52 protein-coding genes and 1 pseudogene (2 of these 53 running past the window's edge) are annotated in these 57,671 nt (G+C 40.4%); 19 read left to right on the forward strand and 34 right to left on the reverse strand.

What is annotated here, in order from left to right; translation table 11 throughout:
* On the reverse strand, positions 1–24 hold the start of the coding sequence (locus CA265_11850; protein ARS40309.1) for a hypothetical protein. The gene continues 540 nt to the left of window position 1, outside the view; 24 of the gene's 564 nt are visible here — the first part of the coding sequence; the start codon lies at positions 22–24; its stop codon lies off the left edge, out of view.
* A gap of 470 nt (positions 25–494) precedes the next feature.
* On the opposite strand from CA265_11850, the gene CA265_11855 reads away from it, so the two are divergent.
* The gene (locus tag CA265_11855; protein ID ARS40310.1) at positions 495–1,181 is read left to right on the forward strand and encodes a hypothetical protein; all 687 of its coding nucleotides are present in this window, start codon (positions 495–497) and stop codon (positions 1,179–1,181) included.
* Between the two features lie 92 nt (positions 1,182–1,273).
* Here the strand turns inward: CA265_11855 and CA265_11860 are convergent, their stop codons facing one another.
* Both CA265_11860 and CA265_11865 read right to left on the reverse strand, forming a co-directional pair.
* Positions 1,274–1,465: a hypothetical protein gene (locus CA265_11860; GenBank protein ID ARS40311.1), complete on the reverse strand. Its 192-nt coding sequence runs from the start codon at positions 1,463–1,465 to the stop codon at positions 1,274–1,276.
* 470 nt (positions 1,466–1,935) lie between these two features.
* Entirely contained in the window at positions 1,936–2,130 is a 195-nt protein-coding gene (locus tag CA265_11865) for a hypothetical protein (GenBank protein ID ARS40312.1), read from the reverse strand.
* Positions 2,131–2,435: 305 nt separating this feature from the next.
* On the opposite strand from CA265_11865, the gene CA265_11870 reads away from it, so the two are divergent.
* From CA265_11870 to CA265_11880, 3 genes are all read left to right on the forward strand, one after another.
* Positions 2,436–3,725, forward strand: coding sequence for a hypothetical protein (locus CA265_11870; protein ARS40313.1), 1,290 nt, complete (start codon positions 2,436–2,438; stop codon positions 3,723–3,725).
* A 95-nt stretch (positions 3,726–3,820) separates the two neighbouring features.
* Entirely contained in the window at positions 3,821–4,225 is a 405-nt protein-coding gene (locus tag CA265_11875) for a hypothetical protein (protein ID ARS40314.1), read from the forward strand.
* A gap of 32 nt (positions 4,226–4,257) precedes the next feature.
* The gene (locus CA265_11880) at positions 4,258–5,103 is read left to right on the forward strand and encodes a hypothetical protein (protein ID ARS40315.1); all 846 of its coding nucleotides are present in this window, start codon (positions 4,258–4,260) and stop codon (positions 5,101–5,103) included.
* A 587-nt stretch (positions 5,104–5,690) separates the two neighbouring features.
* On the opposite strand, the gene CA265_11885 is transcribed toward CA265_11880, so the two are convergent.
* The 4 genes from CA265_11885 to CA265_11900 form a co-directional block, all read right to left on the reverse strand.
* A complete protein-coding gene (locus CA265_11885; GenBank protein ARS40316.1) occupies positions 5,691–7,514 on the reverse strand; it encodes a RagB/SusD family nutrient uptake outer membrane protein in 1,824 nt (607 codons plus the stop codon).
* Positions 7,515–7,536: 22 nt separating this feature from the next.
* Positions 7,537–10,971 carry a SusC/RagA family TonB-linked outer membrane protein gene (locus CA265_11890; protein ID ARS40317.1) on the reverse strand — a complete coding sequence of 1,145 codons (3,435 nt, stop codon included), beginning with the start codon at positions 10,969–10,971 and terminating at the stop codon, positions 7,537–7,539.
* A gap of 163 nt (positions 10,972–11,134) precedes the next feature.
* Complete coding sequence (locus CA265_11895) at positions 11,135–12,337, reverse strand: hypothetical protein (GenBank protein ID ARS40318.1); 1,203 nt, start codon at positions 12,335–12,337, stop codon at positions 11,135–11,137.
* 54 nt (positions 12,338–12,391) lie between these two features.
* On the reverse strand, positions 12,392–12,997 hold the full coding sequence (locus CA265_11900; GenBank protein ID ARS40319.1) for a hypothetical protein: 606 nt from the start codon (positions 12,995–12,997) through the stop codon (positions 12,392–12,394).
* Positions 12,998–13,183: 186 nt separating this feature from the next.
* Here CA265_11900 and CA265_11905 point away from each other — a divergent pair, with 186 nt between their 5' ends.
* On the forward strand, positions 13,184–13,489 hold the full coding sequence (locus CA265_11905; GenBank protein ID ARS40320.1) for a hypothetical protein: 306 nt from the start codon (positions 13,184–13,186) through the stop codon (positions 13,487–13,489).
* Positions 13,490–13,693: 204 nt separating this feature from the next.
* Here the strand turns inward: CA265_11905 and CA265_11910 are convergent, their stop codons facing one another.
* On the reverse strand, positions 13,694–13,918 hold the full coding sequence (locus CA265_11910) for a hypothetical protein (protein ID ARS40321.1): 225 nt from the start codon (positions 13,916–13,918) through the stop codon (positions 13,694–13,696).
* A gap of 357 nt (positions 13,919–14,275) precedes the next feature.
* Entirely contained in the window at positions 14,276–14,746 is a 471-nt protein-coding gene (locus CA265_11915) for a hypothetical protein (protein ARS40322.1), read from the reverse strand.
* An 846-nt stretch (positions 14,747–15,592) separates the two neighbouring features.
* Here CA265_11915 and CA265_11920 point away from each other — a divergent pair.
* Positions 15,593–16,888: a hypothetical protein gene (locus CA265_11920; GenBank protein ARS40323.1), complete on the forward strand. Its 1,296-nt coding sequence runs from the start codon at positions 15,593–15,595 to the stop codon at positions 16,886–16,888.
* A gap of 197 nt (positions 16,889–17,085) precedes the next feature.
* Here CA265_11920 and CA265_11925 read toward each other — a convergent pair whose 3' ends face one another.
* The 5 genes from CA265_11925 to CA265_11945 all read right to left on the reverse strand — a co-directional run bounded on the left by CA265_11925 (position 17,086) and on the right by CA265_11945 (position 19,172).
* On the reverse strand, positions 17,086–17,265 hold the full coding sequence (locus tag CA265_11925; protein ARS40324.1) for a histone H1: 180 nt from the start codon (positions 17,263–17,265) through the stop codon (positions 17,086–17,088).
* 108 nt (positions 17,266–17,373) lie between these two features.
* Entirely contained in the window at positions 17,374–17,703 is a 330-nt protein-coding gene (locus tag CA265_11930; GenBank protein ID ARS40325.1) for a hypothetical protein, read from the reverse strand.
* Between the two features lie 262 nt (positions 17,704–17,965).
* Entirely contained in the window at positions 17,966–18,310 is a 345-nt protein-coding gene (locus CA265_11935; protein ARS40326.1) for a hypothetical protein, read from the reverse strand.
* Positions 18,311–18,447: 137 nt separating this feature from the next.
* A complete protein-coding gene (locus CA265_11940) occupies positions 18,448–18,966 on the reverse strand; it encodes a hypothetical protein (protein ID ARS40327.1) in 519 nt (172 codons plus the stop codon).
* Positions 18,967–18,974: 8 nt separating this feature from the next.
* The gene (locus CA265_11945) at positions 18,975–19,172 is read right to left on the reverse strand and encodes a hypothetical protein (protein ID ARS40328.1); all 198 of its coding nucleotides are present in this window, start codon (positions 19,170–19,172) and stop codon (positions 18,975–18,977) included.
* 521 nt (positions 19,173–19,693) lie between these two features.
* Between CA265_11945 and CA265_11950 the strand changes: the two genes are divergently transcribed.
* The gene (locus tag CA265_11950; protein ID ARS40329.1) at positions 19,694–20,731 is read left to right on the forward strand and encodes a hypothetical protein; all 1,038 of its coding nucleotides are present in this window, start codon (positions 19,694–19,696) and stop codon (positions 20,729–20,731) included.
* Between the two features lie 113 nt (positions 20,732–20,844).
* On the opposite strand, the gene CA265_11955 is transcribed toward CA265_11950, so the two are convergent.
* The gene (locus CA265_11955; GenBank protein ID ARS42969.1) at positions 20,845–21,459 is read right to left on the reverse strand and encodes an alpha-ketoglutarate-dependent dioxygenase AlkB; all 615 of its coding nucleotides are present in this window, start codon (positions 21,457–21,459) and stop codon (positions 20,845–20,847) included.
* A gap of 88 nt (positions 21,460–21,547) precedes the next feature.
* On the opposite strand from CA265_11955, the gene CA265_11960 reads away from it, so the two are divergent.
* From CA265_11960 to CA265_11970, 3 genes are read left to right on the forward strand one after another with little or no spacing between them, the layout of a single operon-like run.
* Positions 21,548–22,285, forward strand: a complete 738-nt coding sequence (locus CA265_11960) for an Error-prone repair protein ImuA (protein ID ARS40330.1) — start codon at positions 21,548–21,550, stop codon at positions 22,283–22,285.
* Positions 22,286–22,287: 2 nt separating this feature from the next.
* Positions 22,288–23,784, forward strand: a complete 1,497-nt coding sequence (locus CA265_11965) for a nucleotidyltransferase (protein ID ARS40331.1) — start codon at positions 22,288–22,290, stop codon at positions 23,782–23,784.
* A 14-nt stretch (positions 23,785–23,798) separates the two neighbouring features.
* On the forward strand, positions 23,799–27,029 hold the full coding sequence (locus tag CA265_11970) for an error-prone DNA polymerase (protein ARS40332.1): 3,231 nt from the start codon (positions 23,799–23,801) through the stop codon (positions 27,027–27,029).
* A gap of 80 nt (positions 27,030–27,109) precedes the next feature.
* Here the strand turns inward: CA265_11970 and CA265_11975 are convergent, their stop codons facing one another.
* The 4 genes and pseudogenes from CA265_11975 to CA265_11990 all read right to left on the reverse strand — a co-directional run bounded on the left by CA265_11975 (position 27,110) and on the right by CA265_11990 (position 29,990).
* Positions 27,110–27,733, reverse strand: coding sequence for an SAM-dependent methyltransferase (locus tag CA265_11975; GenBank protein ARS40333.1), 624 nt, complete (start codon positions 27,731–27,733; stop codon positions 27,110–27,112).
* A 767-nt stretch (positions 27,734–28,500) separates the two neighbouring features.
* Positions 28,501–28,692 (reverse strand): annotated as a pseudogene (locus CA265_11980) (hypothetical protein).
* Between the two features lie 138 nt (positions 28,693–28,830).
* Entirely contained in the window at positions 28,831–29,601 is a 771-nt protein-coding gene (locus CA265_11985) for a formamidopyrimidine-DNA glycosylase (GenBank protein ID ARS40334.1), read from the reverse strand.
* Positions 29,602–29,606: 5 nt separating this feature from the next.
* Positions 29,607–29,990 (reverse strand): hypothetical protein, encoded by a 384-nt coding sequence (locus CA265_11990; protein ID ARS40335.1) that lies wholly within the window; start codon positions 29,988–29,990, stop codon positions 29,607–29,609.
* Between the two features lie 598 nt (positions 29,991–30,588).
* On the opposite strand from CA265_11990, the gene CA265_11995 reads away from it, so the two are divergent.
* Together CA265_11995 and CA265_12000 are read left to right on the forward strand one after the other, a co-directional pair.
* Entirely contained in the window at positions 30,589–30,960 is a 372-nt protein-coding gene (locus tag CA265_11995) for a hypothetical protein (protein ARS40336.1), read from the forward strand.
* A gap of 160 nt (positions 30,961–31,120) precedes the next feature.
* Positions 31,121–31,624: an RNA polymerase subunit sigma gene (locus CA265_12000; GenBank protein ID ARS40337.1), complete on the forward strand. Its 504-nt coding sequence runs from the start codon at positions 31,121–31,123 to the stop codon at positions 31,622–31,624.
* Positions 31,625–31,833: 209 nt separating this feature from the next.
* Here CA265_12000 and CA265_12005 read toward each other — a convergent pair whose 3' ends face one another.
* Together CA265_12005 and CA265_12010 are read right to left on the reverse strand one after the other, a co-directional pair.
* Positions 31,834–32,409, reverse strand: a complete 576-nt coding sequence (locus tag CA265_12005) for a hypothetical protein (protein ID ARS40338.1) — start codon at positions 32,407–32,409, stop codon at positions 31,834–31,836.
* A 116-nt stretch (positions 32,410–32,525) separates the two neighbouring features.
* Positions 32,526–33,683: a glutathione-dependent formaldehyde dehydrogenase gene (locus CA265_12010; protein ID ARS40339.1), complete on the reverse strand. Its 1,158-nt coding sequence runs from the start codon at positions 33,681–33,683 to the stop codon at positions 32,526–32,528.
* Positions 33,684–33,911: 228 nt separating this feature from the next.
* On the opposite strand from CA265_12010, the gene CA265_12015 reads away from it, so the two are divergent.
* Positions 33,912–34,208 carry a hypothetical protein gene (locus tag CA265_12015; protein ID ARS40340.1) on the forward strand — a complete coding sequence of 99 codons (297 nt, stop codon included), beginning with the start codon at positions 33,912–33,914 and terminating at the stop codon, positions 34,206–34,208.
* Positions 34,209–34,392: 184 nt separating this feature from the next.
* Here CA265_12015 and CA265_12020 read toward each other — a convergent pair whose 3' ends face one another.
* From CA265_12020 to CA265_12030, 3 genes are read right to left on the reverse strand one after another with little or no spacing between them, the layout of a single operon-like run.
* Positions 34,393–35,073: a hypothetical protein gene (locus CA265_12020; protein ARS40341.1), complete on the reverse strand. Its 681-nt coding sequence runs from the start codon at positions 35,071–35,073 to the stop codon at positions 34,393–34,395.
* Between the two features lie 15 nt (positions 35,074–35,088).
* Positions 35,089–36,333 carry a hypothetical protein gene (locus CA265_12025; GenBank protein ARS40342.1) on the reverse strand — a complete coding sequence of 415 codons (1,245 nt, stop codon included), beginning with the start codon at positions 36,331–36,333 and terminating at the stop codon, positions 35,089–35,091.
* Positions 36,317–36,745 carry a hypothetical protein gene (locus tag CA265_12030; GenBank protein ARS40343.1) on the reverse strand — a complete coding sequence of 143 codons (429 nt, stop codon included), beginning with the start codon at positions 36,743–36,745 and terminating at the stop codon, positions 36,317–36,319. The genes CA265_12025 and CA265_12030 overlap by 17 nt, the downstream gene beginning before the upstream one ends.
* A gap of 228 nt (positions 36,746–36,973) precedes the next feature.
* On the opposite strand from CA265_12030, the gene CA265_12035 reads away from it, so the two are divergent.
* Positions 36,974–37,552: a hypothetical protein gene (locus tag CA265_12035; protein ARS40344.1), complete on the forward strand. Its 579-nt coding sequence runs from the start codon at positions 36,974–36,976 to the stop codon at positions 37,550–37,552.
* Positions 37,553–37,609: 57 nt separating this feature from the next.
* Here CA265_12035 and CA265_12040 read toward each other — a convergent pair whose 3' ends face one another.
* Positions 37,610–38,062: a hypothetical protein gene (locus tag CA265_12040; protein ARS40345.1), complete on the reverse strand. Its 453-nt coding sequence runs from the start codon at positions 38,060–38,062 to the stop codon at positions 37,610–37,612.
* Between the two features lie 330 nt (positions 38,063–38,392).
* Between CA265_12040 and CA265_12045 the strand changes: the two genes are divergently transcribed.
* Both CA265_12045 and CA265_12050 read left to right on the forward strand, forming a co-directional pair.
* A complete protein-coding gene (locus tag CA265_12045; GenBank protein ID ARS40346.1) occupies positions 38,393–39,553 on the forward strand; it encodes a hypothetical protein in 1,161 nt (386 codons plus the stop codon).
* Between the two features lie 166 nt (positions 39,554–39,719).
* On the forward strand, positions 39,720–40,136 hold the full coding sequence (locus CA265_12050; protein ID ARS40347.1) for a hypothetical protein: 417 nt from the start codon (positions 39,720–39,722) through the stop codon (positions 40,134–40,136).
* On the opposite strand, the gene CA265_12055 is transcribed toward CA265_12050, so the two are convergent.
* The 9 genes from CA265_12055 to CA265_12095 form a co-directional block, all read right to left on the reverse strand.
* Positions 40,129–40,890 (reverse strand): hypothetical protein, encoded by a 762-nt coding sequence (locus CA265_12055; protein ID ARS40348.1) that lies wholly within the window; start codon positions 40,888–40,890, stop codon positions 40,129–40,131. The genes CA265_12050 and CA265_12055 overlap by 8 nt on opposite strands.
* A 151-nt stretch (positions 40,891–41,041) precedes the next feature.
* Entirely contained in the window at positions 41,042–42,163 is a 1,122-nt protein-coding gene (locus tag CA265_12060) for a hypothetical protein (protein ID ARS40349.1), read from the reverse strand.
* Positions 42,164–42,196: 33 nt separating this feature from the next.
* A complete protein-coding gene (locus tag CA265_12065; protein ID ARS40350.1) occupies positions 42,197–45,061 on the reverse strand; it encodes a beta-galactosidase in 2,865 nt (954 codons plus the stop codon).
* 108 nt (positions 45,062–45,169) lie between these two features.
* Positions 45,170–46,816, reverse strand: coding sequence for a hypothetical protein (locus CA265_12070; GenBank protein ARS40351.1), 1,647 nt, complete (start codon positions 46,814–46,816; stop codon positions 45,170–45,172).
* A gap of 19 nt (positions 46,817–46,835) precedes the next feature.
* Positions 46,836–49,970: a SusC/RagA family TonB-linked outer membrane protein gene (locus tag CA265_12075; GenBank protein ARS40352.1), complete on the reverse strand. Its 3,135-nt coding sequence runs from the start codon at positions 49,968–49,970 to the stop codon at positions 46,836–46,838.
* Between the two features lie 414 nt (positions 49,971–50,384).
* Entirely contained in the window at positions 50,385–50,576 is a 192-nt protein-coding gene (locus tag CA265_12080; protein ARS40353.1) for a hypothetical protein, read from the reverse strand.
* A 364-nt stretch (positions 50,577–50,940) separates the two neighbouring features.
* Positions 50,941–51,570 carry a hypothetical protein gene (locus CA265_12085; GenBank protein ID ARS40354.1) on the reverse strand — a complete coding sequence of 210 codons (630 nt, stop codon included), beginning with the start codon at positions 51,568–51,570 and terminating at the stop codon, positions 50,941–50,943.
* 82 nt (positions 51,571–51,652) lie between these two features.
* Complete coding sequence (locus tag CA265_12090; GenBank protein ID ARS40355.1) at positions 51,653–52,477, reverse strand: hypothetical protein; 825 nt, start codon at positions 52,475–52,477, stop codon at positions 51,653–51,655.
* Between the two features lie 79 nt (positions 52,478–52,556).
* Positions 52,557–53,678, reverse strand: coding sequence for a hypothetical protein (locus CA265_12095; GenBank protein ID ARS40356.1), 1,122 nt, complete (start codon positions 53,676–53,678; stop codon positions 52,557–52,559).
* A 384-nt stretch (positions 53,679–54,062) separates the two neighbouring features.
* On the opposite strand from CA265_12095, the gene CA265_12100 reads away from it, so the two are divergent.
* The 3 genes from CA265_12100 to CA265_12110 all read left to right on the forward strand — a co-directional run.
* A complete protein-coding gene (locus CA265_12100; protein ID ARS40357.1) occupies positions 54,063–54,638 on the forward strand; it encodes an RNA polymerase subunit sigma-70 in 576 nt (191 codons plus the stop codon).
* A gap of 108 nt (positions 54,639–54,746) precedes the next feature.
* Positions 54,747–55,847 (forward strand): hypothetical protein, encoded by a 1,101-nt coding sequence (locus CA265_12105; protein ARS40358.1) that lies wholly within the window; start codon positions 54,747–54,749, stop codon positions 55,845–55,847.
* Between the two features lie 212 nt (positions 55,848–56,059).
* Positions 56,060–57,671, forward strand: the beginning of a protein-coding gene (locus tag CA265_12110; GenBank protein ID ARS40359.1) for a hypothetical protein. 1,622 nt of this gene lie beyond the right edge of the window; the window shows 1,612 of its 3,234 coding nt (coding positions 1–1,612); it begins with the start codon at positions 56,060–56,062; its stop codon lies off the right edge, out of view.

Genomic DNA, 57,671 nt, shown 5'->3' on the forward strand with positions numbered 1-57,671 from the left:
AGCATCAGTGTGGCTGGAATTCATGTAAATTTTATTAATAGAGATTAAGGAAAGGGATTAAAATCAGGCAAACATTGATATAGCCCAATGGATACAAATATAACCATTCATTTGAATCAAAAAATTCTAATGTATCTTATCAACTGAACACTTTTAAAATTAACGATTCTTGCAAATGATTTAAACCTTGGCCATCCAAGATTCGAGTAATAGATGGGTTGAAACGTCGTTAGTGCTCTATATTTTAACTTCTGAAAAATATCAGTATATTGGAAGTATATATTTGCAGTCAAAAAGCGGTGAGTGATTCGGAGAGTCGCATTTTTGAAACGATGTTTAAAACATATTCTAGCAGTATTTTAGGATTGGGAATTCTCTCACTCTCCGCCGAAAATGGCTTACAAGCCCTTCAAAAGCCCGCAAATTGTACGATAGGGGGGCTTTTCTCGCTAATGCTGCATTCTCTAGACATTAATAATATAGAAACCACATCAATGCAGATTAGAATATATTTTACATTTATTTTCTTATTTGGCTGCTCATTTGCATCTGCCCAAATACTGGATACGGCCAATATAGCAGCCTCAATAATTCCTACATCTGCTAAATTAAAGTATTCAGATAATCGAAAGGTTGATAGTTTATGTACAATGGGCAGCCAATTATCCAGAATGCTTCAATATACAAAAGGCTTAGCCTTTTTTGAAGCGGCAGACTCTTTAGAGAATAACAATGCGCTTATTAAGTCTGAAATAGCCTGGGCATATATGCATATTCCAGATTATGATAAGGCCATAGAAAATTTCAATTTAGCTATTACCATCAATCCCGCCGATTCTTCTTCTAAAAGAAATATAATTATCTGTCACTTATATCAAAAAAAGTACGATGTAGCAATTACAAAAGGCAAACAATATTTAAGTGAATATCCTAATGATCCCGAGGGTTATTATAATTTGATGACTGTATACTATTATTCCCAGGAGCCAAAAAGTGCAATAAGGTTTGGAAAAAAATCTATTCCGCTATATCTAGCTCAAAAAAGCAGATCAGTTTACGATGCCTATTACGTATTGGGTAAGATATACTACGACCAGGGTGATTATCTGAATTCAGGCAAGATGTTTAAATTGGTAACAGAGCGCGGAATAGCCATAGAAGAAAAATACAGGTTACACTAAACTAGATGGACATACATGAAGAAATGGCGAATGACCATTTGGAGTTTATGCTGCCTTAATAATTCTAACGGTTAGTTCATAGTATAAGATTTTCAGGACTTCTTCTTTTTTGTATAATCGGTTCCGAAAGTAAGGTCATCACGCCAACCTCTAATTGTATCGAGATGCTCAGGTAGCAAGCACGCATCAAAAAAAAGGTCAATGACTTTGCACGGCTCAGTAGTCTCATCATTGTCGAGATAAACGATCCGTTTGTGTATACGGTTCTGGGGTAGGTTTCCCATCAAACTAAAATTGAAAGGTTTATAGTTTAATTTTCTGTAGCCAGGATTTCAGGAGTTAATAACTCTGTTTGCCCTGAAGGAACAATAGAGGCGGACTATTATTCAAGCATTTCTATTTTTTTTCATACATGTGATAATACATGCGTGTGATAAAGAACACTATAATGATGAGATAACCGATACTAAAAAGACGGTATACGGTTAAAAACTAACAAATCTTCATGGAGTGACAACTTATTCTTTTTAGTGTGATGGTTTCATAATTTAACTAAATATGAATTCGAATGATCTTAGTTCTCAATAGTTAGAATGAATATACGCTGAGGATTAATGTAAGAACTTTGATATATGATGACATATTTGGAGAGCTCGTTCTCAAACTGTGGATATCCCAGCCAAGCGTCCGCAAGAACGAGGTTTCCGGTCGTCCAATGGACGACCGCCACACGTTTGATATATCTGTTAAACAATCAATCTGATAACAGCCCTCGCAAAGAAGCCTTATTGAAATCTTTGATCTTCAAAACCAGACCTAACCCATCGATCCGCTCATTTTTACAATACCCTTCTCCTGGAAACATCTGCGACCTGGGCAGCCGCTGTTTACTCAGAGATGAAGTAAACGTGCTGATATCATCGCTGAAGTTGATATCGGCCCTTATCATCTGCACAGATCAGGTATATGCTACAGCTGTCAATATGTGGTAGTTATACGTTAATATCCAGCCAGTTATAAGTTTAGTATTTATTAACTTCGTTTAGTTAAAATACAACGACTGAAGCTATTTTGTGCTTTCATTAAGGTGAAAAAAGTGGAAATGGAATTAAACAGCAGACAACTTTAGTTAATAGAATCTTGTGTGAGCTGTTAAAATGAAAAGTGGACTGGGATGCTTGCATATATCATTGAGCAAAAAAATTCTATCGCAATTATAAATTAATCTATAACTAAACCTTAATTGAAAAAGCAATGAAAAAAAACTATTTAAACTTTTTTATGGCAGCACTCTTGTCTGTTTCAGCCCTAAGCTGTAAAAAGCAAAATGCCGTGACTAACGAAGTGGTTGATGCAGACAGATCTGCAAAAATGCATACCTTTAATTTCGACGGCAATAACATTCAGATCAAAGAAGAAAACGGTGTGTATTATCTCGCCGATGATATCACACTTAGTAAAGAACAGTTTAATTTTATAAAAGTTAACAGCAACAAAAACGTGTCTACCTCAGAGCGGGCACTGGTAATAAATGCTTTAGCTAAGCGCTGGCCAGGTGGTATAGTTTATTATGACTTATCGGGCCTTGGTGCCGATACAGCTGCTGCTTTAAAGGCAATGGAATATATTAGCAGGGTTTCTCCTGTAACATTTGTGCAAAGAACTACTCAGGCCAATTACATTAATTTTGTGAAGTCTACTGTCAATACTTCGCCAATAGGAATGATTGGAGGGGCACAGACCGTGAATTTGGTGAATTATAATACTATCGGCATCATTATCCACGAAATATTCCATTCATTGGGCGCAAATCATGAAATGTGCCGCCCAGACCGAGATGATTATATCATTGTGAATTATGACAACATTGATCCAAGTGGTGCATACAATTATAATAAGGTTTCGGCAACAAGTTATACAACTATTGGTACGCCATTAGATATCGAATCAATATTGATGTACGCTGCAGATCCCATCGGAAGTCCCCAAAAGATAACGAAATTAGATGGATCTCGTTATGAGACCTGCTTTCCTTCACCAAACATGAGCCCTGCAGATATTGCAGGCATCAACCACATGTATACCGGTTTTACATATGTTGGCTTACCTGCAAATACTAATTATGAAATTTCTACAGCATTGGATATTACCAAGGTGCTGAACGTATCCGGGAATTACACGGCAGATGGTACGCAGGTCATTTTATGGACAGACGTAAACACCAGTAACGGAAGGTGGAATGTGACCAAAAATGCCAGTGGTTATTATATATTATCTCCGTTAAACGCACCAGGAAAGGTACTTACCGTAGTGGCTGGTGGTATCGCGAATGGTACTAAGCTGGAAATTAGAACAAACACAAGTACAACCTCACAGCAGTTTAATATCATCCCGGTTGAGGGTGGTTATTATATCATTTCTCCACGCAATGTCCCATCCAAAAATATTGATATACCGGGTAGTGCAACCGCAAACGGTACCCTGCCTGGTCTTTGGGGTTATGGTGGTGCCAACAATCAAAAATTCAAATTTAGTACATTTTAAAAAAAATTAAATATGATAAAGCCCGATTCGTAATAAGAATCGGGCTTTTATAATCAATGTGGAGTCCTAAAAAAGGTTGACCAAATCTTAACAAAATGGTCAATAATAATTTAAAAAAATTGCAACGTTCACCCCGGAGTTACAGTGAAAGTTTCAAGCGATTAGTGGTAGAGGAGTACGAGAACGGTCATTTGAATAAAGACCAGTTGCAACGTAAATACGATATCCGCGGAAATCAGTGTATTCAGAATTGGTTACGAAAATATAGTAAATTAGCCTATCCAAGATATAAAAGCATTGGCAGGCCTATGAAGGACAACGATCAACAGCGACTCAAAGAGCTTGAGTTCGAGTTAAAGCAAGAGAACAAGGCATTGGAAAAGAAGTTAAGGGAAGCAGAACATCAGCTTTCCATGTACAAGAAATTTGTTGAGATCGCGGAGCGGGAACTGAACATCGAGATCCGAAAAAAGTCTGGCGCCAAGCAGTTCAAGAAATAGCACTTTTATCCAGTAAGAACACTATTACTAAGTTGTGCAAGCTGTTTGGCTACACGAAACAGGCTTTCTATAAGGCAAGATCCAATAGCTCAAAAAAGACTGTTGCAGAGCAGGAGATCAAAGAGATGGTCCTGAACATTCGACATAAGCTACCGCGGACCGGGGTCCGTAAGCTGCATGTGATGTTACGGGAAAGCATGTCCCGCAAGAACATGTGGGTTGGACGCGACAAACTTTTTGGGATATTAAGATCACAGCATCTGCTGGTCCAACGGAAACGCAAGTATACCAGAACAACTGATTCGAAGCACTGGATGAGGAAATACCCCAACCTAACTAAGGACCTGGAACTAACCATGCCTGAACAGCTATGGGTTTCAGATATAACATACCTACAAACGGTTGCAGGAAATGAATATCTGCATCTGGTTACCGACGCAGGCTCGAAGCTAATAATGGGGTATGAAGTCTGTGGCGATATGAAGGCTGTGTCTACGAAAAAGGCATTGGAGATGGCCATAAGCAAGAGGGAGTATGAGCATCAGCTCATCCACCATTCTGACAGGGGACTACAGTATTGCAGCTATGATTATATCAGGCTTTTATCGCATAACAACATCACAATCAGTATGACTGAAAATGGTGATCCATATGAAAATGCAGTCGCAGAAAGAGTCAATGGGATTTTAAAGGACGAATTTGGATTGGATGCAGTCTTTAAGGGGAAAGCCCAATTATATAAACAAGTGCACCAGGCGATTGAATTATATAACCAGATGAGATTACACTCTTCAGTAAATATGTTAACGCCGAGGCAAGCGCACTCAAAACCTAAGATATTTGTAAAACGGTGGAAGAAAAAAGAACCATCAAAATAGATTTTAATGGTTCTTTTATTTTTATAATTTAGTAAAATAAATAGTCAACTTTTTCAAGGACTAGACACAATTTTTGCTAAACAAAAGTTAACAATAAAACGTTGCTATATCAATATGTAGCCAATGCTTCTTTTATAGGGCCACGGCCCCATTAGAAATGCATCATTTGATAGAAAACGCAATACGTAAACCGAATTTGGCTAACATATCCGCAGCACTCAGTTTGACCATGGAAAAGTAAATGAATTCTGCGATTTAGATAAGCCAGATTGGGCTGCACCTAAAAAGTTGACTGGCATAGACATAAACAATCTTAGTCCGTTTGCAATTGGGCAGTAATTTCTACAATTATTGCGGGATCGGTAGTCTCACAGTGCTTTTCTGCTTGCTGATCATTTGTCTCATTTACAATGCCTTTTTTACAGCCTGCAATGATTATGAATAATAGCCACATCGTTAAAAAATTTTTCATTGTTGTTTTCATAAGACTGTAGGTTTTTGATTGTTAATATGTTATTTTACTTTAAGTTTTCCTTAGAAAGGTCCTCCAGCACTGAATGATGGCTAAATAATGGCATAAATGGCGGTTACCAGCCTGGGTTTTGAACAAGCAGTTTACTCTTCTCAAGCTCATTATAAGGAATAGGATAAAGATATTGTTTGGTTTCGAAGACACGTCTTTGAACAATTATGCGCTGAAAGAAAGTTGTAGCGTCGCCATCCATGTTCATTCCATAAAAGTCTCCACCCTGTTTATTTTTTCCATCATTACCTTCAGCAATCATCCATCTTCTCACATCAAAATAGCGTTGTCCTTCTGTGCAAAGTTCAATTCTGCTTTCTCTTTGTATGGCTTCTCTTTGTAAAGCCTGGTTACCAGCTATTGCTGCATTTAACAATTCGAGTTTTGGCAATCCTGCACGCTCTCTTACCAAATTTACATATTTCAATACATCTGGGTTATTAGCTTCTACTTCGTTTAAAGCTTCGGCATATAGCAAATAAAATTCTGCTAACCTAAAAACAATCGATGGCCTGAAAACAGATGCTACACCCGGACTGGTTTTATGCACTTTTCTATTGAATCGTTTGTAGAGTAAGTAACCACTTACAGTAGATTGTCCGCTTCTATCATTCGGCGAGCCCTTATAGAAATTAATTTCCCTATTGGTAATGTGCCATTTCCTGCCTGCAAAAAATACAGTATTATAAAACCGGGGCTCTCTATTGATCCACATATTGGAAACATTTACTCCATTATACATACTTTTACCTGCTTCGGTGTATAAGGGTGAAGCAGGCAAAAATTGAGCATTGTTAATTGGCAGCCCATCCTTCATATAAAAATCATCAACTAATTCTTGCAATACGGCCGTACTTCCGAGTCCGTTAGGCTCACTTCTTGGAGTTGATCGCCGATCTAAGGCATCGCCATCCATACCTCCCCATCCATTTTTAGAAGTAGCCCATATAATCTCCTTATTATAAACCTGAAACAAATCATAAATCGATTTTTCGGGATCTAAGACACCATTTGTAAATGCCTTATACAATTCGTAGTTGCCCTGCTCTGCAAAGCTGATCATTTCTTTAGTAGCGGCAAGCGCTTTATTCCATTTGGTTTGATCTTTTGCAGGGAACAATTTTTTCCCGTCTTTGTTAGCCAGGCTCACCGCTGGAGCATATCCTCCATTTAATAGCGGACTAGCTGCATACATCCATAGTTTTGCTTTTACAGCCAAAGCAACACCCTTAGTAGGATTGGCCAGGAAGAGTTCATCGGTAATTGCAGTTTGTGGCAGTAAGGGCATTATGGCAGTAAGTTCTTTATCGATAAAGGCGACCACTTCATCAACAGATTGCCGTGGCAGATCTAAATCGCCTGTTGGCTCTACCACTGTTGTTGCAATAGGTATAGGTCCATATTGTTCAAACAACAGATAATGATAGTATGCCCGCATAAACAGTACATTGGTTTTAAGTTGTTTGAACTCTGCATCATCCAACATATCAGCATCTGTACCGGTAGCGGGTATTGGCTTGGCCTTTTCTAAGAAGATATTGGCCTGTCTGATCAATTGGTAAAGCGATTCCCAGCGGTGAAATCCCATATTGAGCGAGTTTTTTGGCGAAATATTGTAATTAACAACATTTCCGAAACCATTGGCAATTTCATCAGACATACCAGCCCAGGGGTTTCCAAGACCATCGCCATTGATAATATTTGAGTAATCTGCTACTCCAGACATTACATTGGCATACCAGCGGCGTGTATAGGCTGGATTATCGAACACCTGATCAGTTGAAGTAAGGCCTCCCGCCAATTCGTTAGATACATCTAAATAGTTTTTCTTGCAAGACATTAAGCCCGCAAACATGAAAAACATAAGGATTGATAAACTAAATTTCATTGTTATTTATTTTAAGTTCTGTTTAAAATGTTAATTCTAACCCAAAGGTGTAAGTACTGGTAAGCGGATAGGGATTATCATTAACATTAGCACCGGTTTGTTCCGGATCGTAATATTTGATATCGTCCCAAACGGTTAAATTATAGCCCATTCCATATATTCTGGCCGATTGAATCTGAAATTTATTTAACCATCTTTTAGGCAAATTGTAACCTATCTCAACATTCTTTAATCTTAAAAAACCACCATTTCTGAGCCAGTAAGTACTGGCAACGGTATTGTTCGCATTGTTTACATTAGAACTATGTAGTCTGGGCATCAAAACATCTTTCCCCTGATTAGCTTCGGTCCACCTGTTTAATGCAAAAGTTCTATAGCTAGACTGATCTACCCCCCACGAAAAAGGATGCCAGCCTTCTGGGATTACCGAACCAAAAACTACAGATGCATTTGCGGTTCCCTGAAAGAAAGAACTTATATAGAAACCTTTATATTCTACGTTAAAGCCAAATCCATAAACAATTTCAGGATTATTGGGGTTGCCTAAGCCGCCTCTTTGGCGATCCAATGCATCAATTTTACCATCATTGTTTAAATCTTTATATTTAATATCGCCAGGACCTAATCTTCCACCCAAAGATGGTATAGGTAAGCCCGGCTTTAGTGCATAAGATTTTGTTCCATTTGTATTATCTGTTACAATAAAATCCTGATCAGAATAAAATCCATCGGCTACGTACAATGTTTGTTCACCCACGCGCGTACCAGTTATAGCCATCCATGGATGAGGCGTTTTTAATTCGTCGTACTCGGTAATTTTATTTCTTGCAAAGGTAAAAGTACCCCTTGTACTGAGTTTAAAATCGCCAAACTCTTGCCTGGCATCTAAACTCGCATCAAAACCACTGTTTCTTACTTTCCCAAAGTTCTCCCAGGGGGCTGCCCTAAAACCAGCAACTGCAGGTATTGTTCTTCTTTGCAATAAAATGCCCGTTCTTTCTGACTTGAAGTAATCGGCTACGATTTCGATTTTATTATTTAGAAAGCCGATATTTACACCGTAGTTTTGCTTATCTTCTATTTCCCACCCTAAGTAAGGCGCTTCAAAACGAGATTCAGTGATACCTGCTGCATAGGTATTTGCACCACCTGCAGTGGTTATCCCCTGACTAAAACTTGTCCCACCAAAGTTATAAACCGGCCGGTACAAAAACCTGGCGGCGCCGGTGTTATCGTTGCCAGTACGTCCGATTGATGCACGTAATTTTAAGTTAGAAACGATACTTTTTAATGCTTCGGGATAAAAAGCTTCATTAGATAGCTGATATCCTAAGCCTAAAGCAGGGAAAAAGCCAAAACGGTAATTTTTGGCGAATGCTTCACTACCGGTGTAACCAAAATTACCCTCAACAAAATAACGGTTTGCAAATGCATAAGTTAGCCTGCCAACTAAGCCTTGTTTCCTAAAAGCCAGCGCCTCGTTATATAGTTGGGTTTCCTTTTGCATGTAAAGTGCCATAGCACCTATCGTATGTTTTCCAAAAGCCCTGTTGTAATTTAAAGATGTTTCGATATACACTTTTTTAGTAGCATTATTCCCTTCAGCCGGATCACCTAGATCGGGATTGCCTGAAAAAGTTTTGGAGAAAATAAGCTTTCCGTTGGCATCTCTTCCGGTTGCATTGTACCTGCTAGGGTTATAACTTCTGGAAGAGGTGAAAGTACCATCGTAATCGTAGCTAACATTACCTCTAAATAGCAAACCGCTAGTAATAAAATCTAATTTCTGATTTAAACGTACATTTGATTGTATGCCACTTCTCCACTCTTTCGCGTAACCTGAGTTCATGAGTTGGTTATAGGGATTACGCATCTGCGAATCACGCTCTTGCCTGAATGTAGAAATGGTACCATCGCTATAAACAGCTGGAAAGGTATATGGAGGGGTAATAATCATTTGCCTGAAAATCTGGTTCGTACTTATCCCAGGATAATTTGTAAGCAGATACTGACCGCTAATATCAACACTGACCGTAGTAGATTTAGAAACATCCAAATCGATATTACTGCGCAAATTATATCTTTTCAAACCAATATTGGTATCATATTTTTTTCCTGGATCGTCTTTAAAAATACCGCTCTCACCAAAATAAGCTCCGGACACGAAATAACGAGCCTTTTCGGTTCCTCCCCTAACATTTAGCGTGTACCTGTGGTTATCGGTTCTTTTTCTGAGCATGGCATCCATCCAATCGGTATTGGGATAGAGATCGGGATCTACATTATTCCTGTATTTAGAAATGAGATCTTCGCTAAACAAGGGTGCAATTCCATCGTTAGAAAGGGCTTCGTTAAATAGCGACAAATAATCTGCAGACCCAACAAATTCTGGTATACGAGTAGGTTTTGCAATGCTATGTTCGGTTCTAAAAGAAATTACTGCTTTTTGTGTCTTACCCCTTTTAGAAGTAATGAGTATTACACCATTAGCCCCTTCTGCACCATAAACAGCTGTTGCTGCTGCATCTTTTAGTACCGAAAAAGTTTCAATTTCATCAGGTTCGATATCATTAATACTTCTTGGTACCCCATCTACTAAAACAAGTGCTGCACTTCCGCCGGCAAATGTACTAACCCCCCTTATCCAAAATTCAGAATTATCATATCCGGGCTCCCCTGAACGTTGAATCGCAATTAAACCAGAAACCTGACCTGCAATATTATTCGTTAAACTTCTCGTCGGAAACTTCAATTGCTCGCCCTTAACCGTACTAATAGAACTGACTACACTTTCTTTTTTCTGAGCTCCATAAGCCACTACAACTACTTCGTTTAGCTTATTTTCTGCACTCTTCATCACAATGTTAATATCATCGAGACCTTTGACTGCAACACGCTGTGTTTTGTATCCTATATAGGCAAATTCCAAACTATCTCTAAGCTCGGTTTCAATAGTATATTTACCTTTATTTGAAGTTTGCTCAATTATTTCTTTTCCCACTACGCGTACAGTAACACCTGGTATAGGTAGGCCAAGTTCATCTTTTACTGTGCCAGATATTTTAAAAGAAGCAATATTTTTGTTGGCAGCTGCCACTATTTTATCCTTTACGATAATCGTTTTATATTCAATAACGTAAGTTAAAGGCTGATTAAAAAAGCACTTATTTAAAACGTCTTTTATATCTGCATTTTTCGCATCTATTGTAACCAGATTGGCCTTGTCTACACTAGTGGAAACAATTATATAATTAAAGTTCGTTTGATTTTTAATTAGTCGTAACACCTTTTCCAATGAAGCGTTTTTTTCTAAAATAGTAACTTTCTGTTGCGCTTTGCTTTCTGCATTTACTTGTAATAATATACTTAGCAACAGTAAGATGGTTAGTTTCATGGTCAAAATAATTTTGTGTATCGTACCAGGATGCCGATACGAATTAAAATCGTAAATTTTCATAACTTTGAATTGTTTGGTTAAAAAATTAAGCACAAGACGGCCTGCACTTAATGTTCGGTTGAGTGTAACTGTAGTTTAATGTGATAATTGAACCCAAATTATTGGCCCAAAGGTGAAGCAACACCCTTGGGCTTTTTAGCGGGCCGTATTAAGCAGGTATAAGCTATTGCATAACAACGATCCTCCTTCCTTGCAACTTAAATTTGAATTTATCTGTTTGTTCTAAAATTTTCAGTACCTCAATGAGCGGCGTGTTACGAGATACTGAACCCAATATTTTTATATGATTTAAACTTCCGTTGTAAACAAATTCTACATCGTACCACCTGGCAATTTTTTTAAGTACACCTTCGAGATTATCATTCTCAAAAATAAAATAGCCATTTTTCCATGCGATAACATCTTCTACATCTACACTTCTTACTTTAAAGCTATTATTGCCAGATAGCAATTGTTGGCCTGGCTTTAATATTTCACTTCCTGCTACTGTTTTCACATTTATAGATCCTTCCAACAAGGTGGTTTTTGCAAAATGCTCATCCTGGTAATTATTAATATTAAAATGTGTACCCAAAACTTCTATCTCTTCTTTTAAGTTTGATGCTGTTGGAGATATTACTTTAAAAGGTTTATTCTTATCCTTTGCCACTTCAAAATAAGCTTCACCGCTTAGTTCAACTATACGTTGCTTGTGCTTTGCAAAACTTGGAGGAAATTTTAAGGATGATGAAGCATTGAGCCAAACTTTTGAGCCATCTTCCAGGATGATTTGGTATTGTCCACCTCTTGGCGTTTCGAGGGTATTGATGGCCAAATCGATATTGTTGCTTGCAGCAGAACTATCTTTTACAACTTTATAAATCAACTCACCATCTTTAGTTTTTATGATACTTACTCCTACAACGCTGGCCAGTTCTCCTGATTTAGTATTGGTAAGCGATATTTTCTTACCATTAGATAGTGTTAAAATAGCGTTGTTCCCTCCCGGCTTAATAATGTTGACTATTGGCAGTATAGTTTTTTTCTGAAAATGAGTTATATAAAAAAAACCTCCAAATAGGCTAAGAGATAGCAAAATAACCGCAGCATATCTGTAAAACATTTTGATAAAAGTAAATCCGGATACTTTAGCCTCCAATTTAAATTCCTGGCTGTTACAAATTGACAGGAACCGCTTTTTTAGTCTTGCTTTTGTTTCCTCAGCGGCTTCTCCATTTGTATTTTCTTCTAATACCGAAGAAATTAATTTTAAATAGCTTTCCTCATTTTCACTTTTGCTAATTTCCTCTAAAAAACTATCCAGATCCTTTGGCGCGCAATTGTTATGAATGATATTGAAGAATCTTGTCGAGCTATTTTTATCCATTGTCCCAAAAGTTGCTTTTTACTAATACGGTAATGCAACATAAATCGGGGGGGGTCAGTTTTCTTTTATTAGAAAAAACAATAAAACGGTCATTGTTATATCGAGGTTATTTAACAGGTATTCTTTAACAAAATGATTTGCCTTAACAAGATACTCTTTAACAGTATGTGATGATATATTCAATATTTCTGCTGCCTCTTTATAGGTGTGGCCTTCAATTTTACACAATTTATAGACACGCCTTTGTTGTGGCGATAATTTACTCAACGCCAGATCTAAAGCTTGTTCGCTTTGTTTTAAGTACAAAGCCTCCTCTATATGAGAATAATGCTGTGTAGCTACAGCCTTGAAATTATGATATAGTTTTTGATCGGACTGCAGTTTTCTGAAAAAATCGTAAACTAAATTTTGCCCAACCCGATAAAGAAAAGACTTGAAACTTGTATTTGTTAGAATGTGTTCCCGTTTCTGCCAAACTTTAATAAACAGTTCTTGCAAAATCTCCTCTGCCACGTGCTCATCCTTTACCATTTTTAGTATATTGGTATATAACTGAAAACTATAAATACTGTAAAGTTCAGAAAATGCATCCTGATCTCCTTGCTTAAGCTTCTCCAGCAAATCAGTCGTTTCTGTTTTTTTTGTCTGCTGCAAAATCATCAATTATTAACATGAAACGTTTATATATTAGGATAACTGCTTTGACTTACTCGCAGAAGTAAGAGATCAAAACACTATTTCACAAAAATTTAATAGGTTCTAGTATCAACAATTATATAGATAAATTTTAATAATCGCTCGGTTAAGAGTGAAAATATTAAGGATTATTTCCAAACTTAAAATTTTATGTTGTTTTTTTTAAGTTTTACGGCTAAGTTTATGCGTGCTTTCGGTAAAGAGCTTCCCAGTTTTATTATAAAGAGTTATGCCATTGGCATTGCTCGGAATGGCACAAGTAAAGGCTTTAAATATTTTACACCTGATCAGTTCAAAACACCGTCCTTAGCCATGACCATATCTGGCTGGTTAAAACTTACGCCTATCGAAGCCCCTTTAATAAAGCTCCTTTCTACTTTACCAGCTAGTTCTGCAGCCTCTGTAATTTTGATACCAAATTTGCTGTCGGCAACAAGGTTAACGGCCCTCTATTAGATTAACCCAACGCCCTATAACGGTCTGCGTACTGTTGGTATGGTGGCCCAACATTACAGAAATGGGATACTGTTAATGCTGTACATGACACTGATTGTTGCAATGTTGCTGTCCGATGTACAAAAATGCTAATATAATCGGTTACAAGACTGCAAAAAGGCGTTTCGCTAATAGAGGTTAGAGACCTAACAATTGCCGTGATAGTTATGCAATGTGGTGGAGATCCGGGTCTATTTTATGATTTGCAATTTTAAACTTTACACCTACAAACAGGTAACTCTTGATTGATGTTGGCTTTATCCTGGAGCGGTTATTCCAGAACCAGATAAAAACTTCCTGTAAAATATCGTTAGCAGCACCACGATCGCTCAAAATAGCGTTAGCATATTTAAACAACTCATTAACATAGCGACCATAAGTTCGGCAAATGCACTATGCTCGCTCGACTGTATCAAGCTGAACAGTTCAGAATCCGATTTTTCATGATATTTTAACATTATGGCAATGGCTAATATAGAATTTAATGGAATAATACGGGTGTGGGTATCGTTTACAGACTAACCGGCACAGCAAATCATCCTAATTTAGAACTATTCAAAAAAAGTTAAAATTTACAGCAATCGTCGTCTATAAATACTAACCAATTATCAAAAAAATGTTGTAATGAGATAATATTCTGCCAATATAAAATTTGGTACATTCTAATTCTTAGCCTATTCCCTATCAACATTAGACTGGCTACTGAGAATTAATCTAAATTATTATTACTTACCCCGGACCGCTGTTTTATAGATTTTTTCTGATGTATGAAAATCCATAGCACCCCATGATTAAAAGGGCTATAAGTCCATAAGTATCCAGATCACAAAAAGCTTGTGGATTGACTGGGTCAAAATTATATTCGGTGCCTGGTTTATAATAATATCCATTGGCATCAGGCGTTGTGTTACAACCGTTATTACATTCATTAACAGCAGTGAGCTGTATAAAACAACCCGCACCTGTAGCTTGTAAACATCTGATGTCACTGAAAAGATATTGGTTTCCAGTTCGACTGTACAGTGCGTCGCCTTGATAAGTGCCAATATTTGAATAAAATATATTATAGCCATCTGCAGCAAAAGATTTGCATCCGGTTTCGGTGCCCGCAATAGAAAGGTTAAAAAAAGGGTAGATTAAAAGCGCGATAACAAGGCTTCTCCGGCCTATCCTAGGTAACTGGCACTTTAGCCAAAAAATATAGTTTGAAATTTGCATAAACCAGAATCAGGGTAGCGAAACAAATAATCAGAGGCTCGTAGAGCTGTCTGATCGGATCATAAAACTCCCTATTGATATGAGAACAAAATTGCTTCGTCTCCGAACTCCCTAATATCAAAAAAGGAATAAAACAGTTTTTGATATTAGTGAAAGTCTAAGCATCCAATGCTTCTGATCTAGGAAGGACAAAGGCCGCATCCGCAGCCTTGTCTATATGTTCACCATCCCGAGTAAACATATGCTATTATGGAATACTAACTAACGTTCGGATTTCAAGAGTCAAATTTAAATCATAACCATCCTATCTAAGATTTTAGGCTTACCCAAAACTTACCCAAATACATGGACAAGGGTATTTTGCTTACAGGTAATTGTTATCGATAAAAGTTTATTTAGGGACAGCTATCATCGGAGCATCATCACGTAACATAACACAAACGATAGATCAAGGTACATTGATGCATTGCAGTGTTGAAGGCTTGAGGAATACCAGAGCAAAAGGTAATTTTTTATGGATACAATCCATTTTATAGTTTGTCCCGTATATATTTTTCGCGCTAATGCTCGTTTTACCCCCATTATTGAACCATTTGCCCCCTGTCCGTATACCGTGTTGAGATTTATCTTTACACCCATAATCACCAGCACTGATGAGCAATCAAAAATTTTGACAGCTGCTAAGCAACGGCGCTTCTTTACCGTCATCCGAATTAAAATGATAACCTTGATAAAAACAATGTTCTTTTTGCTAAACCTATCCACGTATCCTGCTACAGTATGGCTCTTGCCACTACAGGGAATACCAACAGCCAAAAAGTTTATCCTGCCTAATTTCTATTTATAATGGATCCGAAAAAAGTATATAAAGCAATACTATCCAAGCACCTGAAGATCTGTTCGGAGCTAATATCAGCTAAACTGGGAAAGCCTGTTATGTCTAGTTGGGTAAATGCAGATTATATTAAACTCAGTGCATTGTTACTTGAAGAGACCCGAGTCAACATTAGTAAAAATACTCTAAAAAGAATGTTTGGCAAAGTTAAAACCGAAGATTCCTACACTCCCCAAAAGGCCAGCTTAGATGCATTGGCGAGTTTTGTCGGCTATTCAGATTGGGAGGACTTTTTTCTAGACCATAAATCAATAGCTGAAGATTTTGAATCTGTAACAGATCAACCAGTTCAGATATCAAAGGACAAAAAAAGTTGGCCACTCAAATTGAAAAAGTATTTATTGGGTATTGCTGTGGTCTTGTCCATGTATTTTGTTGGCAGTTTATTTTTTGCCAGGGGTATGGAATCCCGATTAAAGCGTGTAAGCCTAACCTGCGTTAATCCGGATGGAGAAGAAGTTCACTCTGCGGTTTTCAAGTTAAAAATCCCGGAGCGCTTAATGGATACCGCATCGTTTACCATCAATTTTGGCGACCAGACAATGGATATATTGAGTACCGATAAAAAACAAATCGTGCACTATTACGGAATTGCGGGAATTTATCACGCAGTGCTTAGCTATAAAGGTAAACCAATAGATACGACAACAGTATATGTAAAAACAAACCACTGGATTGCGAGGTTCACCCAGGCAACCACATCAAAGAATTCTAAAATAAAAGATATTAAAAGTGAGCAGAATCTACTGCACATTGAGGAATCAAAAATTAAAGATATAGGAATTGACACCATTCAACCGTTTTACTTGACTTTTCAGAATATAAAAAGAACAGGTATTAGCGGGGACAACTTTGAACTAAAGGCGAGGGTATTTACATCTAGAATATTTCCTGGTGTGAACTGCTCTGAAATCCTTTTCACTGTATATGGTGATTCGGCAAGACATGATCTGTTAATACTCAAACCTGGGTGCACGGCATGGGCCTATGCCTGTTTTTCTGAAACCAGGAGCGATGGAAGCAAATATGACTTGAGCAGTCTGGGTAGAGATTTGAGATCAGGAGGGGATATACGATTATTGGTCCGGCACAAAAGCGTAAAATTTTTCTTAAACGGTAAACAATTATTTACCACCGACTATAAAAAGACAATTGGAAATGTTTGTGGATTGAATTTTACATTCGGGGGCATTGGAGAATTAAGGGACATCTCATTACGAGATCTGAACACTGGTGAAACTTTTTAATTATGGGTTTTTATCGACAGAAAAATATATCGAATTGCCTGGCCCTTTTAGGGGACGGCCAAACTTTAATAGCGTTCATTCTATAGCAAAGGGAAAAATGAGAAAACTTAAAAAATCAGATTAGCCCATAAAGTAAATTCCCTAAAAAAAAGCACCGGTCTACAACCAGTGCCTCTTGTCCCAAAACAGTATATTGTTTATTTTGCGCTGTTTTTCTTTTCGGTAACCTCAGCCCTGATTTCCTGAGCCAGGTTTTTTAAATCCTGCATCGCCTTACGTACACGAGTACCAGCAGCAGCATTTCCACCATCATAAAATTTCGTCACATCAGCTTCAACTGAAGCGATCACTTCCTTTACCTGTTTGAATTTGTCCATTTTTGATTTTTTTATTGGAATCAAAAGATCCCAGTTAATACTTGTTCTATTTCCCTTATGTTAAGTCGGAGTCTAAAACTGATCATTTCTTTCAGCATATAAAGAAACCTACCTCAATTCTGATGCATCAAAATCATTTGCTACCCCAATGGCATTAGCTTTCCAAAGGATAAAGCCAAGCCTACCGCAGCATTCCGCTACAAAATATTCGATATCTGCAGGCACATCATTGACAATGCGAAAACGTATCTTATACTTAGGGTTATAGCTTATGTAAACCACAAGGTCATCTTCTGAAAAACCCCTGCCTTGCAGTGCCTGGAAATGCACATCCTGTAATTCTTTTGCAGTTCGTTTCAAACGCTCATTCATTACTTTTGCCAGGGCCTTTTCGGGCTTAAAATCTGTCTCTAAGATTGCCAGTACAGTTACGGTCATGGCGCAAAAATATACAGATCAACCATATCCGCAAACCCATAAAGTTAAAAGACTGAAAATGAGGGAAATTATCTTTATGGTCAGATTAAAAGAGTTTAGCTCTTTTAAGTCCAGTCAAATCATAGCAAAAATACCTATGATATATCAATTTTAGTTTCCGATAATTACAAATGACCAAACACCTACATAGCCTCATACAATTCCGCAAAATCATTCTTCCAAAAGACTAGTTATTGAAAGCGAAACAGGAGCGCTCAAAAACTCAGCCCTCATTAATATGCCGGTGAAGGTACTCCTCTACATTCAACAAATCATGATCCACCTGTTCTTTGGCAGTCATAGACTGGTAATGGTTCGAATCCTCATCGAACTGACTGAAAAGCGATAGCCTCAACAGGTCTTCATCTGTATCAGATCCGTTATTCTGGTTTTGGCCAACAACGGTAAATATACCTTCTACCCCATCGTGCACAAAACTGTACTTCACCTTGACCATATCCTCATCTTCAACCGGAATTTCAGCAATTTCTGTATATTCCCTTTCCAATACTGTTTCCAAACCTTGTTTAATCAGCACAATTGCCTTTTGTTTTTTTTCTTCGTTCATAAGTCTATATCTTTCTACGATAACCTAACAGCTATAGCTCAGGTAAGTTTTAAATAGATGGTAAATCCGCATTACTTTAACACTGTGTTTTTTTGCTACTTTGCAAGCCACATGAGCCCATGGCATTTCGCAATCCCCTATACCAAATCTACTTCAGGCCGAACAGAACTGCTCCAATCATTTTCATTGCATTTCTCACAGGGTGTAAACCTTGCGCCCTGCTTCATTAATAGCGTAAAGCCACAATACCGGCAACTATAATAGCCTGTTTTCTCTATCCTATCACCGCAGGTTACCGGGTGCCCATCGGGCCGGTAATCCATCGGCTGAATCCCAAGCCCTGGGACAATCTCAGTTTTTGGAAAACACCATACAGAAACCAGTCCTGAAGTCTCAAAAAAAGCCCGTTTTACCTGCCCAAGCTGCTCGACATCCTTACTTCTCAAAAACCGGAAAAGATCTTCATGGCTCAGGTTGTTCCGGTCAAGCGAACTGGTCACAATCAGTCCGTCCTCTACCAGGCAATCCGCACGGCCTTCCATAAATATTTCAAGACGCTTGTTCCTATTGATTGTCCACTCCGCCACAGTTTGCAGGACTGCTACGGTAGTAATCACCAGAATACCATGAAGGATAGGCACGTCCTTACCCATCATTGGATCTCCTACCGCAGAACCAAAACAGATGATGATGGCCAGCTCAAGGGTTGATAACTGCCCATGCTCCGCTTACCAAGAAAACGCAGCAGCAATATCGTATAGGCATACATTACCGCTGTACGGAAAATGATCTCCAGAAGGAAACCATAAGGTAGATCACCAAAAAAGATCCTGTGAAAATCGAAAGTTTTAAAGTCCTGCATCAATAAATGAATTAATATGAGCTACAAAAGCATATGAGCTGGCAACTACATGAAAAAGAACAAGCCACAATTCCATATGGTTTTGAAAGCGATTAAACTTTCCATACTACCGGGGCACTTAACGATGCCAAGCTATTGGCTGAATCCTTAAAAATCACCTACAACCTTCTCTCTTTTTATTAATTCCCCACCCAGGGACCAGAAAAAATAATACCAGAAAAAATCATTGATTAAATCAGCATTGATCGATAAATTTGTTTTAAAGCGACATGAAGGCCGCATGGAATAATTCAGATACAAATAACACCCCATTGAACTTTTAACTGATTTGCCATGATTATCGGGAGAAGACTTATATATATTTTTAGGAAAGACCAATAATTGAGTAAGAGACCTGATAAAATAATGATCAAAACAAATTAAAAGGACCGGTCAGGTGACACAGAAAAATTACTAAAGGTAAGACCTAGCGTACTATAAATACCTGACCGTTCAATATGGGGCCATAAGCGAACCAGCCTATGAATGCATTGAATAAAACAAAAAAGTATGTCTATTTCATCGGGATTGACATATCAAAAGAAACCCTGGATATTGCCGTCATGGCTCATGGAACTATTTTGTTGCACGATACCATATCTAATGATATACAATCGATCAAAGATCATTTGACGCACCTGAAAACATTATTGAAGTTTACGACCCGAAACGTTGTCGTGGGAATGGAAAATACCGGTATATACACTAACCATCTGATAAAAAAACTGCAGGCACTTAAAATCGACACCGTCGTAGACTCACCTCTTCATATTAAAAATTCCATGGGTACAGTAAGAGGTAAAACGGATAAAAAAGATGCTGAAAGAATTGCCCTCTACCTCTACAAATCCAGGGATGTATTAAGATTAAGGATACCCAGGCGGCCAATCCTCGAGCAACTGGCCGGCTTATCCACTTTGAGAAAGCGGCTACAATCCCTCCACATCGCAATGAGGGTTCCCTTAAAAGAGCATGCAGATTTTGTAAAAAAAGGATTAATTGAAGAGCGTAACAGACTTTGTTACAGGACTATCGATGCGATTAGTCTGGATATCAAAGATGTTGAAGATTCAATTGAAGCGACATGGAAATCAGATGAAGAAACAAACCGCCTGATGACCTTAATGCAATCAGTCCCCTGTGTCGGACCAGTGGTCGCCCTGGAAATCCTGATCTGCACCAATGAATTTAAAAATGTAAGAACCATTAAAGAGTTTGCATCCTATGCCGGAATAGCACCATTCCCCTATAAATCAGGAACCACGGTCAGTAAGAAAACCCGTGTATCAAAGATTGCCAATAAAAAAATGAAAGCGCTTTTACATACCTCCGCAGTTCTTGCCGGAAGGTTTGTCCCGGATATTAAAGCATATTATCACCGTAAAACGGATATAGAAGGAAAACACAAAATGTCGGTGTTGAATGCCATCCGCTTCAAAATGGCATCAAGGGTATATGCCTGCGTAAAAAACAATCGGTTATACGAGAAAAACCATGAATACAGGCCTTCTGGGGATTAACATTATGAGCTTGCATGTTAAACCAGATTTTCCTCTCCACTATTAATAGAACCGATGTTTTAGAAGCTTGATTGATTAATCCATCGTTAAAATCATGCAGGCATAAATGAATTTTAAGTCCCGACAATTTTTCTAAAAGTCAGATTGACCCTTGGTCTCATTACCTTAGTTGATTTTGCGATCCTATGGTCCCACTTAGTCTGGAGATCCCCCTTCATCAGCAGCAGCGAACCATGCTCCAATCGCACGGTATATTTTTCGCTGTGGTCAGTTTTTCTCCGGATATCAAAAGCCCTCACCTGCCCAAAAGAAACCGATGCAATAACAGGATGCGACCCCATTACCGTCTCGTTATCACTATGCCAGGCCACAGAATCCTGCCCATCCCGGTAATAATTCAGGAGCACACTGTTAAAATTAATCCCTGAAGCGCTTTCCACCAACAATTTTAGTTTCAGAAGTTCAGCTGTCCATGGCAGTGGAACTGATTTCCCCAGGGCATTATAATCTGTACCATCGGGATCACCATACCAGGCAGAAAGCCTTGGGATAATCACTTCCTTATCATACATCTTCACTTTTTTCTGTATCCATGGCGTGTCTGAAATAAAGCCTGAAAGCAAAAGGTTTGCCTCAGTTATATCAATAAATCCGGGAATATACTCCAGTACCTCCTTTGGCAGCCCTGGGGTCTGCCCCGATTCCCTGAAAAAACTCAACTGTTCCATATCCAATACAAATGTGCAAAATAATTTCAAAATACTAATATTTTTAGCATTATATTTGTCCATGTAAACACAAAAAAGGAGGTTGATCATGGAACAGGCAGCAAAAAAACAGCTCATTAAGGACTTAAGGGAACAAATCCTTTCCATGCAGGGCTTTAAATCCGCATCCGGTAACCAGCAAAACATTAGCGGTTTCGAGCTTTTTGCACCGGCTTTCCCCGGCCACATCTTTCCCTTGCAAGGCATCCATGAATTCGTCTGCGAAAGCCTTGAGCAGACAGCTGCCAGTAATGGCTTTATTAGTGGCATACTTTCCCCGCTGATGCAAGACGGCAGCCCCTGTATCTGGATCAGTGCCTCCAGGAAATTCTTTCCACCCGCAGTAAAAAGATTTTCGCTAAACGCTGCCTCCATTATCTTCATTGACCTCCAGAACGAAAAGGAACTGTTGTGGGTGACCGAAGAAGCCTTAAAATGTGAAGGACTGGCAGCCGTGGTTTCCGAAATCCCGGACTTAAATTTTGCGACATCAAGAAGATTCCAGCTGGTGATTGAAAAAAGCAAGGTAACCGCCCTATTCTTAAGGGAAAACCCCAGAACACTTTCCAATACCACCTGTCTTGCCCGCTGGAAAATCAGCCCATTGCCCAGCATATTACCCCAGGGTATGCCCGGTGTCGGCCAGCCCAGCTGGAGGGCAGAATTGCTCAAAGTGCGTAACGGGCAGGGCGGCACTTTTGAGATCTGCTGGTCAGGCAGCACATTTAAAAATCTACAAAACGAAAACACCCGGGTTTTACCACTCCATGGACTACAGGCAGTATAAAGATGGCAAAGCGGTTTTTAAGTATATGGTTTCCGTTTTTGCTAACGGATTGGATGGCTATCCGCCGCCCCGAATGGAAAACGCGGCCAATGGTCTGCGCAGGTGCCAGCCATGGCCGTATGATGGTTGTCGCCGCAAACCAGCATGCAAATACCCAGGGCATTTATAAAGGAATTCCCCTAGCCGATGCGCGGGCCATTGTGCATGAACTCGAAGTCTTTGATGAAAAGCCAGCAAGGCAGCAGAAACTGCTCGAAGGCCTGGCCAGATGGGCCATCCGCTATACCCCGCTATCCTCTACCGATACAGAGGGTATCCTGCTTGATATCACCGGATGCTGCCATTTATGGGGCGGAGAAGAAGCCTACCTAAAACACATCACCGGCAGACTCCAGTCAGCAGGTTACAATGTAAAAGCTGCGATCGCAGATACCATTGGTGCGGCCTGGGCACTGTCCCGTTATGGAAATGGCGCTGAAATCGTAGATCAATACCAGCAGCATTTTGCTTTACTACCCCTTCCTCCGGCAGCACTCAGGATCGCTGGTGAAACCACCGAAAAGCTACATAAACTGGGACTTGGTAAGATTGAGCGATTCATTAAAATGCAACGCAGCGTGCTTCGCCGCAGGTTTGGAGAGAACCTGCTACTGCGAATCTCGCAAGCCATGGGCGATGAGCCCGAGGCCTTCAGTCCGATTACTGTGATCCGGGAATATGAAGAGCGGCTGGCTTGCCTTGAACCCATCCGCACCGCCAAAGCCATCGAAATTGCCATCGAAAAACTACTGGAAAAACTTTGCCTAAGACTTAAAAATGAAGGACTGGGACTTAGAAAAGCAGAACTAAAAGGTTACCGGATAGATGGAAAAACAATTTCTACAGCTATAGGCACCAGCAGGCCCAGTGATGATCCCATCCACCTGATGAAACTTTTTGCACTAAACATTTCCGGCATTGCGCCCGGCATGGGTATCGAACTTTTCTCCCTTAGCGCCGAAAAAACCGAAAAGATGGAACGCCAGCAGGAAAAGATCTGGGCCGGACAGGCAGGTCTTGACAGCCAGCCACTGGCCGAGTTACTAGACCGCGTGGCTGGGAAAGTGGGCAACAATGCCATCCGCCGATACCTGCCAAGGGCAGACTTCTGGCCGGAAAGAGCGGCTAAACAGGCTAAAGATTTAACTGAGATGAATGAAATTAGTTTCCACAATCCATTGAACCGTCCCATACAGCTACTTTCCAGGCCTGAGCGGATCGAGGTTACTGCACCCATACCCGATTACCCCCCAATGTTATTCATCTACAATGGTGAGCGCCACAGCATTAAAAAAGCAGATGGTCCTGAAAGACTGGAACGCGCCTGGTGGCTGGAAGAAGGGGAACACCGCGATTATTATACTGTAGAAGATGAAAAAGGGAACCGCTACTGGCTCTTCCGTTCTGGCCACTATGCAGCCGAAAACTCGGCCTGGTTTATACATGGATTTTTTGCTTAGAAACTATAAGAACAATGGAATACACCGAACTTCAGGTTACAAGCAATTTCAGCTTCCTTCGCGGCGCCTCCCACCCGGAAGAACTCGTAAAAGAGGCCGCAAAAATGGGTTATAAAAAAATCGCCATCACCGATCATAACACCCTCGCTGGAATCGTGCGTGCACATGCCCAGGCCAGAAAACACAACATAGAAATTATCCCGGCCTGCAGGCTAAACCTGGTGGACGGTGCATCCCTGCTTGCCTACCCCACAGACACTGAAAGCTATGGCAGGCTGTCTGCCTTACTTAGCCTGGGTAACCTGCGCACCGAAAAAGGCAGCTGCCAACTCTATAAAAAAGATGTGTTTGAATATGCCCAAGGCATTATTTTTATTGCCATCCCACCCGAGAATCTCTCAGAAGGCTTTGATTTCCAATTGAACTTTTATGCAGACCTTCAAAGCTATCAAAATGCCTTAAAAGAAAATCTTTACCTGGCCATAAACAGGACTTATCAGGGCGAAGACCAGAAGAGAATGTTCCGCCTGGCAAAACTCTCTCAAAAAACAGGCATTCCACTGGCCGCGACCAATGATGTCTATTACCACAGCCCAAACAGACGCGAACTGCAGGATGTGCTAAGCTGCGTAAGGGAAAAATGCACCATCCATAACGCTGGCTACCTGCTTTTCCAAAACGCCGAGCGGCATTTAAAACCCGAAGCGGAAATGAAAAGGCTTTTCCGTCAATATCCGCAGGCACTTGAAAATACCGTAAAAATCTCACAAAAATGCACCTTCAGCCTGGATAGCTTAAAATACATTTACCCCGAAGAAATTACCTCAGAAGGCAGGACACCACAACAGGAACTCCAGTACCTGACCATGAAAGGCGCATATGAGCTTTTCGGCGACGAACTACCAAAAAAAGTAACTGATAACATCAGCCATGAGATGAAATTTGTGGAGGAAATGAACTACGCGTCTTATTTCCTCACCGTTTATGACATCGTGCGTTTTGCAAGGAGCCAGCACATCTTGTGCCAGGGCCGCGGCTCAGCTGCCAATTCCACCATCTGCTACTGCCTAGGCATTACCTCGGTCGATCCCACCAAATTTGATCTGCTCTTTGAGCGCTTTATTTCCTCTGCCCGTAACGAACCGCCCGATATCGATGTGGATTTCGAGCATGAACGAAGGGAAGAAGTAATTCAGTATATTTATCAGAAATACGGACGCGACCGGGCCGCCATTGTGGCCACAGTCACCCAGCAAAGACAAAAAGGGGCTATCCGTGATGTGGGCAAAGTAATGGGCTTATCGGTAGATACCATTAACCGCCTTTCAAGCTCCATATGGGAGTTTACCGATGAATGGTTTGAAGGCGGAAAACTGACCGAGCAGGGCCTCAACCCCAATGATCCGCTGCTTCGGAAAGTCCTGAGCCTCACCGCCAAGATGATGGGCTTTCCAAGACAATTGGGCCAGCATACCGGCGGCTTTGTGATCACCCGCGGAAAACTAACTGACCTTTGCCCCATCTTGAATGCCAGAATGGAAGACCGGACCAATATTGAGTGGAACAAAGATGATATCGATACACTCGGCTTCCTCAAAATCGATGTACTTGCCTTGGGCATGCTCACCTGCATCAGAAAAGGTTTTGATCTGGCCAAAGCGCATTATAACCTGGAGCTAACCATGGGCAAGATCAACGAAGTGGAAGATCCAAAGGTTTATGAAATGATCAGTCATGCAGACACCCTAGGCGTTTTCCAGATTGAAAGCCGTGCCCAGATGTCCATGCTTCCACGCCTGAGGCCAAAAAAATTTTATGACCTGGTGATCGAAGTGGCCATTGTCCGCCCCGGTCCCATTCAGGGAGACATGGTCCATCCTTACCTAAAAAGACGTAACGGTGAAGAAAAGGTAGATTACCCTTCTGAAGAACTCAAAGAGATCCTGCACCGCACGCTCGGGGTCCCGCTCTTTCAGGAACAGGCCATGAAAATTGCCATTGTTGCCGCAGGCTTTACCCCTGCTGAAGCCGATGAACTCCGCCGAAGCATGGCCACTTTTAAAGCCAAAGGCATGGTCACCAAGTTTGAGCAAAAACTCATCAGCGGAATGACCAGCAAAGGTTATAGCGAGGATTTTGCCAAACGGGTATTCAAACAGCTCGAAGGATTTGGCAGCTACGGTTTTCCCGAAAGCCATGCCGCCAGTTTCGCCCTGCTGGTCTATGTTTCCTGCTGGCTAAAATGTTATTATCCCGATGTATTTGCAACAGCCCTGCTTAACAGCATGCCTATGGGTTTTTACCAACCTGCACAGATCGTCATCGATGCCAAAAAACATGGCGTGGAAATCAGGCCTATTGACATTAATTATTCTGCCTGGGACAACCTGCTGGAAGAAAAATCCGGAAAATACCATGCCATCCGCTTAGGGTTTAGGCAGATCAAAGGCATGAAAGCTGAAGATATCGAATTACTGGACAAAGGCAGAAAAAAAGGATATGGCCACATCCACCAGCTGATGGATGCAGGCGTTAGCCTGTCTGCGCTGGAAAGGCTTGCCGATGCTGATGCTTTCGGTTCCATAGGCCTGGACAGAAGAGCTGCCCTTTGGGAAGTATCTGCCATGGCCGACCGACCCGTGGCACTCTTTGAAAACCAGCCCTCTGAAAGCAGTCTGGAAACACAGGCCACCTTACCACTAATGAGCAAAGGCGAACACGTGATACAGGACTATGCCTCCACTTCACTTTCATTAAAAGCACATCCGGTAAGCTTTGTGCGCGAGCAGCTAAGTCTTCTCCATGTCCTCCCGACTAAATCGTTGGCATCAGCAAAAGACGGCCAGAGCGTCAAAGTAGCAGGTCTGGTGCTGGTTAGGCAGCGTCCCGGAACAGCCAAAGGCGTATGTTTTATTACCATAGAAGATGAAACCGGATTTACCAACCTGGTGGTATTTGAAAACCTGTTTGAAAAGTTCCGTAAAGAAATCATCCAGTCCAGACTACTGATGGTCGAAGGCAAACTGCAGATTGAAGGCGAAGTGATCCACGTGATTGTTAAACGGTGCTTTGACCTCACCAGGCTACTTCGCTCGATCGACAGGGCTGATCAGAATGATTTTCCAGCCGTAGCTTTTTCAAGGTCAGATGAAAGAACTGCCCCTTATCCCACTGGCCAAAAGGATCGCCCGGAAAAGAACACCCAAACAACATCAGCTATTCCAGGAGGCAGGAACTTTAAGTAAGCATGAGCTAACTACAAGCAATTCAGATGATTCACGCCACAACATAGAATCAGGAAGCGAAACCATCACATTAGAAAATCTTATTTTCTCAGGCACCAGGTGGTCATGCTCCTCATGTTCTGCACCACAGTGGTCTTAATGGGCTCATGAAGCGTGCCACCAAGTTTGCGCGTCAATCTGAGTAGCATTTCCTGATTGACCAGAAAACGTTCCGAACCATCCGGCAAAATATACCGCCCGTTGCCCACAAAGTGGAGCGAAGATTCAATCCCGATATCGGAGGCCAGCCTGCAGAAAAAATAACCATCCTTTTTCAGTACCCGCCACATTGAGCTTAACATCGCCTCGAAATGATCCAGGTTTTTGGCAAAGTGCAGAACCGCGCTGCTGATGACCAGATCAAAACTACTCTCACCAAAAGGCAACTCATCCACTTCTGCCACCATAAAATGATCTGCCTGCAAACCCTGCCCAAACCCCGAGGCCAGCTGCTTAAGCGCAGCAATTGCCTGCGGATCTTTATCCACACCAAATACCTCGAAACCCTGCTTCAAGAAAAATTGAACGTTTCTTCCGCTACCGCAACCAGCATCCAAAATTCGCGCACAGCCCTTATAAGTACCTTTTAATAACTGATCAAAAAGATATATATCAATATTCCCGTAAAGTTCCTGTAGATTATCCTGACTGTTTAAACCGCTCATTCCGCAAATTTATCTTTTTTCCAATTCTCCCTTTTATTTCAGGCAAAATTATGCCCGATTTTATTCTACTTTATCAGATCCGGGTTTCTGAGCATAAGGCCAGACCGATCAAAATATCAGCAAAGCAATAAAGCCGAACATTTAAAATGAAAGAAAATTTATGATCAAAAAAAAGGGCTAACCGTTTTAAAACAGATAGCCCCTTAAGCATAATCTAAATCGTCCCGTTGATTTAATCTTACACGATGAATTTACACAAAAATTCAAATCGACCAAAATCTCTGTAAAATTGTGAATCAAATTGTAAACCAGGGATATATCATGCATTCCTAACCTAATTGAGCATAATAGTTCAATTCGAGGAACTTTTGATTGCGTTTGATCCCATCAACAGTAACCTCAACTTGTTTAAACACCCCGGCAACTTTTATTTTTTCTGTGGGTAATGTTGATTTTCCGCGATAATGGGCGATTAAGAACGCTTCAGACTGTTGATCGTCACGGATTTCATAAATATCATATTGGTCCCTGATGGGTATGGGAACAAATGTCACTGCTTTACCGGTTGAAATCGGAACCAATATCAAACCCTGAAATTCTGATTTAGATTCTTTTAGCCTCGCAACGCCTGTTATCATCGCATTCGCGCCTAGCAGGCCCAATTTTTCTGCCTCAGCAGGCATTAGTTCCTGCGCTTTATGCTTTAAGAACGCACTCCTTAGCCGATCATCCAATTTCGAAATGATCTCCACCTGATCTTTCTTGGAAAGTTTTGAAATGGAAAATTCTAAAAACAGGATCAGGCGTTGTCGTTCATTAAAAATCCCGCCAACCTTGGCTAATTCACTGACATTTATTTCTCCATCCTCCGCTTTGGTAAATAGATTGAAAAAATGTCCGCCATTGTCTAAATGATTTATTGCTTCTGAAATGTTCTGATAAGGTTTAAGTTGTTCCATATATGGGCAGCAGTGATCGGGTTATTTTATCATTGAGCACCTTTTATTGCGGTGCGATTTATAGATGATTTTTATTACCTATTGTTACAAACTCAGGAAGCCTTAAATTTCAAATGGTCAAATAAATCTGGCCCTGGATCATCCGAAAAGTTTCTGAGACCTGGTATAATAACTGGTCCTTCCACTAATTTTCTCTGAAAAAACCTCTTCTCCCTTTTTGGTCTCTTTTATCTTCGCTCCGTGCACTTCCATAAAATCCCTGAGCTCACCGCGCAGTTCATCACCATTTTCTTTCGCGATTTTGTTGATTGCCTCCTTCAAGACCGAATGTATACACTCATTTAACCGCTTCACGTCCTGTTCCGGAATTGATCCCGCAACAGAGAAAGGCGAGATCCCGGCATGGTAAAGGATTTCATCGCCATAGGAATTCCCGATACCCCGCACCTTTTTCTGGTTCATCAAAAGCGTTTTGATCAGTGTTTTTTTTCCACTCAGGATTTTCTTTAATGAACTATAATCCAGTTCAAGTGCATCGGGCACATCATTTTCAGCTGGATTGAGTGTCGGGGTTGCTTGTTTCTGCATATCTGTGACAGCGAAACCCTCACCTCCCTTAAAAGTAAAGATCAGTATCGGGAACCTTGGTGGCTTATCTTCGAGTGCCACCAGTTCCCCTCTTAGCATCAGGTGTACGCCAAGTACGCGTCCTGCTCCAAAATGAAACTGCAAAGTTTTGCCCGAGCGTTTTACAGCGCTGAGCTTATGTCCTTCCAGTTGGCCTTTTAATTCCTGAGCAGAAACATTAAGCTTACCGGCCACTTCTACATCGATATTTTTCAGTACCTTTCCAACATACCTGCGGGTAAGGATGCGCGAGAAAACTTCAAGATCAGGGAGTTCAGCCATAAGGATTAGGATTTTATGTATTTTTTAATTTCTGAAAGATCGCTGCCCATGAGTACAATGGCTGCTTTAAGTTCACCTGTACTGATCTGAAACTGTTCTGCCCAGTACGTCAACTGCTTGGGATCTGCGCTATCGATGCTTCCCTCGCTGGATGCAAAATCTACCGCTTCAAGCTCATCTCTGTCTTCTTCTATTTCATGCTGCCCATTCACTTCGCTTTCCTGACCTTGCTGAAAGTAATGCCGCGCCCTTTTAAGACCGGTTGCAATTGCCGCTCTTTCTTCCATTCCCTGCGCTAAAAGTGCATTGGCTATCTCAACAGCTTTCTCCCTTAAAGTTTCAGGTTGGTTTTTATAGGATGGCGGATAATCCCTATTGTACCATGGCATAATCTTTCGTATTTACACTTAAAACATAGCTGATTAACGGAAAGTTTGATGGCCGGAAATAAAAAAGGCGGAGGTCCTTTTGGACTTCCGCCTTGACCTTCTCAGATCATTGTTTTTCATTCTGGTAAATGTGCTATAAAGACAGATTTCCCGCTCAATTGTTTTAGAAAAAATCAAAAAGCGCAGAGAAATATTTTAAACCTTTTTCTTTTTGCTTTTGATAAGGTTTCATTTTTTTTTCGGTCGGACAATCCTCAACAATATTTCATTCTCCGCTAACACTGATCTCTTGTTAAAGAAATTGTTTCCTGACCTGTTGGAAGAGTATCCTGTACTATCGCGATTGTCACCTCTCTAACAGCGAACAGAAAACCGCCATAACATTGGATAATAAGATTATCCAGAAATAATTGCCATTCTACCCATTCAGTGCATCAGCATTAAAATCAAAGTTGCAGGTAAACTAAACACCTTTTTGAATTTTCAGGTGGATCTGCATGATTAGGAATGAATACGGATTACCACAGAATAAATACCTAAACTTATTTCTGTTGTTTTTTTTGCAATAATCCCGCTAACTTAGGATACCAGACCAGAAATGAACATGCCTAAAATCCTGATCATCGAAGATGACCTCAGCAATGCCGACGTTATCCAGCAGATGTTAGAATCGGAAGATTTTGAGGTGGAGAGCATAAACAAACCCGGGGCTGTCGATCAATCAATAAAACGCTTTTCTCCCGACCTGATCGTAATGGACATTTTACTTGCCTCCGGCGACGGAAGGCTATTTTGTAATTCCATCAAAGAAAACCCAGACACAAATCACATTCCCATATTACTCATCACCGCTATGCTTGAATCAGAAATCCCGCGCATTCCATGCTTACCGGACGCCATCATGCTCAAACCCTTCGACTATCTGAAGCTGATTAAAACAGTAAAAACGCTACTACACACTTCAGGATAACATTCTTAAGGAAAGCTGAAAGGGCGTAATGCCCTAGAGCAGCTACAGAAAAACGAAGCTTTCTCGCCAGATTAAACAAAGAAATCATTCTAAAATTAGCATCAGCTAAAACTATTCTAAAAATAAACAGTTATCTATAAACCTATAAAACCAAATATCTATGAAGACCGCAACATTCAGCAACATGGTTACCGCCCATACTGATCAACTCTACGCCCACGCCATGAATTTCACAAGGGACACTGAAGATGCGAACGACCTTGTTCAGGATACATTGATCAAGGCTTTAAGGTTTAAAGAGGGGTTTGAGCAGGGGTCCAATTTTAAAGGATGGCTATTTGTGATCATGCGGAATACCTTCATCAACGATTATCGTAAAAAAGCAAAGAAAAATTCAATCATTACCATTGAAGAAGAGCTCAGTAGCGCACAACTTGCGGGCAACGCGTCACTTAACGGAGCTGAACATAAGTTCGCCATGCAGGATATTAACAATGCACTCCACCGCTTACCCGAAGCACACCGTTTGCCATTTGTGAGATATGTTGAAGGTTATAAATACCATGAAATTGCCGATGAACTGGGAATACCACTGGGAACAGTAAAAACACATATCCACCAGGCGAGGCTTGAACTTAAAAAAACGCTAAAAATTTATCGGTAAGAATCAAGTTCAAACGATGTATTTATCTCTGCATTCAAACCACTGATCCGGTGCCACAGCACCTGCCTTTTTATTAATAAAATAATTTCCATGCCCTAATATGCAATGGACCACTTGCTGTCGTTTAACTGACCAGCAAAATTAACGCTTTAGCCAATAGCTTACCCACTAGCATCATAGCCGGACATGAAGACACAGGATATATTGATCTATCTAAGCAACTGTATCTCCGCAAGGTTTTCGGTCAGCGTGGGCATCATTTGTTCTGCCCAGTCCCTTAACCTGGGGTCTTTAGCGCCTGTTGGGGAAACTGCCCTTACATGAATCGAGATGAGTTGCTGATCCGATTCAATGGTCATCCTCACCAGTTCCTTCTTAAAATTATCCCCTGCCAATTTTCTCAATCTGATCAGTCTTTCCATGTTTTCATCGCCGATCGCCGTGGATGAGTCTTCGGCAAACACCCCGACAACCGAATTCAGCTCGGACATATATTTTTTTGACTTTTCTATCCTTTGTTTTGCTATTTCAGGAAAACGCACATGACTGGTAATTTTGGAAAGCTCCTCATTTAAAAGCTGTTGGTACTTCTGTTCAGAAACCGCCATTGCATAGAAGGCTTCAGAGCTGAGCGCGTATGCCCCAGTATCCTCCTTATGGCAGGATGTACAAAGCAACCAGCAACAGAAAAATGCCTGCATTATGCGCCAGTAGTTAAGCGAAAAAAGGTTGGCTTGAAATGAATATTGAGTATCCATAGTGGTCTGTTTTATCCGCAAAAGCATTTTATCTTCTGACTAAGATGCGTTGCTAAGAAACAGGTAAAGCGGCAGGCAAAGGCGAAGTTTAACTAAGAGGATATAAAATTTAGCCCGGCCTGTTGCCAGGCTAATTCATTAACTTAAGGTTTTAAAACAACCTTAACACAGTCCTCTTCTTTATTATCAAAAATCTTATAGCCGTGTGCAGCATCCTCGAGCGGAAGTGTGTGGGTAATGATGTCATCCAGCACCACTTTCCCCTCGTTCACCAGCCCGATAAGTTTATCAATATAATTGAGTACTGGAGCCTGTCCCTGTTTAATGGTAATGCCCTTATCAAAAATCCTGAAAAGCGGGAAATTGTCATAAGGAGAACCATAAACGCCCATAATAGATACTGTTCCCATCCTGCGCACAGCCTCAAAACACATTTCCAGCACCTTAATAGATCCTTTCTCAAAATGTACCGTCGCTTTCACCTTATCGAAAAAGCTACGTTCCGGTTCAAAGCCAACGGCATCTACGCAGAGGTCAGCTCCCCGGCCACCAGTCATTTCCCTTATAGCCTCTACTACATCGACTTTATGTGGATTGAGGATATCGACATTATTTACTGCCTTAGCTTTTTCCAACCTGTAATCCAGGGGATCAATGGCAATTACCCTGCTGGCACCATTTATCCATGCTGCCTTCTGGGCCATCAGACCGACAGGTCCTGATCCAAAAATGGCAACCACCTCTCCTCCCTTGAGCTGTGCCCAATCAATAGCCGACCAACCGGTAGGAAAAATGTCCGTTAGGAACAATGCCTGCTCATCACTCAGATGCTCCGGAACAATACGCGGACTGATGTCGGCATAAGGAACACGGACATATTGTGCCTGTCCACCTGAATAACCGCCATACAGATCAGTATAACCAAACAATGCGGCACCTTTCTGGCTCATCATATCGCCATTGGGACCGTAGTTTTTAAAATTCGAAGTTTCGCAAGCCGGAGATGCCTCATGGGTACAGAAAAAACACTTACCGCATGAGATAGGAAAAGGAACTACGACGCGGTCTCCACGCTTGAGATTGGTGATCGAAGCACCTACTTCTTCTACTATCCCCATAAATTCATGTCCCATGATCAATGGGTCTTTCTGTGGTACTGCGCCGCTCAGGATATGAAGATCCGACCCGCAGATCGCAGTTGAGGTAACTTTCAAAATTACATCCCGGGGATCCAGAATTTTCGGATCAGGTACATAGTCCACCCGGATATCTCCAGGTTTGTGAAATACTGCTGCTTTCATAGTCTTGATTTTAGATACGATTTATGATTAAGCCTTGATAATCACCTTCGGCCTTAAAGAAGCAACAATAAAAAATCAGCTATAGTTTAGTCAATTTCACATTTTAAAGAAATAGGACTGTTCGCCATAACGGCCTTTAATTTAATTACTGATAGTTGACGAGCTGAAAAGATAATCCGAACCAAAGTCTCAATTATTTGTTTTTGGGTTATATTTCAAAGTATCAACATGGAACAACGACCAACGAATATGACCAAAGAAGCTCTACAGGCGCTAAAGCAAAAGTTCGAAGATGGGATGATAGACTCTGTGTGGAGCGAAAATGGAGAATTAACTTACATCATCAAAGATGGACTGGATCTAAATGAATACGCACTGGCCGCGAAACAGATACTCGAAAGTGAAGGCGATATTGCACACGATTTCACTGGCAAAGTCACCAATGAATCGAAATCCGCGTCTGCGAAATTTGAATATCGCTCGGGCTGGTTTCTGGACGGGCTGGCAGATGGTGAAATAGAGTAGCGATAACCGCTTCAAATCATAACACCTGCTCCATCCCTACTCGTAAATGGAGCAGGTGCTGGTCTTAGAGGAACGGCGCGGAGTTCAAACATCCAACACCGTTCCTGCGATAATATCTAATGAGAAGATTATCAGCGATCACAGCCATGGCCAAGGCCCGACATTGCCGGTATGCCAGCCATAGTTAATCAAAAAGTGTCAGGTCAGGTCCAGATCGGCGGTTGTTATCTTCATCCTTATTTCTTGCATTATTGATTTTGGGATCAACCTGCCAGCCCCTTAAAAGCTCATTACTTACCGGGTGCAACGCCTTTAGACGCTCCGTTACCGGAAGTTCCCGGTCAAGCCAGATTGCGCTTTCCGCTTGTGATAGGATACAGGGCATACGGTCATGGATTTTGGCTATAAATTCATTTGCAGGTTGCATAATCATCGTACAGGATGGAATAACAATGCCTGTCTTAGGATCTTTCCAACTGTCCCAATAGCCCGCCAGCAATAATACCTCACGGTCTTCACGTTCAAAGAAATAAGGCTGTTTAACCTTACTATTGCGGTCCCATTCATAAAAGCCCTCCACCACAAAAACGCAATGCCTCCTGCCAATCAGGGTGCGGTAACTTGGAAGGGCAAACATGGTCTCAATCCTGCAGTAAGTCGTGCTGAATTTAGGTACCTCTTTCGAATCAGCTGGAATAAGTCCCCATTTTACATAATGCAGTTTTCCAGGCCTGGCATCCAGTATCACGGGCATATCTGTCCCAGGGGGGCGATTGGTATCTTTTTCTTTCGATTCACCACCCAAGATTACCCCGGCTTTTGCAGCCATTGTCATGCTCTCGCCAATCAGTGTCCTTCCACACATATCTTTCCTTTCTTTTTATTTTACTTTTATAATGTCAGCCCAGCGTGTAGTATAACCTTTTGAAAGGTACTCATGCTTTAAACGCCACTTTTTCTCATACCCTTCAGTGGCCATGCGTATAGTCCCGCGACCATAGGCAAGGTTCAGCCTGTCAAGCACCGCCGATACCGAATCTTTCTTTCCACCATCATGATCTGAAAACATATTTAGCTGAAGCTCGCTTTCAGGAACCAGGCCAGTAGCAATTACCCCAGCCTTTCTGTATTTATTGCCATATTGAAAGAGTTTTTTTGCTACAGTGACCGCAATTTTGACCAAATCTGAAGTATTATTACTAGCCACCAGCAATTTATGGGTGTGCACCGGAAAATGCTGGGGATGATCTTCCCTATTCTTATTGGTATAGAGAAAAACCTGCAGATATAGACAGCGGAGCTTTTGGGCCCGCAGCTTTTCAGCCAGGCATGAGGCATACAGCGTAACCGCCTCGGCAAGGACATCCGGCTGCTCAATATAGTTCCTGAAAGAGCGGCTGACAGTAATTCCTTTTTTAGCTTCTCTGACCTCCTCTAAAGGAATGGCCGGTTTCCCCCAGAGTTCATTCCACATCCGTTGCCCCATTACAGTCATGTGCTGCTTGAACCACATCTCGGGCATATCCCGCAGCTGGGCTACCGTTTTTATCTCTAGCTCCTCGAATTTCTTATAATACTGCCTGCCTACTCCCCAAAGTTCATGCACCGGAAAATCGGCTACTGCATGATTTATCTTCTCCTCACTGTCCAAAACCATTACACCATTGTTCTTTTTGGCCAGTTTATTGGCTAGTTTGGCCAGTGTTTTAGTTGGCGCCACCCCAATCGATACCGGGATCCCTGTATTGTGGATAACAGATTTCCTGATTTCTGGCGCATATCTTTCCAGGTCAGCCACCCCGCCAAGCCAGCCAAAAGCCTCATCTATACTATAGACATCCAGGCGTGGAAACCACCTGCCCAGATGGTTCATCACCCGCTCACTCATATCGCCGTATAAAACATAATTGCTTGAGAACACCTGGATATCAAACTTTTTGATCAGGTCCCTGACCAAAAACTCCGGATCGCCCATTTTGATGCCACATAGTTTAGCCTCCTCACTCCGGGCAATCACGCATCCATCATTATTGCTTAGCACAACAACCGGTTTACCGTTAAGTTCGGGGCGGAAAAGCCTTTCGGCCGAAGCGTAAAAGTTATTACAATCACAAAGCGCAAACATGATTGTACCTCCCTACCCTTAATGTTTTTGGTAATACATTCCTGCAGATTACCGAAACTACACCCCAGATTTGCAGCAGCCCTATTTCTGTTTCCTTAACTGAATCCAGGCCGTTAATGAGCATCGGAACATTTTCTTCGATCAGGTATAAGCGGCATGAAAAGTTTCCACTAATAAAAGCAACCACCACAGCTCCCTCAAGGGCTTTGAGTGACTTATCGATCACTAATATATCTCCATCATTTATCCCGTAGGCAGACATTGCATCACCCTGCATCTGAAAGTAAAAGGTAGAATGCGGATCAACGACTAACTTTTCTGTAATATCCAACCTGCCTTCCAGATAATCTGACGCCGGAGACTGGAATCCCGAAATTTTCTGTTCTGCTCTTTTCTCAAACGACCTGATCATAAACCCATTGCCTTAATGCATCACAAAATTATACTAAAATTTTTAGCATTTAAAATCAAGGGCTTATTTAAAACACAACCGGCAGGAATATTAAGAAGATTGCCTTTCTTTATTCCTACCACTGTAGATCATTGGTTTGCCTAAGTGTAGCAAGACATATCGAAAAGCGTAGCGGGGGAATCCAAATACTTGCAGCTCATCCATAAATTACTACTTTTGGCGCTGTCTATGTTGTCACCAATAAGTTTTGAAAATGAGCACCTTATTATCCATCCATTCCGGCCCCAGGAAATGGACAGGCTAGCTGAGCTGTCAAATGATGTTTTCGAAATCCTTTCTGATGAGCTCACGCTAAAGTTTATTCCTAAGAAACGGCTTGAAAGTATCCCCCAGGCTGAAGGCTTTTTAAAATCCAGGTTGCTAAGCCACTACAGCGGAAAGAATTTTTTTCATTTCATTACAAGAAAATCTGCACAAAAGGTCATCGGCATCATTGAACTCATCAGCCCGGATTTGGCTATGGAACACTATCAACTTAAAACTTACCCATACTTTATAGAATTTTACCTTTCTTCCTCGGCTACGGGTTGTTATATCATGACTGAGCTATTGCCCGTGGTTATCGAATGTCTTTCTGATCAGGGAATCAGTCATATCGGTGCGGTTGTTCACAGAAAAAACACAGCTGCGACAAAAGTGCTCAAAAATGCAAAATTTACCTATCAAGGCCAATTTGATATCTTTCAGGACTTTTATGAAATAAACCCTTCCGCTATGCAGCTCAATCCGCAAGATAATCAAGCTTAATGGCTGGCTTTGCCAGCGGATATCAATCTCATTTGCACGAGTTAAAATTACTATGGTTTAAATAACTGGATCAGCCTTTTTTGTCCGGGACAGTATAAATGCGGTGACTAATGCCCCTGCTAAATAATACCCGATGGTAAGCAGCTTTACTCTTGTATTCCGCGCTACAGGGCGCTCGTCAAGTCCCATTGGTGCCGGCAAAGCGATCGCCCCCAGTCCTGCAGCAAGTCCGGAAAGAATGGCTTTAGGCCAGACATATTTATTGCCCCCAGTGCCGATCAGGCTATAATATAACGCATTTCCGGCCACATCCCCTGCCAGTGTAGCTTGATAAAGTTTGTCAGGATCTTCAATACCCGAGCCAAGCCAGCCCAATCCTTTATTAAGTGCTTCTTCACCCAGCAAATCAATCCTGGGCATATTATCATCACGACCTTTCAAACCCTCATGCAGGACATTGAGCACTACAGCTCCACCTAGCCCTGCCAATAAACTTTTTAATTTTTCCATCCTTAACTTGTTTTAATCCAAAGCCTATCCTAAATCCTGCCTGTTCCTCTTTATGGTTAATCCAATTAGCCCATTTTGCAATCGAGTAGCGATTAAATAACATTATCTATTAAAGAAAGATTTAAATAAAGTGGATATTTTAAAAAGTGGCTACAAAACTATCCAGCAGCGTTCAAAATTGTCACCGGCTAAAACAAAATAGGTAGAAAGCATCACTAATGATATAACAGTGGATACAAAGCAATAGCCAATTCCCTCCCTGTAGCGCAAGGCAAACCCAGTTTGGATTATCCCCCGCTAACAGAAAACGGCAAACCTTATCCAAACTAAATGGTTGTAATAAAACGACAAATACCAACACTCATGGATAAAGCAAAAAATGCAGATAAACCAGTTAAGCTTGAAAAATGGAAATCCAGTGCAGATAAATCAACTCCTCCACCCCCTGCCCCTATACCTGAAAACCAGCGGATCGGATATGCCGTGGTTGGCCTGGGCCACCTCGCACTTGAAGAAGTGATTCCTGCCTTATCAGGCTGTAAGTTTAGCCGTCTTGCCGCGCTAGTCAGTGGTGATGATAAAAAAATGGAAAAGGTGGCGTTGCAATATGGTGTAAGCCCAGGTTCTTGCTATAGCTATGAGCGTTTCGATGAAATAAAAAACAATACGGATGTTTCGGTAATCTATATCATCCTGCCTAATAGTATGCATATGGAATTTACAGTCCGCGGCGCGCGGGCGGGAAAACATATCCTCTGTGAAAAACCGATGGCTAATTCATCTGCCGAGTGCCGCAAGATGATAGCAGCCTGCAATAAAGCAAAGGTAAAACTGATGATCGCTTACAGAATGCAGTTCCAGCCCCATACCCTAAAATTAAAAGAAATGGTCAGTAATGAACGCTTTGGCCGGGTGAGGTACATTGAAACAGTAAATGGGCAGAGCAGTGCTAATCCAGACCACTGGAGGCATAAAGCCAAACTGGCCGGTGGAGGTGTACTGCCGGATATAGGAATCTACTGTTTAAACACCACACGATTTATCCTTGGAAAGGAACCAATAGAAGTATTTGCCTATCAGTATTCCACACCAAAAGACCCCCTTTTCAAAGACACAGAGGAGCTAATCTCCTGGCAGATGAAATTTGATGAAGGATTGATTGCAAGCTGTATGGCACATTACAAAATAAGGGAGGTAAAAACCATGCGCATACACGCCGAAAGGGGCTGGATGTTCATGGACCGGGCCTTTGCATACAAAGGCCAACAGCTGAAAACCTCAAGGGCCGAAGGCGAAGAGGAAATAGAGGAAACCATTAGTGTGCCTGAGCCAAACCAGTTCGGAGCGGAAATGGACCATTTCTCGGAGTGTATTTTGAGAAAAAAAGATCCCAAAACCCCGGCTGAAGAAGGCCTACGTGATCATGTCATCATGGAAGCGATTTATAAATCCGCTAAAACAGGAAAACCAGTGAAAATAATAAAAACATAAAAAGTCAGGATAGATCAATAGCCGGGTTTTGTTTCCAGCTCGGATTCGCCCAGACGGCAGCCAAACATATAAAATACCGCTTTAAGCGTGCAAATAATGATGAATATATCATCCTCAAACATCTTTCTGCAATCAACTGTTATCATTGGTAGAATATCTTAATCTGATGAGCAGTAAAAGAATCCGGGAAGCGAAATATTTTGAATTGGGCAGACAGGCCGAAAAAGATGGCCAACTAAAAGAGGCTGTTAAGCAATACCTGCTTTTGCTAAAGCGCAACCCCGCCCACATCGAAGCGAACAATCGTCTGATCATGACTTATCGAAAACTGCACGAATATTCAAAAGAAATTTCATTGATTGAAAATGCAAGCAGCGCCCTCCAGCAGGAAATTGAAACCCGGCAACAACATTATATTGACGAAAACCCTGAAAAAGCAAGAGACACAAGGGAACTTGCAGTGAGCCTTGGATTACTCGGCAAAAAAGGACTACCAATCGTTGAAAATGAGATCATCAAAAGATGGCAAAAAAGATTGCCAGTAGTACAAAAAAAGCTTGAGCGGATTAAAAAAACTAAATAAGGTCACTAACAAATCTTCTTAGGGTTTTAAGGTTTCCATAAGCATCCCCCATAGTGTTATTAAAATAAACAAAGACCTCCTTTTTTTCTAATAGCCATTCAACAATATAACTGGCATATTCCGCCAGCACATCTTCAGTATAACTGCCCCTATAATTGCCTCCTGGTCCGTGAAACCTCAGGTAACGGAAGCTACAATCGGAGTCATCCAGTGGACTCGCAGCAGATCTCTTATCGTGAGTGACAATACCAAGGCCGTTTTCCGCCAATAACTCCATCACCTCTTCCACATAAAGTGAAGCGTGTCTGAACTCAAATGCAATCTTCCATTGATTTTCCGGATCACACTCACGGAGACTAAACATTAATCTGGAAAGTTGGGCGAAATCGGCTATCCTTATACTCGGCGGAAACTGGACAAGGACACATCCCTTCTTATCTTGGGTATTGGCAATTACTTGCATGAAGCGGACGATATCCAAAGGATCAAATGCCAATTTTGGAGAATGGGTAATGCCCTTGAAAAGTTTAAAGGTAAATCGGAAATCACCGGGAACCTCTTCACTCCACTTTTTCACGGTGGACGCCATCGGAATTTTATAAAAAGAGCTGTTGATTTCGATGCTGTTCATCAGCGAGCCGTAATAGCATAGTCTTGATCGCTCCCTGAATTCCTCAGGATAGTGCGATTTATTGGGTACCGGTAATAACAGTCCACTGGTACCCGAATAATAACCTTCTGTTTTTTTGTCCATTGTTAATGGAAACATGATAAACCGACAAATTGTTGCGTGATTACTTTTCAGCGATTCATTTTAGTAGTCATAAACTAAAATGTTCTATTTAATTAACCAGTCAGCCTCCACCATCAGTTCCTTCTAATTTGAGTAAAAACTTATTTTTTACTTATTTTCCTAATATTCTATGAATAGCTTTTTCATAAGCATTTGCATATTGCATCATCCCAATATCATTAGGGTGCGTACCATCACCTGTACTCTCATAAGTAAAGCCAATCTCTTTAGCGGCAAGCAGGTGTAAATTAGGAATTACTTTTTTTAATTTCTGATAGGTACCTGATAACACAGCACTTGTTTTATTATACGGTTTGGCTAGGGAGGTATCCAAAGTTATATCTGGCAGAGAACCACTATGTTCTGTTAGTAATATCGGGGTTTTAGGATGTTTTTGATGTAAGGTCTCGACAGCCAAAGTGATTTTTTTCGCTATTTCATTTTCATCATTTTGACTATACACGATTAGATTTGGTTGGCAATCGAGTACAAAAATCTTTGCATCAATGGTATTAATTAAATTGATAATAGGCTTTTCCAACCTGCCATTCCCAGAAAAACCCAAATTTATCATTGGCTGATCAATTCTGCGGCCCAAAATACTAAACCATGTTAACCCATGCCTGGAGGTAGAACCTCCCTGCATGATAGAGGTACCATAAAATACGATTGGTTTTTCTACAGATGCAGCCTCTACTTTAAAATCAGCATTCTTAACAACGCCTATTTCTAACCATTTAGGGAAATTGTGTAAGGGTAAATAAAGCCTGAATCTTTTTACTTTTACTTTAGGATCAATATTGTCACAAGTAAAACTAATCGTATCTTTAAAACTATGGAAGCCATTGATAAAATGCCACTTTCCTGATTCGTCCTGTACATGCATATCTAAACCATTAGTCGAGATTTTGCTCATACCGTCAAAAATCAAGTATGGATTACCACATTGATATCTAACTACAATTTTCCCGGCATTAGTATAGAAATCTATGTATTCGCCTGCTGTTTGTTTGGCCAGATTCCAAACAGCCAGCCTAACACTGTCTTTTGCATAAGATGGCAAGCGGTTATAAAAGTTAATTGTATCTTTACTTTCCCAGTATTTTCCTTTTAGCACCGGATACGGACTGGAAACAGGGTTAAACCATTTCATACCATCCGATTGCTGCGCTTTAGCAATGCTAAAGCTTAAAACGCTTAATAAGAACACTAAAATTTTTTGGTATAACTTCATTATAATTTGAGTTTAGGAAATAACAGAGATACTTTAATTAACTAATTCCTGTATTTTGTCTAGATTAATATGATCTTTTGGTTTAAATTGGGAGCCGGTCATGTATTTTTCAAGACTATATAACAACTGGCGTGCTTCAGGGCGTTTATCCTGATCGCTAAGTAAGTCAATTGATGATACAAGCAGCTTCCCTTTTTCAACGTTACATTCAAAAACCAATCCCAAAGGGCGCGCGGTAAACCAATCATCTACCACCCTAACAATAGGCTTTAAATCTTTTGATACACTATTGAGTTTTATTGCACTCGAATGGGTCATGGCATCCCACCATTGCCAGTTACTGTGGTATTGGGTAGGAAATTCTGCAAGTGCAGGATGCGTAGGATTACACAAAATACCCATTGTTGTTGGTGGCTGGCTATGTGTCCATGCAGTATTCCAAAAAATTGTCGAAAAGCCAATTTTAATATCACCTCCCATTTCAGCCTTAACTGATCCTTTTTTAAGGGTGAGCAATACCTTCCCTCCAGAATTTAAGGTCGCAACCGCATTGTCATCTAATGTTTGTGTTAAAAGTATTTCTTTAGGAGCCTCAGGTAATGTTTTTGGATACACAAATATTTCCCATTCATTGCTGTGGTTTCCTATAGTTGTTTTTAAAATAAGGCGTTGTGGTGTTTTAATCGACGTTAAGCTTTGTTTAATAGTACCTATTTTTATTCCATTACCAATACCGACAGTTTCATTTTTAAAGCTTCCGTTAAACAGTTTTTCACCCTTTTCATTCTCAATAACCCAATTGGTTGCTGCATTTTTAAGCACATTGTCACTGAAATTGGCAATTTCAATTGGCACAGCTAAATCTTCATCATTATTGTAAACCATTTTCGGCAATCTGGCTAAAAGCACTATAGGCGCACAAAACCGGCTATATTCACTTGCAGAAATATAAGGCTTCGACTCCCAAAAAGCATCCAATACACCAACTAATGCAGTTCCCTGTCCAGGAAAATCATTTAAACCCAATAACTGAAATCCGGCGAAGCCAGGCGTACGCAACGCAGCTTCAATATCAGCTTTATAACAAAGCGACTGCAGTTTTCCGCTAGCCATAAAAAAGCTATCGGCCAACATCGAAAGACCATTCTCCTGTAACCTATCTTTGAATATTTCGAAGTTCTTCGCTTTTAAAACCCCGTCGTACTTTTTAATCTCATTAAAATTTGGGTATACACACCATTGACCAATTTCATGACTAACGGTAGGTTGTTTCCATTTAGCGATCGTTTTAGTCCAATCGTAGTCTGATTTTGGGGCTTCACTGTTAATGATACTTTTTAAGCCCTGCCCCCAACCTTGTATCCTCGGTTCTGGCATATTGTTGTAATCACTAGCATCATTTTGTGGCCACCCAGCTGCAGTGGTATACATTCTTCTCGGATCTTTTGCCTTCCAATAATTCACAAAATCTACCAGGTATTTTACCTGGCCTTTTCCACTCGGCTCGTTCCCGTAGGTCATCATTACAAAAGATGGGTGGTTGCCATAAGCCTTTACCATTCTTTCGCTTTCCTGGTAGACATATTTATCCAGAGGCAAGCCATCGCCAATATAAGATCCTTTATAACTGTTTGCCCATGCATCACATTCAACCTGCAGAAAAAGGCCTAAACGGTCGGCTGCAATGAAGGCAGCCTCGGGTGGGCACCAGGAGTGAAACCTCACATGGTTTAATCCATAGGCTTTTATGGTTTTAAAGTTTTTCATCCAGCTATCAACATCAGTTGGTGGAAATCCTGTTTTAGGAAAAGCCGCACAATCCAGCGCACCTCGCAAAAACGTAAGCTCATCATTTATGGCAAACTGGGTTCCCTTGGCTTTAAATTCCCTCATGCCGAAGGTGATTTTTCTGGCATCGATTTCTCCTTGTTTTCCCATGTTTAAATTAACGCGCATTTCATATAAATCCGGATGAAATTCGTTCCATAACTGCGGTGTTGCGCCCATCGGGTAAACCATTTCAATGGTTCTTTCTTTTTCGGCAACTATTACATTTTTACTCAAAGGTTTCAGCTTGGCACCAGTTGATCTGTTCGCTGTAGCTAATAAATTTAATCCTATTGATACAGGTGCGCCAGTAGTGTTTTTAACCTGTATTTTCGCTAATACTTGTTTGTTTTTAACATCAGGATAAAGCTGCACATCGTCAATAAAAACATTCGCACGTGCGATAAGGCTTAATTCACCAACCATGCCGTTCCAGTTAGTTTGGGTATGATCGCTGATGCTGTGGGCATTTTCGCCAACTTTAAAAGATTTCGACGAATTATCAATTTTGACAGTTACACGGTGCGATCCAGGTGTTAATTTATTACCCAGATCAAATAATTGTGCTGTGGCCAGACTGTTGTTTGTACCGACTTCTACCCCGTCAACCCACACCGTTGTTTCCCAATGACTTCGCTCTATCAAAAGTTGAATCCGTTTATTTTTCCAGGCGGCAGGTATATTTACCGTTTTTTGGTACCAGGCGGCACCCACATAAGATTTTGTTGGCTGTAGCCAGAATGGGATTTTGATATTATCTGGCTGCCTATATTTGGCATATTCGTCGCTGGTAAACCAAGATTTGTCAACAATCTGACCTGTCCATTTGGTATTTACGGTGATGTCGTTGCCTTTGCCATTGGTTGTCATTGAACCAGGCAGCTTAATCTTATCATTTAATTCCTTATTAAACCATTTTTCATCTACGCCCTTATCTAAAGAATCGACCTGAAAATTCCAGATACCTGAAAGCTCAATATGAGCATTATTTTTTGACTGTGCTGCAGCTGTATGTATTAAACTTAGCAAGGCTAAGGATAGCATACCTAACCTCAAAATATTGTTTTTCATTTAATCAAGTTTTACACTGTTCATGATAACAAACAGCATAGCCCCTAGTGCAAAATCTTAAAGGGGCTATGTAATCTTTGATATCTGTCGATATCAGGATATTTTAAACTAATAACCTGGATTATTCCCTTTTATCTGCTTGTTTTGGTCTATAACATTTTGCGGGATCGGAAACAAGTAATTTTTAGATGCAAAGAATTTCCTGTCGCCGCCTACTGCTGGTACCACAGTATAGGTTACATTACTCCCGTTTGTAGTAATTTTCATCCCATGCAGAGGTTTATTGAGGTTAACTTCTGCAATTCTCCATCTGATTAAATCCCAATAACGCTTGTCTTCTAAAGCAAGTTCAATTCTTCGTTCTCTTCTTATTGCCGTTCGCATTTCAGCTTGGCTTAAACCGGCCGGTAAATTCGGCAAATTACCTGCTCTGGTTCTGATTCTACCTATAGCATTATAAACCGATGCATCAGGTCCTACTGCTTCATTTTGAGCTTCTGCATAGTTTAGCAATACTTCAGCATAGCGGAATATGTTATAATTTTGATCGCTGGTACCTACATCCCAATTGGCTGCCCCGAGTGTAATTTTATCATTCAAACGTTTACGCATATAGTAGCCTGTTTGGGTAGCATCGTTTTTATCTGCCAAATCGATGGCATTTGCAGCATTATCCCTCATCGAAAGGCTTGTGTTATACCAGTAACATCCATCAAAATTGATAGATTGATAAAATCTTTTTTCCCTACCCACATATGGTTTTTGCGGGTCGTAACCAGAGGAAGGATCAGTAATTACTTTTCCGTTGGCCATTGCATAATCATCAACCAATTCTTGTGTAGGATTAACCCCGCCCCAACTTGTTTCTGCATCATTTCCAGTGAAAGTTGGTCCACATGTACCATCAATTACCCCACCCTTAACAGTAGCGATATACTCTCTGTAAAAAATACTCTCTTTACTGGCATTACCTTTCTTCAAGAAAAAAGCTTCATAATCAGGATCTAGATCATAATTTTTAAGGTCATCAATAATTTTTTTATTACTTGCCGCGGCATCGCTCCATTTATTGGCAAATAGCTCTACCCAGCCCTTTAATACCATTGCTGTGGCTTTTCCGATTCTTCCGGAACCTGGTGCATCCGGAAGGTCTGCATATGCGTCGGCACACTCTTTAGTGATAAACTGCATGGTTTCATCAGCAGTATTGCGTGGTTTAAAAATAGCATCTCCCTGATCTTGTGATAACACATCCGTGATAATCGGCACACCGCCATAGGCCATCCAGAGTAATTGATAATAATAGGCACGTAAAACCTTTACTTCGGCCAGACTTGATTTTTTGAAGGCTTCTGGCAGGCTTGAGGCACTAACATTTTTAATGAAAAGATTACATTTTCTAATGTAGGAATAGTTTCTTGTCCATCCATAGATGTTTCCAATATCCCCCCCTGGAATAGAATTAGGATTAACAATCATCTGCTGAACAACCTGTCTAGAACCCGGCCATGGAAACCCACAGATCGAATTATCAGACCAGTTTTCAACTGGATCATACCAATTATTGCCGTCAGGAAGTCCCTGATAGATGTCGTTTAAAAATAGGTTACTAGCTCCCTGATCAGTCCAAACATTAGCCTCCGTTAACCGGTCTCTTGGAATTACATCAAGCTCACTATCCTTGCAGGCTTGCACCGTAAGCAACACACAACCTGTTGCAATCAATAAATTATATTTTGAAAATAGCTTAGTCATAATTTCGGTCTTTAGATAGTTAAAAAGTTACATTTAGCCCAAAAGTGTATACCTTCTGTTGGGGATAATAGTTGGCATTAGATGCACTGATTTCTGGATCGAAATCTTTAAGGTCCTTGGTCCAGGTAACTAAATTTTGACCTGACAGATATAACCTTATTGATTGTAATTTAATCGCCGAAACAATTCTAGCGGGGACTGTATAACCAATCGTTGCTGATTTCATCCTTAGGTAGTTTCCACTTCTAACCCAAAAATCTGATGTTTGCGTACTGTTTGATGATGGAGAAGGGAGTACTCTTGGATATGATGCGTTTGTATTTTCCGGGGTCCAGTAATCTAAAGTGGCTTTTAAGGCCGAACCGCCATTAAAAAAAGGATAAGCGGCCTGTCCGTTAATATAAGCATCTGCTTTCGCACCACCCTGGAATAAAACATTTACATCAAAGCCCTTATAGCTGAATTCTGGTGAGAAGCCATAAATAATCTGAGGGACATTGGAATTACCAATTACTTTGATATCATTATTATCGATCTTATTATCCCCATTTACATCTTCGTACTTAATGTCCCCGGGTTTAAGTGTACCGAACTGAGCTACCGGATATTCTGAAGAAGAGATTGTACCATCACCATTTTTATCATCACTTTGTTGGAATAAGCCCAGTGCATGATAGCCAAATTTAGTACCCAAAGATTTTCCTGTTATACTTCTGTTAGGATTATTTAAAGTTGAGGCATTCTCAAAAACCTGCACCAATTTGTTTTTGGCATAGGTAAAGTTGCCTGTAACTCCTATTCTCATGCCATTTTTAAAAGCATAATGACTACCAAGAGAAAGGTCGAAACCGCGGTTCTGCATGGCAGCAGCATTGGTTTGAGGCAAGCCAATTCCAAATTCAGCGGGAACGAGTGTCTGGTTCGCAATTAACATATTGCTTCTGTTTTCTCTGAAATAATTAAACTCCAGATCAAACAATCCCTTAAAAATGGAAAGGTCTAAACCGATATTTGTTTTATTCGCTGTCTCCCAGGTAATGTCCGGATTTCCTGGTGCAGTTTCTGATAATCCTTGTGTACTGCCTCCATTAAAAATAAAACTATTTCCATAGAGTGCATAAGCGCTTAGGTATTGAAATGGTGCTAATACACCCCCAATATAGGGTAATGCTCCACTTTCACCATAAGACGCCCTTATTTTTAAATTATCAATCCACTTATAGTTATCCTTGATATAATTTTCCTCCGATAACCTCCAGCCGATTGAGCCTGCAGGGAACAAATGATAACGGCTACCAGGCGCAAATACATAATTTCCATCATACCTGCCTGAAATTTCTGCCAGATACTTACCTGCATAAGCATAAGTCGCCCTAAACACCAAACCATATTGACGTCCCTCCGATGATGATCCATAATTAGATCGATCGGTTAGTTCAGAACTTCCGTTGCTCAATTCAGGAATATTGACGTTGAAATTTGACCTTCCGGCACCAAAAGTTGTCCCTTTTGTATTCCTGTATTCCGAAACAAGGGTAGCTCCAAAATCGTGTTTACCAAAAGTCCTGTTATAGTTTAAAAAACCCTGGTAGGTAAACGCCTGGCTCTGCGCAAAATCTATTGTATAAGATGGTTTTGCCGGACCATCAGACCCCGCCTGTGGGTAAGTGTAAGGCGTAGTAGAGGTATTAACCGAATAATATGGTATTGGAGTTAGCCATGTTTTTACCGTCCTACCATTAGGATCATTGTAATCATAACTAACTACCCCTTTAATGCTTAAACCTTTTACAAACGGCAATTGCTGTTCTATACTGATTTGTGTAGTTAATATCTGACGCAAATCATTGGAGTAACCGCTGTTGTAGATGTTACCATAAGCTGATCTTCCAATATATGAACCCGGCAGGCCATTACTAAAGGTAACTGGCGCGATTGGTGGCGTACGGTACAATTGATCAAATATAGAAGATGCACTTTTACCTGGGTATCGTTTATCTTCTACCCTGCCACTCAGGCTTAATGAAAATTTTGTCGTGTTGGTTACCTGCGCATCAACATTGCTTGTTAGGTTATATCTTTTAAAGCTAGTGGGTCCCCACATGCCGTTTTGGCTTAAGTAACCTAAGGAACCAAAGTATTTAACTTTCTCTGTTCCGCCAGTCACTGACAGGTTGTGTGACATCATTGGGGCATCTTTATTAATAAGTTCCCCTAACACATCATGATTAGGAAAAACATCCGGATCTGAACCTGTTCTGAATTTTTCTATATCTGAAGCACTGTAAGGTAAGGCAGTACCAGCGTTCTTAGCGGCAGCATTACGCATAGTTACATATTCAAATGCATCTACCATTTCTGGCAGGTGAGTTGGATTCTGAATACCGTAACTGCCATTATAAATAAGCTGTGGCTTTCCGGTATTTCCTCTTTTTGTGGTAACCAGAATAACGCCGTTTGCTCCAGCCACCCCGTACGGAGCCACAGCGGCAGCATCCTTTAAAAACGTAATATTTTCTACACTCTGTGGATCCAACTGCCCCAAAGTTCTCGGAACCCCGTCAACAATAACCAATGGTGCGGTCCCACCTGTGGTACCAATACCACGTATTAACAAAGAAGCGCCATCCTGTCCGGGCTCTCCGCTACCCTGCGTTACAATTAGTCCAGGTGCACGGCCACCGAAAGTATTACTTAAATTGGCCACCGGCAAATTTGCTACCTTATCGCCTTTAATAGTGGATACTGCTGCAGTTAAAGAGGTTTTCTTTTGCGTACCGTAACCCACTACCACAACCTGTTCTAACTCATTAGAAGCGGATTCCAATTTTACTAGAATTGTTGTTTTTTCTCCAACTGTAATTTCCTGCGTTTTATAGTTCACAAAAGAAAACACTAAAACCGCCGTTTTGTCCGGTACACCGATACTATAGTTCCCATTATTATCAGAAACCGCGGTGGTTGTTGTTCCTTTAACTTTAACTGTTGCGCTAGGCATGCCTATGCCTGTTTCGTCTGTTATTTTTCCTTTAACCGTTATTGTATTCTGGGCAAACGATTCCAGGGTGACAAAAACAAAAACTAAGGATAGAAAGAAATTCTGCAAGTAGACTAACTTACAGGCTTTCTGGTAAGGTTTGTGAGTTTTATTCATAACATATAGGTTTAGACTTGGTCAAACCAAACCTATTGATTAATGAAACTCAATAAAATAGACATTGTATTGTAAATCATGGATTTTCTTCTGAAAAAGGAGATCGCACCTCTTCGTCTTTAGATTTGCTATTCAGATGGCGGATCAAACAGATAATTATTCCACGAGCTGCAAGTGCCAAGGCAACAGTTAAAAAAATCAGGTCAACAAAGATCACGGTGACACTAGCAAACGTGGTTCTATTTGATCAGAAGAAAATTAATTACTGTTTAGGTCTATTTTAATTTTTTGGCGATTTCCCACCGCTAATACTGCAACATGATTAAACTTACTACTGTGCAAATATCCTAGCAAGCTATATTTAATGTGCCTTCCCACTGGTTAATTGCAATATTATGCTCGATATTCATTGTATTAAGAGCAATTGCCATCGCCAACCCTTGTTTCAATTATACTGGTCATATTTCTGTTTTTAAAAAAATTCTCAATATTTCGCAGCACAACCGAAGGCGCTGAGTGAACATAGTTATGCTCCACCTTTGCGTTTTTTTTTGTAAAAACCTCCTCATTGCCAGTCTGTGTGGTTAGCGGTCGGGAAGTTTTCAAAAGCAAATTATTTCGGATTTATCACCTGCGCCGTAGCGCCTTGTTGATTTAGGAAGTGACCAGGACTTCAAAAAACCTGTACAAATTTGCCTTAAATAGCATTAATTATTTGTTTAGCTGGGTTAAACACGGGCTAAACTCAAAGAAAACACTGCCATCACCATAATACATGATAATTATAGTAATAATAATAATAAGACCTCAGAAGAGAGCTTGCTACACCAGCGATTCCAGAAGACAGGAATTATAAATAACGATTAATATATGATGATCGAAATACTTTTTCTTCAACTTAGCGACAGGTTACTGATCGAACATGAGTGAGGCCACGGCAGCAAATAGTATTAGAACAGGTTAAAGCGTATTAGTCCGCACATCTAAAACCTGCCCATAATGCATTAAGCGCTGACCATATAGCCCCAGTGAACGGCTTGGGGGACAATTGGTAGAAAATAATGATCTTGGTACTACCCGGACATTTTTTAACATGAACCTTCACATGTAGTACCATGGGTTTCTGTGCCATATAATCGAGTATGTGAATGATCCCAGCGTAGGTTTGCAGATCACCACTTTCAGTTTTAGTGATGCCTAGTTTTGTCTGCGTTTTGAAAATGATTTCTTTTGGAATCATTCGTTTGACGACGTTTCTACCTACAAGGCCATCATAATAGGCATTAAGGTTTTTCTGAATGACCGCTACATTTTGGACAGGACAGTTGTCCAACAGCCATAAAAAAGCATAAGACCAGTAGTCAGGACTATTCTCATCACTCCAACCCTTTGTAAAACGAATATCCTCGACACCAGTATACTTGATTGATGGGGCAAAGTCTATAGGGATAAGAAAACGTTCGACTCCCCATCCATCCAATTCAAGCTTATAAGGCGGTTTCCAGGAGAGGCCATCAAATACAGTCTTATTTTGAGCAGAGGTTCCCAAGGAAAGACAGCAGAAGAACAATGCATAGAAATAGTTATCGATTTTATTCATATTTATGGTTTTACTGTCATTTGACAGAGTAAATTAGAGTATCTCCCGTTAAAAGGCCTGGACAAGGAATATTATTGCTCCACTAATGAAAAAAATAACTGGTCATATCCCGCTGATGCAAGCCCTTCTTTAATTCGTTCTGAAGTGAAATTGCTACGTGTCTTGAAAAGTCAGCTTTGTAATATAAATAGATTGTCCTATTACTAAGGTTCGTAGCCATAGAATAATTGGTTATAATATCATTCGGCTTTTTCTGCGTGGTTTTTTCCAATAGCGTTGCCACAGCTTTTAAGCGATAACTCCTATTTCCAGAAAGATATTCTATTGCAGTATCTCTTCGCCAGCATGGCTCATAATGGTTATTGTTCACCGTGTAATTGGTTAGTGCAAAATAGCTTGTCGTCCGCCGTACTATATAACTACCGTGCACTATGACATAGTCTCCACTGGGATCCCCTATAAATAACTGGGCTCTGGTTAGCCGGAGCAGATTAAATTGAGAAATATAAGTTATAGCTTCCTCCACCCTTTTGCATCTCCTCAATACGTCTGTAACCACTTCTTCACTTCTATCCTGCCTATTCGGATCTCTTGTAGCCGGAATTTCATCTATCGCGGTATAATCCATAAATAGCCCATATTCATTCATTCCACCTTGTGGATTCAGATACATCATATGATTTATGTTTTCTTTCTCAGATAACTCTGTCCACAACATGTAACCGTAATTTTCAGGGCTTGTAGGATAATACCAAAACCTATAGGTCATCGCCGGTGATTCATCTTCATTGTTTCCCACCCAAACGTGTTTTCCGTCATTTGCCATAAATATTGTACAGGTGTTTCCATCAATTGCACATCCAAAAAATGTGATCAGCAAAAAAACGAGATAAAATAGTTGTTTCATATCTTCCTTTCTAGTTATAGCTGCAAATTTACGCTCGGATATATTTTATTCTGTTCGCTTTTATCCATCGGAACATAATTTACTCCAACTTTAACTGTTTTATATAGCCGGATGGCGAGCAGCCTGCATATTTCTTGAAGGCCATATTAAAGGCTGTTTTAGAATTGAACCCTGAACCAAAAGCAATACCATTCATATTCAATTTATCCATCTTGCCCGTGCGAAGAAGTCTTTTGGCTTCCTCAACTCTCCATTGGTTGATGAAGGCATAAAAATTCTCGCCTTTTAGTGTGTTTACCAAAAATGACGTATCATGGACGCTTGCCCCAATCCGGTCTGCCAGCATAGTAAGGTTAAGCTTATTATCGAGATAAAGCTTTTCCTCTATCATCAGGTGATCAAGTTTTTGAGCATATGCATTCAGTTGTTCCATACTTAGCCTTGAAACTTTGGGTGCCTGTTGTTTAATCGGGGTTTCCATTATTTGAGAAACAGCTTCCAGATCCTTTTTTTCAAAAACAAAAACAGTTCCTTGCCTGATGGCGTAATAGCTTAAAAAAAACACCGATGCAGTATAGATTATCGGCATAGCGGTCAATAACGTAGGTTCGCCGAATATGCCATCATTAATCCAGAAAACCACCAGCACTGCAAGAATAACGAGAAAGTGTCGCAGCCAATCCAGTGTAATCCCTTTATCTGACGCGATTATCCATTTCAGGTTGATTTTATGCCTGATGAGTAAAAAATAAGAAACTATAATATAGCCTATAAACTGGAACGGTAAAAGGTCTCTAATGAAAAAAACAAAGTTACCGGCTTCGAAAAGCGTTACGGTCATCAAATCTCTTTTTGCGCTAAGTACAAATGCCTGAAGAGAGACAAATGCAATGAATGGTATAAAATGTAATATGTCTCGCTTACTAAAAACCTTTACTGGTTCAACAAAAAATAGAATACTTAAAAAAAGAAATGGTGAAAGCAGAAACTGCAGGCTGTTCATCCATCCGATAAAAACCCTTAAATGATAGATTTCAATACGATTAGAAAGCGAGATACCTAGAAACGCAGTACCCATAATAAAGATAAAACAAGCAAGCCACCGATTGGCAGCTTGGTTTTGCCTTAAAGGATGCGAGAAGAGTATAAAACTGAGCAAAAAACATTCGCCGCAGGAAATGCACATTAAAAAAAAGTTCATATTAAATTTCTTAATAGGACGCGAACACTTCCTTAAAAACAGCTATTTCTAACCAAAAGGTAAACAGTGTTATTATAAATAATCTTTCTATCTCTAAATTATTGATTTTTTCTATCTCTGGTTACAGCAATGAAAAAATATCTCCTTTAAAAAATTAGCCTGGAAACATCTAATCGCATTAATCTGATAAGCCGAGAATAGATGGCCCCTCATCCACTATTTCAGGATTTAAGGATAATGAGCATATTCAGACCAATGCAGATTTTTATCTCTTATTTAATCTCGCATTAATGACAATGTTCATATAAATATTAGACAAGCATTTTTTTTCACGAACATAAATAAATTCTAAAATTATGCTATTTTGCGCCACAAAAACCAAACTTGACAACCTATAGGAGTTATACAGACCACGAGCTGCTTGCATTACTGAAGACTAATGATGAGTCTGCTTATAAAGAAATTTACAATAGATTTTGGTTTGTACTATATGGCCATGCCAAAAGGATGCTTACAGATGACGAAGATGCCGAAGATGTTGTACAGGATGTATTTCTTACCCTTTGGACTAAATCTGAAATTATTGATCTTAAAACTTCTTTATCCAGCTATCTCTATACAGTAGTTCGGAATAAAATTTTTGATCGTTTTGACCATGCTAAGGTGAAGAGTAAATACATAGCTTCACTTGAAAAGTTTATAGAGAGGGGAAACTACGAAGCAGACTTTCTCATCCGAGAGAAACAACTTCATGAACTTATACAACAGGAGATTAATTGCCTTCCCGAAAAAATGCGTGAAATTTTTAAACTCTCTAGACATTCGAACCTATCTTACCAGGAAATTGCTGAACAATTAGGTGTAAGTGAAGGCGTAGTCCGAAATCAAGTCAGTAGGGCATTAAAGATTCTAAGGTCCAAATTTGGAATAGCAATACTGATTTATTATTACCTTAATTAGCTTGAAATCATCTTATTACTGATTTTTTAACATTTAATTAACATTTATTGAGATTCAGCGATACACTTCCCCGTCTTTATTTATATCAACCTAAAAGATATAAATCTAATGAGAAGTGATAAGGCTGAGATATTATTTAATAAATACATAAATGGCAATGCAGATGACCGTGAAAGGGCAATTGTGGAAAGTTGGTATTTACATGAGGGTGCTAAATCAACTTCAGTTAGTGCTGATATGGATTATCAAACCCTTCAAAATAAAATATGGAATAAAATTATAGCGCAACGCGATCTGCCAAAACAGAGAAAAATAAATTGGTTGCCATATGCAGCAGCGATTTTAGTGATATTCTGCATTGGTATTGCCTATTATTTGCGCAGCAAACCAGCTGAAAAGATTTACGCGGCCAATATTGTTCCTGGAAAGGTAGGTGCAACGCTTACGCTTGCCAATGGTGAAAAAATTAAGCTGGTAAGTGCAGCAAAAGGAGAGCTAGCCAACCAAGCAGGCATAAGCATCGTAAAAACCGCAGAAGGCAAAATAGTATATCAGATTAACGAGACTCAAGGCAATTTAGATCTAGTAAATACGCTTGCTACAGCCAGAGGAGAAACATACATGGTTATTTTGCCGGATAAGTCTAAAGTATGGATGAATGCTGCATCGAGTTTAACCTACACCACAAACCTGCTAAAAAATGGCATCAGATCTGTTAAATTGAATGGTGAGGCTTATTTTGAAGTTGCTAAAGATAAACTGCATCCTTTTGTAGTAGAAACCAAAAATCAACAGGTAAAAGTTCTAGGCACCCATTTCAATATCAACGCCTACGATGATGAACATGTCGTTAAAACGACTTTATTAGAAGGCTCTGTAGAAATAAATAAAAGTGTAATCCTCAAGCCCAACCAGCAGGCTATACTGCTTAATCATGAAATAAAGGTTATTCCGGTAATAGCCGATTCCTTTATTGACTGGCAGCAAGGTGTATTCATTTTCGAAAATGATGATATGCATGCTATTATGCGAAAAATTGCGCGTTGGTACGATGTACAAATTGCATATCACATAGCAGAAGACAATAAGCAAACCTTTTCTGGATACATGTCCAGATCATCTGATATACAAAAGGTTCTTCAAAACCTCTCCGAAATAAGTAACCTTAAATTCAAGATAAAAGACCGGACGATCACCGTATCGCAATAACTAATTACGATTGAAAACACACAACGCAGATAAGTTAAAATAACTAACCAAACAACTAAAATGAAAGAAAGACTACTCAAACCGAACGACCGAGACTAGGATCCTGGAGCTAAAAGACCAGAAGTGCGGCAAACACCTCTGGCATTGTTTAGGTCATCCTGCCAACAAATTCTTGAAAATCAATTACAATCTAACCCAAACTAAACAAATGTATGAAAATTTGTATTAACACCGCATGCGTGCATAGCTCGCGCATGAGAGAATTCTTGTATGCTATGAAAATTACCACATTCTTAATGTTTATCACGATTATGCACGTAAGTGCAAACAGTCTGGCTCAAAAGATTAATCTTTCCAGGCAAAATATGACATTAAAAGAATTTTTTTATCAGATAAAAAAACAAACTGGTTATAACATTTCTTACGCTAACCAAGTAATTAATGATGAAACAAAAATCGATGCAAACTTTAAAGATGTATCGCTGGAAACCGTTCTAACTCAGGTTTTGAATAGTCATGGCGTTACTTTTCGCATTAGTGAAAATAATATTACCCTAAAGCCCTTACCTCAGCACTTGATAGTAAATGATAAAGTTAAAGATGATCTTTTTTTAATCAAAGGGTTTGTTTTCAGCACTTCAGAACCTCCAGTTCCGCTCCAATCGGTTACAGTAACAGTTAAAGGCACCCAGCGCAGAACAGTAACAGAAGCTGATGGAAGTTTCCAGATTAAGGTTGCCAAAGATGAGGTATTGGTTTTTACGATAACCGGCTATAATACCAGGGAAATTCCTGTACCAGCAAACCGGAATTCGATTAACGTTTCGCTAACTGAAAATGTTAACGCACTGGAGCAGGTAGTTGTAACAGGTGTAGGTACTCAACAGGTCAAAAATATAGCCAGTTCGGTTTCGGTAGTAAACATGTCGAATATCAACAATAAACCGATTACCCAATTATCTCAGGCATTGCAGGGAGGTACCACTGGCATTAGCGTAACACAGTCGTCGGGTTTGCCTGGAGGAGATGCCGCCTCAATTAAGATTAGAGGAATTGCCTCTAGCCTAGGTTCTGCACCATTAATTCTGGTTGATGGTATACCATATGGAATTGATAAATTAGATCCGAACACCATTGAAAGTGTATCTATCTTAAAAGATGCTGCCGCAGCTGCAATTTATGGAGCAAGGGCCGGTAATGGTGTAATTGTAATTACGACCAAAAGAGGCAGGCCGGATATTATTGAGTTAGGCTACAACTCTTTCTTTGGCTTTCAACAGCCTACAATGGGGCACCCAAAATTTGTTGATGCACCTACTTACATGGAAATAGTTAATACTGCACAAAAAAATATTGGCGCTACACCTCCTTACAAACAGGGCGCAATAGACTCGACCCGTTTTGGACTCAACCCAATGTTGTACCCAAACACAAATTGGTATAAAACAGTGGTAAAAGAATGGACACCGATGCAGCAACATTCATTAAATGTATCCGGTGGTAATAGCACTGCACGTTTTGCCATAACCGCGACATACTTAAATCAGCCAAACATGCTTTCAGTAGGCGGTTTCGATAGGGCTACCATAAGAGGAAACACCAGTGTAAATCTCTCTAAAAACGTGGTGACATTTTTAGATTTTGTGGCATCAAGAGAAAATATTGAAGAAACTTACGTAAGCGGTTTTGGTATGGGTGCTATAATGAGCTATATCTACAGTGTGCCTCCAACTATCCTGCCTAAATATCCTGAGCGGGCAGATAGACCAAACTATAGCTTTTACGGGGTCTTTGGTGAAAACTTTAATCCTATAGCTCAATTAG

Source organism: Sphingobacteriaceae bacterium GW460-11-11-14-LB5 (assembly GCA_002151545.1).
Lineage (GTDB): Bacteria > Bacteroidota > Bacteroidia > Sphingobacteriales > Sphingobacteriaceae > Pedobacter.

Bases quoted from the DNA above. Each gene is read 5' to 3' on its own strand.
- CA265_11855 (ARS40310.1), top strand. From the start codon at position 495: ATGCAGATTAGAATATATTTTACATTTATTTTCTTATTTGGCTGCTCA.
- CA265_11860 (ARS40311.1), bottom strand. From the start codon at position 1,465: ATGGGAAACCTACCCCAGAACCGTATACACAAACGGATCGTTTATCTC.
- CA265_11865 (ARS40312.1), bottom strand. From the start codon at position 2,130: ATGATAAGGGCCGATATCAACTTCAGCGATGATATCAGCACGTTTACT.
- CA265_11870 (ARS40313.1), top strand. From the start codon at position 2,436: ATGAAAAAAAACTATTTAAACTTTTTTATGGCAGCACTCTTGTCTGTT.
- CA265_11875 (ARS40314.1), top strand. From the start codon at position 3,821: ATGGTCAATAATAATTTAAAAAAATTGCAACGTTCACCCCGGAGTTAC.
- CA265_11885 (ARS40316.1), bottom strand. From the start codon at position 7,514: ATGAAATTTAGTTTATCAATCCTTATGTTTTTCATGTTTGCGGGCTTA.
- CA265_11890 (ARS40317.1), bottom strand. From the start codon at position 10,971: ATGAAAATTTACGATTTTAATTCGTATCGGCATCCTGGTACGATACAC.
- CA265_11895 (ARS40318.1), bottom strand. From the start codon at position 12,337: ATGGATAAAAATAGCTCGACAAGATTCTTCAATATCATTCATAACAAT.
- CA265_11900 (ARS40319.1), bottom strand. From the start codon at position 12,997: ATGATTTTGCAGCAGACAAAAAAAACAGAAACGACTGATTTGCTGGAG.
- CA265_11905 (ARS40320.1), top strand. From the start codon at position 13,184: ATGTTGTTTTTTTTAAGTTTTACGGCTAAGTTTATGCGTGCTTTCGGT.
- CA265_11915 (ARS40322.1), bottom strand. From the start codon at position 14,746: ATGCAAATTTCAAACTATATTTTTTGGCTAAAGTGCCAGTTACCTAGG.
- CA265_11920 (ARS40323.1), top strand. From the start codon at position 15,593: ATGGATCCGAAAAAAGTATATAAAGCAATACTATCCAAGCACCTGAAG.
- CA265_11925 (ARS40324.1), bottom strand. From the start codon at position 17,265: ATGGACAAATTCAAACAGGTAAAGGAAGTGATCGCTTCAGTTGAAGCT.
- CA265_11930 (ARS40325.1), bottom strand. From the start codon at position 17,703: ATGACCGTAACTGTACTGGCAATCTTAGAGACAGATTTTAAGCCCGAA.
- CA265_11935 (ARS40326.1), bottom strand. From the start codon at position 18,310: ATGAACGAAGAAAAAAAACAAAAGGCAATTGTGCTGATTAAACAAGGT.
- CA265_11940 (ARS40327.1), bottom strand. From the start codon at position 18,966: ATGATGGGTAAGGACGTGCCTATCCTTCATGGTATTCTGGTGATTACT.
- CA265_11945 (ARS40328.1), bottom strand. From the start codon at position 19,172: ATGCAGGACTTTAAAACTTTCGATTTTCACAGGATCTTTTTTGGTGAT.
- CA265_11950 (ARS40329.1), top strand. From the start codon at position 19,694: ATGAATGCATTGAATAAAACAAAAAAGTATGTCTATTTCATCGGGATT.
- CA265_11955 (ARS42969.1), bottom strand. From the start codon at position 21,459: ATGGAACAGTTGAGTTTTTTCAGGGAATCGGGGCAGACCCCAGGGCTG.
- CA265_11960 (ARS40330.1), top strand. From the start codon at position 21,548: ATGGAACAGGCAGCAAAAAAACAGCTCATTAAGGACTTAAGGGAACAA.
- CA265_11965 (ARS40331.1), top strand. From the start codon at position 22,288: ATGGCAAAGCGGTTTTTAAGTATATGGTTTCCGTTTTTGCTAACGGAT.
- CA265_11970 (ARS40332.1), top strand. From the start codon at position 23,799: ATGGAATACACCGAACTTCAGGTTACAAGCAATTTCAGCTTCCTTCGC.
- CA265_11975 (ARS40333.1), bottom strand. From the start codon at position 27,733: ATGAGCGGTTTAAACAGTCAGGATAATCTACAGGAACTTTACGGGAAT.
- CA265_11985 (ARS40334.1), bottom strand. From the start codon at position 29,601: ATGGCTGAACTCCCTGATCTTGAAGTTTTCTCGCGCATCCTTACCCGC.
- CA265_11990 (ARS40335.1), bottom strand. From the start codon at position 29,990: ATGCCATGGTACAATAGGGATTATCCGCCATCCTATAAAAACCAACCT.
- CA265_11995 (ARS40336.1), top strand. From the start codon at position 30,589: ATGAACATGCCTAAAATCCTGATCATCGAAGATGACCTCAGCAATGCC.
- CA265_12000 (ARS40337.1), top strand. From the start codon at position 31,121: ATGAAGACCGCAACATTCAGCAACATGGTTACCGCCCATACTGATCAA.
- CA265_12005 (ARS40338.1), bottom strand. From the start codon at position 32,409: ATGCTTTTGCGGATAAAACAGACCACTATGGATACTCAATATTCATTT.
- CA265_12010 (ARS40339.1), bottom strand. From the start codon at position 33,683: ATGAAAGCAGCAGTATTTCACAAACCTGGAGATATCCGGGTGGACTAT.
- CA265_12015 (ARS40340.1), top strand. From the start codon at position 33,912: ATGGAACAACGACCAACGAATATGACCAAAGAAGCTCTACAGGCGCTA.
- CA265_12020 (ARS40341.1), bottom strand. From the start codon at position 35,073: ATGTGTGGAAGGACACTGATTGGCGAGAGCATGACAATGGCTGCAAAA.
- CA265_12025 (ARS40342.1), bottom strand. From the start codon at position 36,333: ATGTTTGCGCTTTGTGATTGTAATAACTTTTACGCTTCGGCCGAAAGG.
- CA265_12030 (ARS40343.1), bottom strand. From the start codon at position 36,745: ATGATCAGGTCGTTTGAGAAAAGAGCAGAACAGAAAATTTCGGGATTC.
- CA265_12035 (ARS40344.1), top strand. From the start codon at position 36,974: ATGTTGTCACCAATAAGTTTTGAAAATGAGCACCTTATTATCCATCCA.
- CA265_12040 (ARS40345.1), bottom strand. From the start codon at position 38,062: ATGGAAAAATTAAAAAGTTTATTGGCAGGGCTAGGTGGAGCTGTAGTG.
- CA265_12045 (ARS40346.1), top strand. From the start codon at position 38,393: ATGGTTGTAATAAAACGACAAATACCAACACTCATGGATAAAGCAAAA.
- CA265_12050 (ARS40347.1), top strand. From the start codon at position 39,720: ATGAGCAGTAAAAGAATCCGGGAAGCGAAATATTTTGAATTGGGCAGA.
- CA265_12055 (ARS40348.1), bottom strand. From the start codon at position 40,890: ATGGACAAAAAAACAGAAGGTTATTATTCGGGTACCAGTGGACTGTTA.
- CA265_12060 (ARS40349.1), bottom strand. From the start codon at position 42,163: ATGAAGTTATACCAAAAAATTTTAGTGTTCTTATTAAGCGTTTTAAGC.
- CA265_12065 (ARS40350.1), bottom strand. From the start codon at position 45,061: ATGAAAAACAATATTTTGAGGTTAGGTATGCTATCCTTAGCCTTGCTA.
- CA265_12070 (ARS40351.1), bottom strand. From the start codon at position 46,816: ATGACTAAGCTATTTTCAAAATATAATTTATTGATTGCAACAGGTTGT.
- CA265_12075 (ARS40352.1), bottom strand. From the start codon at position 49,970: ATGAATAAAACTCACAAACCTTACCAGAAAGCCTGTAAGTTAGTCTAC.
- CA265_12085 (ARS40354.1), bottom strand. From the start codon at position 51,570: ATGAATAAAATCGATAACTATTTCTATGCATTGTTCTTCTGCTGTCTT.
- CA265_12090 (ARS40355.1), bottom strand. From the start codon at position 52,477: ATGAAACAACTATTTTATCTCGTTTTTTTGCTGATCACATTTTTTGGA.
- CA265_12095 (ARS40356.1), bottom strand. From the start codon at position 53,678: ATGAACTTTTTTTTAATGTGCATTTCCTGCGGCGAATGTTTTTTGCTC.
- CA265_12105 (ARS40358.1), top strand. From the start codon at position 54,747: ATGAGAAGTGATAAGGCTGAGATATTATTTAATAAATACATAAATGGC.